Genomic DNA, 57,671 nt, shown 5'->3' with positions numbered 1-57,671 from the left:
CAGCCGTCACCGGTGCGGTTCCAGTTGCGGTATTTGTGGTCGTAGTTCGGCAGTTCGTAGTAACCGGGGTCGAAAACCCGCGTCGAGGCATTGACCACGCCGCTGTCGAGGCCGGCGATTGCCACCGCCGGCTTGATGGTCGAGCCCGGCGGATACAGGCCGCGCAAGACCCGGTTGAACAGAGGGCGGTCGATGGAGTCGCGCAGTTCGGCGTAGGCCTTGAAACTGATACCGGTGACAAACAGGTTCGGGTCGAAGCTCGGCTGGCTGACCATCGCCAGTACCTCGCCAGTATTCGGGTCCAGCGCCACCACCGCGCCACGCCGGCCGCCGAGGGCTTCCTCGGCGGCTTCCTGCAGCTTGATGTCCAGGCTCAGGACAATGTCCTTGCCCGGTACCGGATCGGTGCGCTTGAGCACCCGCAGGATGCGCCCGCGGGCGTTGGTCTCGACTTCCTCGTAACCGACCTGGCCGTGCAACTCCGCTTCATAGAAGCGCTCGATGCCGGTCTTGCCGATATGGTGGGTGCCGCTGTAGTTCACCGCGTCGAGGATTTTCGCCTCTTTCTCGTTGATGCGCCCCATGTAGCCCACCGAATGCGCGAAGTGCGCGCCCTGTGGATAGTGGCGAACCAATTGGGCGACCACCTCGACGCCCGGCAGGCGGAACTGGTTCACCGCCACCCGCGCGATCTGCTCTTCGGTCAGCTCGAACAGGATCGGCACCGGCTCGAATGGCCGGCGCCCCTGGCGCATGCGTTTCTCGAAGAGCACGCGGTCCTCGGGCGTCAGTTGCAGGACGTCGACGATCACATCGAGGACCTGCTGCCAATCGCCGGATCGCTCGCGGGTCATGCTCAGGCTGAAGCTCGGCCGGTTATCGGCCACCACCACGCCATTACGGTCATAGATCAGGCCGCGGGGCGGCGGGATCGACTGCACATGGACACGGTTGTTTTCCGACAGGGTCGAGTGGTAGTCGTACTGGATCACCTGCAGGAAATACAGGCGGGCGATCAGCACGCAAATAAGCAGCACGACCACGACTGCGCCGACCACGACACGGTTACGCACCAGACGGGCGTCTTTCTCGTGGTCCTTGAGGCGGATCGGCTGGGTCATTCGGCAGGCTTATTTGTGGTAAGGGTGCCCGGACAGCACGGTCCAGGCGCGATACAGCTGTTCACCGATCAGAATCCGCACCAGCGGATGCGGCAAGGTCAGCGGCGACAGCGACCAGCGCTGATCGGCCCGCGCACAGACTTCCGGCGCCAGCCCCTCGGGGCCGCCGACCATGAAGTTGACCGTGCGCGAATCCAGCCGCCAGCGATCCAGCTCGACCGCCAACTGCTCGGTGCTCCACGGCTTGCCATGGACTTCCAGCGTGACGATACGCTCGTTGGGACCGACCTTGGCCAGCATGGCCTCGCCTTCCTGACGGATAAAGCGTGTCACGTCGGCATTCTTGCCCCGGGTATTGAGCGGTATTTCCACCAGTTCCAGCGCCAGTTCGGATGGCAGGCGCTTGGCATATTCATGCCAGCCTTCTTCCACCCACTTGGGCATGCGGGAACCGACAGCAATCAGGCGCAGGCGCACAACCGCACCTTATTCCTGGTCTTTGTTGAGCTTGATGAAATGCTCATGGGTGTTTTCCGGGCTGTGGTGTGCGGCGCTGGCCGAACGGCTCTGCTCGGCACCCTGCCACAGACGCTCCAGGTCGTAGAACTGACGGGCGCTGGCGGTCATCATGTGGACGATCACGTCATCCATGTCCAACAGGACCCAATCGCTGTCGCCCTTGCCTTCTTCACCCAGCGGCTTGACGCCCAGGGCCTTGACCGCTTCGCGGACCTTGTCCAGCATCGCGCCGATCTGGCGGTTGGACGTACCGGTGGCGATGATCATGAAGTCGGTGATGCTCTGCTTTTCGCGAACGTCGATGACCAGGATGTCCTGGGCCTTGACGTCTTCCAGGGCCGCCACGGCGATCTTGACCAGCTCTTCGCCCTTGAGGGGCTCACCGCTGAGGACTTTCTCCGGCAGCGGAGCACTCTTGAACGTGCCTTTACGCTTTACTTTGTTTACGTCGTTGTTCGTCATATAAAACTCGTTTTGCTCGTATGTTCGGGCGCTTCACTACACGGCTGTCCGTGCTTTCAAGCGCGCCTTTTCAGTTCGACGCACGGTACAGCCCGTGCGCATCGATATAGGCCAGGACCGCGTCAGGCACCAGGTAACGTACCGACTTACCGCTGGCCAGCAGTTGACGGATCTGGGTGGCCGACACCGCGAGGGGCGTCTGCCAGACGAATGTAATGTGCCCGCCAGGCCCCGGCAGGGCCTTCGGGTCGCTGACCGACCGCGCGGCCAGCAGGTTGCGCAAGGCATCCGGCGGTTCGCTGTCGGCATCCGGGCGTTGCAGCACCAGGATATGGCAATGCTGGAGCAACTCCTCCCAGCGATGCCACGTGGGCAGGCCGCAAAATGCGTCCCAGCCCAGTAACAGAAACAACTGGTCCTCGGCGGCCAACTCGGCCCGCATGAGTTCCAGGGTGTCGATAGTGTAGGACGGCTTGTCCCGTTGCAGCTCGCGATCATCGACCACCAGCGGCGAGACGCCGGCCACCGCGCAATCGACCATCGCCAGACGATCGACCGCCGAAACCTGCGGCGTATCCCGATGGGGCGGCCTGGCGCTGGGCGTCAGGCGCAACTCATCGAGTTCCATCAATTCCGCGACTTCCAGGGCACTGCGCAAATGGCCGATGTGCACCGGGTCGAAGGTTCCACCGAGCACACCGATGCGCCGAGGTGGAACTTCGCGAACGGTCATGGCGGCTGACTGGCGTTTATCGACCAAGTCAGACCGACTCCTGACCACGCAACTGCCCGTCGCCGACCACGATGTACTTCTCGCAGGTCAGGCCTTCCAGACCCACCGGTCCGCGGGCGTGCAGCTTATCAGTAGAAATGCCGATCTCGGCACCCAATCCGTATTCGAAACCGTCGGCGAAGCAGGTCGGGGTGTTGAGCATCACCGAGCTGGAGTCGACTTCGGCCAGGAAACGCCGGGATTCGGCCAGGTTTTCAGTGACGATCGAGTCGGTGTGATGAGAACCGTAACCGTTGATGTGCTCGACGGCCATGTCCAGCCCGTCGACGACACGGATCGACAGGATCGGCGCCAGGTATTCGGTATTCCAGTCGGCTTCCGTCGCCGCGACCGCCTCGATGATCGCGCGGGTGCGTTCACACCCCCGCAGCTCGACGCCCTTGGCGCGGAACTGCTCGGCCATGGCCGGAAGGAATTCGGCGGCAACGGCCTGGTCCACCAGCAGGGTTTCCATGGCGCCGCAGATACCGTAGCGATAGGTCTTGGCGTTGAAGGCGATACGGCGGGCCTTGGCCAGGTCGGCATGGGCGCTGACGTAGACGTGGCAGATGCCGTCCAGGTGCTTGATCACCGGCACCCGCGCGTCACGACTGACCCGCTCGATCAGGCCCTTGCCGCCACGGGGAACGATCACGTCGACGTACTCGGGCATGCTGATCAGCGCGCCGACGGCGGCACGGTCGGTGACTTCCACCACCTGCACCACCGCTGCCGGCAGACCGGCCTCGTCGAGGCCGCGCTGGATGCAGGTAGCGATGGCGCGATTGGAGTGAATCGCCTCGGAACCGCCACGCAGGATGGTGGCATTGCCGGACTTGAGGCACAGGCTGGCAGCATCGATGGTCACGTTCGGGCGCGATTCGTAGATGATCCCCACGACACCCAGCGGCACGCGCATCTTGCCGACCTGAATACCCGACGGCCGGTAGCTCATGTCCCGAATCGCCCCGACCGGGTCCGACAGGCTCGCCACCTGGCGCAAGCCGACGATCATGCCGTCGATCCGTGCCGGGGTCAGTTCCAGACGCTCGACCAGCGCCGGCTCCAGACCATTGGCGCGGGCAGCGGCCAGGTCGAGCTCGTTGGCCGCGCCCAGCTCGTCGCGGGCAGCGTCCAGCGCGGCGGCGGCGGCATGCAGCGCGCGGTTCTTCTGCGCGGTGCTGGCACGGCCGATCACGCGGGAAGCCTCGCGGGCTGCGCGACCCAGGCGGGTCATGTAGTCAAGAACGGACTCAGTCATGGTCTAAGGGGGTCTTGGCAAAGAGGAAAGCGGCCGATTATAGCTGTCACACTGGCTGACGGACAGCGGTGCCGGGCGGATGGTCGAAATCGGGCACAAATAGCCGCCATTCAGCTTGGATTAAGGGCAAAATCGGTATGATTGGCCTCCGACCAACCTTGAATGCCTTTCAGGAACGATGTCCAACCTGACACCCCCGCCCCTGCCGAACGCCCTGCCCGATGCCTTTTTCGACCGCGACGCGCAACTGCTCGCCCGCGAACTGCTGGGAAAAGTCATACGCCATCGCGTCGGCGATCTGTGGCTCGCGGCGCGCATCATAGAGACCGAAGCCTATTACTTCGAGGAAAAAGGCAGCCACGCCTCCCTCGGCTATACAGAAAAGCGTAAGGCTTTGTTTCTGGATGGCGGGCACATCTATATGTACTACTCCCGGGGCGGCGACTCGCTGAACTTCAGTGCCCATGGGCCGGGCAACGCGGTCCTGATCAAATCCGCCTATCCCTGGGTCGACGATCTGTCGGGACCAGCCAGCCTGGCGCAGATGCTCCTCAACAACCCCGACGCCAACGGCGCCGCCCGGCCTTCGCAGAAGCTCTGCGCCGGCCAGACCCTACTGTGCCAGGCGCTGGGCCTGAAGGTTCCGGCCTGGGATGCCAAGCGCTTCGACCTGCAGCGGCTGTTTGTCGAGGATGTCGGCAACCGGCCGGCGCAGATCATCCAGACCACCCGCCTGGGCATCCCCCTGGGCCGGGACGAGCACCTGATGTACCGCTTCGTCGACGCCGCCTATGCCCCGTATTGCACGCGCAACCCGCTGCGACGCGGTCAGGTCGAAGGCCGCGATTACCACACGGTTTCACAAGACCTGTAGGAGTCCGGCTTGCCGGCGATGAGGCCGGTGAGCCTTGCATCGCCTGAGCGGCCGTCATCGCCGGCAAGCCGGGCTCCTACAGTAATAAGCGTAATGCCGACTGTTTTTTTGTTTGGCCTGATCAAGGAAATCCCCCATGGGCCCATGGCTCGATAGCATCACCGGCTGGTTGACGACTAATCCGCAATGGCTCGGCGTGGCCGTGTTCGTCATTGCCTGTGTCGAATGCCTGGCCATTGCCGGCATCATCGTCCCTGGCACCGTGCTGCTGTTCGCCATTGCCGTACTGGCCGGCAGTGGCGCCCTGACCCTGGGCGAAACCCTGCTGCTGGGTTTCCTCGGCGGCCTGCTCGGCGATGGGCTGTCCTACGCCCTAGGCCGGCGCTTTCACCAGAACATCCGGCGCTTGCCGGGCCTGCGCCAGCATCCGGAGTGGATGAGCGGCGCCGAGTCCTATTTCCAGCGCTACGGGATCGCCAGCCTGCTGGTCGGGCGCTTTATCGGCCCGCTACGGCCGATGCTGCCGATGATCGCCGGCATGTGCGACATGCCGCTGCCACGGTTCATCGGTGTCAGCCTGATTGCCGCCGCCGGCTGGTCCGTCGCCTACTTGCTGCCCGGCTGGGCCACCGGCGCAGCCTTTCGCCTGCCATTGCCCGAGGGCTTCTGGCCACAGACCGCCGTGGTCGCGGCCGGCCTGGCGGCACTGATCGGACTGTGCATCCATTGCAGCCTCAAGCGTCATCCGAAGGCGACGATCCTGATTTCGGCCCTGAGCCTGGCCCTGCTGGTCAGCCTGTTCTTCGGCTACCCGCACCTGCAGGCCTTCGACCAGGGCCTGATGACGCTGGTCCAGGAACACCGCGACAGCAGCCTCGACTTTGTCGCCGTGATCATCACCCGCCTGGGCGACTTCCGCACCCAGTTCACCGTCGCGGCGGTGCTCACGATCCTGCTGTTTCTCGCCCGCCAATGGCGACATGCACTGTTTTTCGGCGCCACCCTGGCCGTCACCGCCTGTGGCAACACCGTCACCAAGCACCTGTTCGCGCGTATGCGTCCGGAAGTCCTGACCGATCCGATCACCAGCTACAGCATGCCCAGCGGCCACAGTTCGGGATCGTTCGCGTTCTTCCTGATGCTCGCCGTACTGGCCGGTCGCGACCAGCCGCCACGGATGCGCGTGACCTGGCTGCTGCTGGGCTGCCTGCCGGCCTTTGCGGTGGCCTTGTCGCGGGTCTATCTCGGCGCGCACTGGCCGACCGATATCCTCGCCGGAGCACTGCTGGCTATTGCCGTGCTGGCGGCCAGCCTGACCCTCAGCCAGCGCTATATGCCGCTTACCGCCATGCCGCCGCGGGCCTGGTGGCTGATCCTGCCGGCGGCCGTGGCACTGTATGGATTTCACGCGTTATGGCATGTGCAGCACCAGATGCTGCGGTATGCCTACTAGATAGAGCGGTGTCACCCGTTCAGGCGAACAGTTCGCCCTGCAACTCGTCGAGCAGGGCCTGGATCGCGTCCAGCCGCTGCTGCGGATCGTCGAGTTCCAGCAGATCGATCTTGTCCAGGTCGGAAAACGGCAGCAGGTAAGCCAGCTGGTTCGCCAGCGACTGCTGCCCGGTGGCTTCGGTACCCATGTTCAAGGCCGCCACCATCGGGTGTTCGGCCAGGGCCTTGAGCAGGGCCACCAGGTCCTCGTCCTCATCCTGCAACGGCTGCTCGGGAATTTCGTCCAGCCACTCGACGTCGGCGACGGTCAGGTTGTCCTTCTGCAGCTCGCTGGCCAGCACGCGGAAGCGTCGCCCGCCTTCCACGCGGATGCCCAGCAGGCCATTGTCCTGTTGCTGGAAGTCGCGGATCAGCGCTTCACAGCCGACCCGGGCAAAACCCTCCGGCGCACGCCCGACTTCTTCCCCCTCCAGGATGCACACCACGCCAAAGCCGCTGCCTTGCTTCATGCAGCGACTGATCATATCCAGGTAGCGCGCCTCGAAAATCTGCAGGTCGAGGGTGCAGCCGGGGAACAGCACGGTGTTCAGGGGAAACAGCGCCAGGGTCATAAAGGTTTCCTTAAACCAGCCATGTCACGACCAGCGGTAACAATACCGCCGTGGCCACGCCCATCAAACTCATCGCCAGCGCCGCGAAGGCACCGCATTCGTCACTTTCCCGCAAGGCCACCGAGGTGCCCACCGCGTGGGCGGTCATGCCCAGCGCCATGCCACGGGCCTCGGGACGGTGAACACCCAGGCGCGTCAACATACTCGGCCCGGCGATGGCGCCGATCACGCCGGTGATCAGCACGAAGACCGCCGCCAAGGCTGCCACACCACCGATCTGCTCGGCCACCAGCATGGCGATCGGCGAAGTCACCGATTTCGGCGCCATGGTCATCAACATCCGGTGATCGGCACCGAACAGCCAACCCAGCAGGACACACAGCCCGGTGGCGATCACCCCGCCAATCACCAGCGTAGTAAAAATCGGCCAGAACAACTGCCGGATCCGCCGCAGGTTGAGGAACAGCGGTACCGCCAGCGCGACCGTCGCCGGGCCGAGCAGGATACTGAGGATTTCGGTGCTCTTGCGGTACTCGGCATAGCTCAGGTCGCACAGCAGCAGGACGCCGACCACCAACGCCATCGACGCCAGCACCGGCTGCAGGAAGATCCAGCGGGTTTTCTCGAACCCGGCCAGCACCAGTTGATAGGCGCCCAGGGTAATCCCGATACCGAACAGCGGATGGTGAATCACCGCAGCCCAGGCGCCTTGCCAGTCGAGCGTCATGGCTTGCCCTCCCGCCGGTCCTTGCGCTGCACCAGCCAGTTCATCAACAGGCCGGCCAGGGCCATGGAGATCAGCACCGAGAGCAGCAGCGAACCGGCGATCGCCCAGAAGTTCGCCGCGATCTCCGTGGCATAGACCATCACGCCCACGGCCGGCGGCACCAGCAGCAACGGCAGATAGCGCAACAGGCTGCTGGCCGCCTCGCTCAACGGCGCGCCCACTTCGCCGCGCACCATCAGGAACGCCAGCAACAGCAGCAAGCCGATGATCGGCCCCGGCAACATCGGCACACACAAATGATTGATCGCCGTGCCAAGCAACTGAAACAGCACCAGCCAGGTCAGGCCGCGTAGCAACATCAGACACTCCCTTGGATTCTTCCCCGATAACCCGGCCCATTATAAGCACGCCGATACGGCGGCATTCGCCAAAACCATGGTGGCTTGACCGGGCACGAGTGCCGTGATGATCTACAGTGGATGCCAAGGGCTGCAACCCAAGGCCTGAAAGAATCTGATAGACCAAGGAGAGGCTCAATGCCCTATGTACCCGTAGCGCAACTCAACGACTATGTCGGCAAGGAACTGGGACGTTCCGAATGGCTCACCATCGACCAGGAGCGCATCAACCTGTTCGCGGAAGCCACCGGCGATTATCAGTTCATCCACGTCGACCCGGTCAAGGCCGCGCAAACGCCGTTCGGCAGCACCATTGCCCATGGTTTCCTCTCGCTGTCGCTGATGCCCAAGCTGATGGAAGACATCCTTGTGCTGCCCGAAGGCCTGAAGATGGTGGTCAACTACGGCCTCGACAGCGTGCGCTTCATCCAGCCGGTGAAAGTCGACTCGCGGGTGCGCCTCAAGGTCGAACTGACCGAGGTCACCGAGAAGAAGCCTGGCCAATGGCTGCTCAAGGCCACCGCCACCCTGGAAATCGAAGGCCAGGAAAAACCCGCCTACATCGCTGAACCTCTGTCGCTCTGCTTCGTCTGAGGTAGCGCCCGAGTGCTGGCACGAAACAGTGACACGACTGTTTCGTGCTCTCCCCCCTAGACACAACATAATGCTACGGCATACTCGGTCCCCTAATTGCCCGGATCCCGTTATGCGCCCACTTGTGCCCCTTGCTCTGACCCTGCTGCTCGCCGCCTGTGGTGATGGCGAATCGCTATTACCGCCGGACGCGCGTCTGCCGGACGGTGGCCGCTATCGCGGGGAAGTGGTCAATGGCCTGCTGCAAGGCCAGGGGCGCATCGACTACCCGAGCGGCAGCTGGTACGCCGGTCAGTTCGACAACGGCCAATGGCATGGCGACGGCGAGTGGCACGGCAGCAATGGCGAGGTCTACAAGGGCCAGTTCCAGCAAGGCCTGTTCCATGGCCAGGGCACCCTGACCACCCATGACAGCAGCTACACCGGTGGTTTCAAGCTGGGGCGGCGCAACGGCGAAGGCACCCTCAAAGAAGCCGGCATGACCTACCGCGGCGAATTCAAGGACGACCAGTATTCCGGCCTCGGTCATCTGGAGCTGGAAGACGGCAGCCAATACCAGGGCCAGTTCGCCCATGGCAAACCCAACGGCGAAGGCCAGCGCAGCGATTCGAGCGGCAACCAGTTCACCGGGCGTTTCGTCAACGGCCAGTTGGAAGGCATCGGCACATTCAACAGCGCCGAAGGCGACCAGTACGCCGGCGGCTTCAAACACAACCAGTTGAACGGCAAGGGCCGCTATGAAAACGCCGACGGCGATGTCTGGATCGGCGAGTTCAAGGACGGCGTGCTCAATGGCAAGGGCGAACTGATTGGCGTCGACGGCAGCCACTATCGCGGTGAGTTCAGCGAGTGGCGCTTTACCGGCTTCGGTCACCTGAGCCTGGGTGATGGCAGTGTCTATATCGGCGAGTTCGCCAGCGATACCTACCAGGGTCGCGGCATCCTGACCCTGGCCGACGGCAGCGTGCAGAGCGGTGTCTGGGCCAATGGCCAACGGGTTCGCGATGCCGACGGCAAGCTGCTGCCGGACTCGCTGGAGCTGGGCCTGCTGGCCCAGGGATCGTTGCTGGAGAAAGCCCTGGCCGCGGTTCCCGCCTCCACCCCGGCCATCGAACTGTACAGCCTGGTGCTGGCGGGCGACGGCAAGCAGAGCGTGTTCCTGCGCGAAGCCGACTACGTCAACAAGATGCTCGCCACGCGCTTTGGCGCCTACGGCCAGATCAGCCTGGTGAACCACCGCGACCATCTGGTCGACCGGCCGATGGCCACCCGCGAGAACCTCCGTCGTGCCGCTCAGACCCTGGCCGAGCGCAGCGGCCCGGAAGACCTGATCTTCATCTACCTGACCAGCCACGGCACCCACGAACACGAACTGGTGCTGGACCAGCCGCGCCTGGAGCTGGCCGACCTGCCGGCCGATGAAATGGCCTCGGCCCTGGCACCGCTGAAGAATCGCGACAAGATCATCGTCATCTCGGCCTGTTATTCCGGCGGTTTCATACCGGCCCTGAAAGATGAAAGAACTTTAATCATGACCGCCTCGCGGGCTGATAGGGTGTCCTTCGGCTGCTCCGAGGAGGCCGATTTCACCTACTTCGGCGACGCCTTGTTCGCCCAGGCCCTGAACCAGACCGACGATTTGCAGCAAGCGTTCAACCTCGCCAAGGCCCACGTGGCCGACCGTGAACAAGCCGATAACTTCGAGGCCTCCGAACCACAGATCTGGGCGCCCAAGGGAGTACTGGCCCATTGGCAGCAACTACGCAAACAACAAGCACGAAAAGCATTGCAAAGCGCTTCGCTGGACAGCAAGGAAGCCAAGAGCAACTAAGCTGATTCGTATCAAGGGAGATATTTTATGTACTTGACGCCTCAGCACATCCTGCTCGCTGGAGCCACCGGCCTGACCGGTGAACATCTACTCGACCGCCTGCTCAACGAGCCCACGGTCAGCCGCGTACTCGCCCCGTCGCGGCGGCCCCTGGCGGAACATCCCCACCTGGAAAACCCGGTCGGCGACCCGGCGGTGTTCCTGCCGCAACTGAGCGGGCGTGTCGACCTGGCCATCTGCTGCCTCGGCACCACCATCAAGCTCGCCGGCTCCGAAGAAGCCTTTCGCGCCATCGACCATGACATGGTCGTGGCCTTTGGCAAGCGCGCCCGGGAAATGGGCGCCCGGCACCTGATCGTGGTCAGCGCGATTGATGCCAACCCGAAATCCAAGGTGTTCTACAGCCGGGTCAAGGGCGAGATGGAAGAGTCGTTGAAGGCGCAGAACTGGCCGCAACTGACCATCGCCCGGCCATCGCTGTTGCTGGGCGAACGCACGGAACCGCGCCTGGCCGAACAGCTGGCGGGACCCTTGTCGAAATTGATTCCCGGCAAATATCGCGGGATCGAAGCGTGCCAGCTGGCCCGGGCGCTGTGGCGCCTGGCGCTGGAAGAGCAGGATGGTGTACGGATCGTCGAGTCGGATGAGTTGCGCCGATTGGGCAAATAACTCACCGGACTGCCCGGCCCCTTGTGGTGAGCGGTGCTTGTGTGGAGCAGTGCTTATTCATCAGGGAGGGGGCTTGCCCCCGAAGCTTTTAGCGATCTCACTGGCCTCTTCGGGGGCAAGCCCCCTCCCACACAAGCTCTACACAACCCAGCGCCACAAAGCCACCAATCAATGCTACAACCCGCCCGTTGCCTGAAAACCAACCCCCAATACCGTCAACACCGACAGCGGCAACAGCAGCGTGTCGAGCAAGGCACTGGCCGGCAGGTCGACGCCCGGATAGCTCGGCGCCTCTGCGCCAAAACGGTCGCTGGCGCAGCATCCACCCTGCATCGCATACAGGTCCAGCCGCGTCCCCGAATAGACGATCGGCGCGCCAGTCTTGCCCGCGTCCAGCGTACGCACCGTGGCACAGCCCACCAGTTGCACGGCCAGCAACAGATACAGCAGCGACTTACTCATCGCTGCTCAAATGATGCTCGCCCCAGCGCGGCAACATGTCCTGGGGGATGTTCAGCACATTGAGAATCCGTGCCACGACAAAATCCACCAGGTCATCAATGGTCTGCGGCTGGTGATAAAAGCCCGGCGACGCCGGCAGGATGGTCACGCCCATATTCGACAGCTTGAGCATGTTCTCCAGGTGGATACTCGAATACGGCGCTTCACGCGGCACCAGGATCAACTGCCGCCGCTCCTTCAAGGTGACATCCGCCGCCCGTTCGATCAGGTTGTTGCAGGCGCCCGTGGCGATGGCCGACAAGGTCCCGGTGGAACACGGCACCACCACCATCGCCGCCGGCGAACCGGAACCCGAGGCGACGGGGGACATCCAGTCCTCCTTGCCATAGACCCGGATCTGCCCCGCTTCCGCCCCGGTGTATTCAGTGAGGAAGGCCTGCATCGTCTGGGGTTTGGGCGGCAAGGTGACATCCGTCTCCGTCGCCATCACCAACTGCGCGGCCTTGGAGATCAGGAAGTGCACCTCACGGTCCTCGCGCACCAGGCAATCGAGCAGGCGCAAGCCGTACTGCGCGCCGGACGCACCGGTCATCGCCAGGGTGATGCGTTCCGGGCCGCTCACTGCAGGGCCTCGGCCAGCTTGCCGTGCAGGCCGCCGAAGCCGCCGTTGCTCATGATCACCACATGCGTGCCGGGTTTGGCCTGGCTTTTCACCCGTTCGATAATGCCGTCGAGGGAGTCACTGACAATCGATGGCACAGTGCACAAGGCAGCGGTCGCGCCCAGGTCCCAGCCTAGATTAGCCGGTGCATACCAGATCACCTGATCGGCCTGGACCACGCTGTCCGGCAAGCCGTCACGGTGGGCACCGAGCTTCATGGAGTTGGAGCGCGGCTCGATAATCGCAATCACCAGCGCATCACCGACCTTCTTGCGCAAGCCGTCGAGGGTCGTGGCAATGGCCGTCGGGTGGTGGGCGAAGTCGTCATAGAGGGTCACGCCATGGACTTCGGCGACCTTTTCCATGCGCCGCTTCACGCTCTTGAAGGCACTCAGGGCCGCGATGCCCATGGCCGGCACCACGCCGACATGGCGGGCGGCGGCCAGTGTAGCCAGGGCGTTGGCGACGTTGTGCTGGCCGGTCATGTCCCACTCGACCACACCTTGCGCCACGCCGTCGAACATCACCTCGAAACGCGAGCCGTCTTCACTGAGCAGCTTGACCTGCCACTGACCGCCGGCACCGGTGGTCTGCACCGGGGTCCAGCAGCCCATTTCGATCACCCGCCCGAGGGCCGGCTCGGTGGTCGGGTGGATCACCAGGCCTTCGCTCGGGATGGTCCGCACCAGATGGTGGAATTGTCGCTCGATAGCCGGCAGATCCGGGAAGATGTCCGCGTGATCGAACTCCAGGTTGTTCAGGATCGCTGTGCGCGGGCGGTAGTGGACGAACTTGGAGCGCTTGTCGAAGAAAGCACTGTCGTACTCGTCGGCCTCGATCACGAAGAACGGCGTATCGCCCAGCCGTGCCGACACCGAGAAATTCTGCGGCACACCGCCGATCAGGAAACCCGGGCTCATGCCCGCGTGTTCCAGCACCCAGGCCAGCATGCTGCTGGTGGTGGTCTTGCCATGGGTACCGGCAACGGCCAGGACCCAACGGCCTTGCAGCACATGGTCGGCCAGCCACTGCGGACCGGAAACATAGGGCAGGCCCTTGTTCAACACGTATTCGACAGCGGGGTTGCCACGGGACATGGCATTGCCGATCACCACCAGGTCGGGGGCTGGATCAAGCTGGGCCGGGTCGTAGCCCTGGGTCAGCTCGATGCCCTGTGCCTGCAATTGCGTGCTCATCGGCGGATAGACGTTGGCATCGGAGCCCGTCACGTGATGGCCCAGCTCTTTGGCCAGAACCGCCATCGACCCCATGAAGGTGCCGCAGATACCCAGAATATGAATGTGCATAGTCGACCTCGTAAAACATGGCCGCAGGTTAGCCCAGGGCGGACGAAATCGCACCTTGTGTTTCAATAGGCCGACAGGGAGAAACACCCATACAGGAAATATTCCCGATCAGATGAAAATCAGGAGTTTTCCTGCATGCTTTTAGCACGAATCTGAAATAGCTGAATTGGATAATGACACCTTCAATCGTCAAGCGCCTTGGAGTTCCGCAATGAAAGACAAATCTTCCGGGCTCAGCGTCACGCCAGCGCCTGGAAAACGCAAACTGCCTGCTGGGCAGAAAAAATTCAACACACTGATCAAGGACATAGAAAAAAAGCGCAGGGAGCTTGAGGCCTGGGAAAGCAACATGCCGTTCTATATCGAACGCTGGAGCCGCGATTTCAAACCGCTGCTCGACCAGTATTTCCAGAACAACCTTGAACTGCTGCAGCTTCTGGACGATGCCAGCGAGCGCGTCAAACTGTCAAAAGCCGACCGCCAGACTTTGCGGGAAGAGATCCTCGCCTTGGCCGTGTCCTTGACAGGCGGTGAAAACGACGAAGCCATCAAGAACATCTACAACCGCCATAGCCCTGAAGACTACGACACCCTCGAGCGCGAAGAAGAGGAACGGCTCAAGCAGGGCTACCAGGAGATGTTCGGTTTCGAGCTCGGTGATGATGTCGACCTGCGCTCAGAGGAAGCCGTCACGCAAAGACTCCATGAACAGATGCAGGCTCAACACAACGCATCACACAAACCCGCAGGAAAAAAAACCGCACAACAGCTGCGAGCTGAAAAAGACGAGCAACAGGCCAGCCAATCGGTTCGCGAGGTTTTCCGCAAGCTGGCCAGCGCCCTGCACCCCGACCGCGAAACCGACGCAGGCGAACGCGAACGCAAGACAGCGCTGATGCAACGGGTCAATCAGGCCTATGGCGAGCGCGACTTGCTGGCGTTGCTGCAACTGCAGCTCGAAGTCGAACAGATTAATGCCGGTGATATCAATGCATTGCCTGCTGATCGGCTCAAGCATTACAACCGAGTGCTGAGCGAACAGTTGGGAGAGCTGAATATAGAAGTGCAACTCAGGGAGTTCGCATTCATGGAACAGTTTGCCGTGCCCCTTTTACTCTATGACATCTCTCCGGCGAATCTGCCGGTGATTTACGACAGCCAGCTTGAACAACTGCAATTCGATGTCGAAAACCAGATCTTGCTTCGAGCAGAGATCAATGAACCCAAAGGCCTGAAAGCCTGGCTCAAGGCGCAAAGAGCCTACGAGAAAGAACAGGAACTCGACGACCTGGGCCTCGACGAACTCTCCAGGCTGTTCTTTCGCTGAGGAGCGTTGCCTCATCGAGCTCAAATGCAGCGGGCAATCCCGTGCTTGCGCAGTTTGCGGTAAAGGGTGTTACGACTCACCCCCAACTGCTCGGCGGCGTTGGTCATGTGCCAGCGCTGTTGCGCCAGTACGCCGAGCAACGCCTGACGCTCGGCATCGTCCAACGGATGCGGCGAAACGTCCGCGGGCACAGCGACCGTCAACGGTCCCTGGCGAATCATCGCCGGCAGGTCCGCCACGCCGATCCGCCCGTTATCACACAGCGCCGTGAGCGTACGCAGCACCGTGCGCAACTGCCGTACATTGCCCGGCCAGGCGAAATCCAGCAGGGCCTGGCGTGCCGCCGCCTCGATCAGTACAGGTTGCCCGGCGGCCTCCTGCGCCAGCAGGAAATCCAGCAATTGCGACTTGTCGCTGCGCTCGCGCAAGGCCGGCAAGCCGATTTCCAGGCCATTGAGCCGATAGTACAGATCCTCGCGGAAGCTGCCGTCCTGCACCCGCTCCAACAGATTGCGGTGGGTCGCGCTGACGATCCGCACATTGACCGCCTCGGGCTCGCCGCCGATCGGCACAACCTGGCGATCTTCCAGCACCCTCAGCAAGCGCGTCTGCAACGCCAGCGGCATATCGCCGATCTCATCGAGGAACAACGTGCCGCCATCGGCCTGCTGCAACTTGCCCCGCATGCCTTCCTTGCGCGCGCCGGTAAAACTGCCGCCGCGATAACCGAACAATTCGCTTTCGATCAGGCTTTCCGGGATGGCCGCACAGTTGAGGGCGACAAAAGCCTTCTGCGCACGCTGACTGGACTGGTGTACCGCCTTGGCGAACGCTTCCTTGCCCGAGCCGGTTTCGCCGTTGATCAACAGCGGTACATCGCGCTCGAAGACCCGCAACGCCTTGCGAAAATCATTCTGCAGACCTTCATCGCCCAGGCAGATGCCCGACAGGCCGCCCCGCTCGACGATCACCGGTGACGGCGCCAGCGGCTTGGGCACACTGCGTGGCTGGCCGCGCAACACCGCGAACAACCCGCGCCCATCCCTGGTCCGTAGTGGCCAACTGGCGCTGGCCTGGGCACTCGCGCGACCCAGCAGTTCATCCAGCGAGCAGTCGAAAAACGCTTCCACCGGCTGTCCGAGCAATCCACCACGAGCCTGCCCCAGCAGGTTCAGGGCGCTCTGGTTGACCGCACTGATCCGCCCTTCGCCGTCGAACGCCAACAGCCCCTCGCTGAACAGACCCACGGACTCGGCCTGCAAGTGAAAACGCAGCAACCAGTGCTTGTCGTAATAACGCAGGAAATAGCAGCTCTCGATCATCTTCGCCGAGAGGTTCACCAGGGCCATGGTGTGGAATTGGCTCTGCCGGGACACGTCAGGGCGCGCGGATGACACATCGAGCACCGCCAGCAATTCACCCTGGGGATCGAAGACCGGGCTCGCCGAACAGGTCAGGCCCGTATGGCGACCGCGAAAGTGCTCGTCCTGGTGAATGGTCAGCGACTGCCGCTCCACCAGGCAGGTGCCGATACCATTGGTGCCTTCGCAGGCTTCGCTCCAGTCGGCGCCGAGCCAGAGCCCGGCGCGCTCGAAGATCTTGCGCTCGGCGGGGGCGGTGACGCAGTTGAGGATCACCCCACGGGAATCGGTCAGCAACACCGCATGACCGGCGCCGGAGAGTTGCTGGTGCAGGCTGGTCATTTCGTTGCCGGCGATCTGCAGCACATGCTTGAGACGCTCGCGGCTTTCCAGCAGACGGTCATGCTCGAGCACCGTGGGCGCGATACTCAAGGACGGGTCGAGGTGATAGTCCTCCAGGCAGCGCAGCCAGGAACGGGCGATCGACGGATCACTGCCCGGCCCATGCAGTTGGGGCTTGCCCTGGGTCACGGTCAGCACCTGCCGGGCGTGACGGCTCAAATGGTTGTTCTGCATTTCTTATTGTTCTCCCGACCGTGTAGGAGCGACCGGTCGACGCTCGATTGCCGGCGATGAGGCCCCTGAGCCTTGCGTTGGTTGCCCGGACGCCATCGCCGGCAAGCCGGCTCCTACAGGTGTCGCGGTGCGTTCAGAATCCATGCGCTTTCGTCTCGGCACCCAGCATCCTCCAGCCATCCACGCATTGCAATCACCCCCCGACCGATGAGTCACAGGCTGTGCCATCGGCGTTACAAAGTGTCACCCCAGGCTGTACCGACCGCGCCACAGTGCAGCGACCAGGACTTCGGGCGAATCCTGCCAAGCCCTGTCGCAGCGCGGCCCGGACGCACTGGCCCGACCTTTGCTCTACGCTTGTGAAGCGCAACTCCCTTATAAGCACAAAAGCCAAGGAGACACTCACCATGCGTTACGCCCACCCTGGTACTGCCGGCGCCATCGTTTCGTTCAAGGCCAAGTATGGCAACTACATCAATGGCGAATTCGTCGCCCCGGTTGACGGCCAGTACTTCACCAATACCTCGCCGGTGAACGGCCAACCCATCGCCGAATTCCCGCGCTCCAATGCCAAGGACATCGACAAGGCCCTGGACGCCGCCCACGCCGCCGCCGATGCCTGGGGCAGCACTTCGGCCCAGGCGCGCTCGCTGGTCCTGCTGAAGATCGCCGACCGCATCGAACAGAACCTCGAACTGCTGGCCATCACCGAAACCTGGGACAACGGCAAAGCCGTGCGTGAAACCCTGAACGCCGACATCCCGCTGGCCGCCGACCACTTCCGCTACTTCGCCGGTTGCCTGCGCGCCCAGGAAGGCAGCGCCGCCGAGATCGATGGCAACACCGTGGCCTATCACATCCATGAACCGCTGGGAGTGGTCGGACAGATCATCCCGTGGAACTTCCCGCTGCTGATGGCCGCCTGGAAACTCGCGCCGGCCCTGGCCGCCGGTAACTGCGTGGTACTCAAGCCCGCCGAGCAGACGCCGCTGGGCATCTGCGTGCTGATGGAACTGATCGGCGACCTGCTGCCCCCTGGCGTGCTGAACGTGGTGCAAGGGTTCGGCAAAGAAGCCGGCGAAGCCCTGGCCACCAGCAAGCGCATTGCCAAGATCGCCTTCACCGGCTCGACGCCGGTCGGCTCGCACATCATGAAATGCGCCGCCGAAAACATCATTCCGTCCACCGTGGAGCTGGGTGGCAAGTCGCCAAATATCTTCTTCGCCGACATCATGAAGGCCGAGCCGAGCTTTATCGAGAAAGCCGCCGAAGGCCTGGTCCTGGCGTTCTTCAACCAGGGGGAGGTCTGCACCTGCCCATCCCGCGCGCTGGTGGAAGAGTCGATCTACGACGAGTTCATGCAGGTGGTGATGAAAAAGGTCAGCCAGATCAAGCGTGGCGACCCGCTGGACACCGATACCATGGTCGGCGCCCAGGCCTCCGAGCAGCAATTCGACAAGATTCTGTCCTACCTGGAAATCGCCAAGGGCGAAGGCGCCGAGCTGCTGACCGGCGGCAAGGTGGAAAAACTCGAAGGCAACCTCGCCAGCGGTTACTACATCCAGCCGACCCTGCTCAAGGGCACCAACAAGATGCGTGTGTTCCAGGAAGAAATCTTCGGCCCGGTGGTGAGCATCACTACCTTCAAGGACGAAGCCGAAGCCCTGGCGATCGCCAACGATACCGAGTTCGGTCTCGGTGCCGGTCTGTGGACCCGCGATATCAACCGCGCCTACCGCATGGGCCGGGCGATCAAGGCCGGTCGTGTATGGACCAACTGCTACCACCTGTACCCGGCGCATGCCGCATTCGGTGGCTACAAGAAGTCCGGTGTCGGCCGTGAAACCCACAAAATGATGCTCGATCATTACCAGCAGACCAAGAACCTGCTGGTGAGCTATGACATCAATCCACTTGGGTTCTTCTAGACCCTGATACCGCTATCGCCGGCAAGCCAGGCTCCTACAGGTTTCGGGCCGTTCAGACCTTCCTGATTCGACTCCGTCACTGTGGGAGCCGGCTTGCCGGCGATGAGGCCCTCACTGACATACCCATGACGCCCGGCCACCCCGGCCCGGGCATTGCGTGCCCGCTGTACGGAAAATCGACACCCGCAAGTCCAACAACCAAACAATAAAAAAGACAAGCGAGGACTTATGACTACAAAAACCGAACTCAAACCGACCCTTGGCACCCTGCACCTGTGGGGCATCGCGGTCGGGCTGGTGATTTCCGGCGAATACTTCGGCTGGAGTTATGGCTGGGGCACCGCCGGCACCCTGGGCTTCCTGGTCACTGCGCTGATGGTGGCGACCATGTACACCTGCTTTATCTTCAGTTTCACCGAGCTCACCACCGCGATTCCCCATGCCGGCGGGCCGTTTGCCTACAGTCGCCGGGCATTTGGTGAAAGAGGCGGCTTGATCGCCGGTATCGCCACCCTGATCGAATTCGTCTTCGCCCCACCGGCGATTGCCATGGCGATCGGTGCCTACCTCAACGTGCAATACCCCGGGCTCGACCCGAAGATCGCCGCCGTCGGCGCCTACTTCGTGTTCATGACCCTCAATATCCTCGGCGTCAGCATCGCCGCCACCTTCGAACTGGTGGTCACCGTGCTGGCAGTCGCCGAACTGCTGGTGTTCATGGGCGTGGTCGCGCCGGGCTTCAGCTTCAGCAACTTCGTCCTCAATGGCTGGTCGGGCTCGAACACCTTCAGCATTGACTCGATCCCCGGCATCTTCGCCGCCATCCCCTTCGCGATCTGGTTCTTCCTCGCCATCGAGGGTGCCGCCATGGCCGCCGAAGAGGCCAAGGACCCCAAGCGCACCATTCCCAAGGCCTACGTCAGTGGCATCCTGACCCTGGTATTCCTGGCCATCGGCGTGATGGTCATGGCCGGCGGCGTCGGCGACTGGCGCCAGTTGTCGAACATCAACGACCCGCTGCCCCAGGCCATGAAAGCCGTGGTCGGCAGCAATTCGAGCTGGATGCACATGCTGGTGTGGATCGGCCTGTTCGGCCTGGTGGCGAGCTTCCACGGGATCATCCTCGGCTACTCGCGGCAGTTCTTCGCCCTGGCCCGGGCCGGCTACCTGCCCCGCTCGCTGGCCAAACTGTCGCGCTTCCAGACACCCCATCGCGCCATCCTGGCGGGCGGCGTGATCGGCATCGCGGCGATCTACAGCGACGGCCTGGTCAACCTGCAAGGCATGAGCCTGACGGCGGCGATGATCACCATGTCGGTATTCGGCGCCATCGTGATGTACATCATCAGTATGCTGAGCCTGTTCAAACTGCGTAAAACCGAGCCGAACCTGGAGCGGACCTTCCGAGCCCCGGGTTATCCGGTCGTCCCCGGCATCGCCCTTGCATTGGCAGTGGTCTGCCTGGTGGCGATGGCCTGGTTCAACATGCTGATCGGCCTGATTTTCCTGGGCTTCATGGCAGCGGGCTTCATCTATTTCCAATTGACCGCCCACCAGCGCTCGGAAGCCCCGGCGGACGCTATGCTCACCGGTAACTGATTGCACCAGTGCGGGGCATTGCATGCACTGCTCCACGCCGATCGTTCCCACGCTCTGCGTGGGCATGCAGTCCGTGACGCTCTGCGTCACAACAGCGGACGCAGAGCGTCCAGTGAAGCATTCCCACGGGAACCGTGGGAACGATCGGTAATCAAAAACAGGAGGACACCGCCCATGGCCACATTCGCCCATTCCGTCGGCGCCCAGACCTATCGCTTCGACAGCCTCAAGGAGGTCATGGCCAAGGCCAGCCCCGCCCGCTCCGGGGATTTCCTCGCCGGCGTCGCCGCACAGAACGACGGCGAGCGGGTCGCGGCCCAGATGACCCTGGCCAATATTCCCCTCAAGCATTTCCTCGAGGAAATGCTGATCCCCTATGAAAGCGACGAAGTCACCCGGCTGATCATCGACACCCACGACAAACCGGCCTTCGCCGCCGTCAGCCACCTGACCGTCGGCGGCCTGCGCGACTGGCTGCTCAGCGATGCCGCCGACGAACAGAGCCTGCGTGCCCTGGCCCCGGGCCTGACCCCGGAAATGGCCGCCGCCGTGTCGAAGATCATGCGCGTGCAGGACCTGGTCCTGGTCGCCCAGAAAATCCGCGTGGTGACGAAATTCCGCGGCACCCTCGGCCTGCGCGGCCGCCTGTCGACCCGCCTGCAACCCAATCATCCGACCGACGACCCGGCCGGCATCGCCGCCAGCGTCCTCGACGGCCTGCTCTACGGCAACGGCGACGCCATGATCGGCATCAACCCGGCCACCGACAGCCTGACCTCGATCTGCGACCTGCTGAACATGCTCGACGCGGTGATCAAGCGTTACGAGATTCCGACCCAGGCCTGCGTACTGACCCACGTCACCACCTCCATCGAGGCGATCAATCGCGGCGTGCCATTGGACCTGGTGTTCCAGTCCATCGCCGGCACCGAGGCGGCCAACGCCAGCTTCGGCATCAACCTGAACGTCCTGCAGGAAGGCTACGACGCCGGCCTGAGCCTGAACCGCGGCACCCTCGGGCAGAACCTGATGTATTTCGAGACCGGTCAGGGCAGCGCCTTGTCGGCCAACGCGCATTTCGGCGTCGACCAGCAGACCTGCGAAACCCGCGCCTACGCCGTGGCCCGGCACTTCAAGCCGTTCCTGGTGAACACCGTGGTCGGCTTTATCGGCCCGGAATACCTCTACAACGGCAAGCAGATCATCCGCGCCGGCCTCGAAGACCACTTCTGCGGCAAGTTGCTGGGTGTGCCCATGGGCTGCGACATCTGCTACACCAACCATGCCGAAGCCGACCAGGACGACATGGACACCCTGCTGACCCTGCTCGGCGTGGCCGGGATCAACTTCATCATGGGCATCCCCGGCTCCGACGACATCATGCTCAACTACCAGACCACTTCGTTCCATGACGCTCTCTACGCCCGGCAGACCCTGGGCCTGAAGCCCGCGCCGGAATTCGAACAGTGGCTGGCGAAGATGGGTATCTTTACCCAGGCCGATGGCAAGGTGCATTTTGGCAACAGCCTGCCCCCGGCATTTCGCCAGGCCCTGGCGCAGCTCGGATGAACGACATGGCCAAAGAGATAGACAGCGACAACCCCTGGCTGGAACTGCGCCGCCTGACCCCGGCGCGGATCGCCCTCGGCCGCACCGGCACCAGCCTGCCCACCAGCGCGCAGCTGGATTTCCAGTTCGCCCACGCCCAGGCCCGCGACGCCGTGCACCTGCCATTCGACCCTGCCGGCCTGGGCGCCCAACTGGCCGAACGTGGGCGTGACACCCTGCTGTTGCACAGCGCCGCCGACGACCGTCACAGCTACCTGCAACGCCCGGACCTGGGACGCAAGCTCAACAGTGCCTCGGCCCAACAGTTGCGCGAACATGCCCAGGCCAACCCCGGCGGGGTCGACCTGGCGATAGTCGTCGCCGACGGACTCTCGGCCCTGGCCGTACATCGCCATACGGCGCCGTTCCTGGCACGCCTGGAAGAACAGATCGCGGCCGAAGGCTGGTCGTTGTCACCGGTGATACTGGTGGAACAGGGCCGCGTGGCGGTGGCCGATGAGGTCGGCGAGCTGCTCGGCGCGAAAATGGTGGTGATCCTGATCGGTGAGCGCCCGGGCCTGAGTTCGCCGGACAGCCTGGGATTGTATTTCACCTATAATCCAAAAATCGGCCTGACCGATGCCTATCGCAACTGCATCTCCAACGTCCGGCTGGAGGGCATGAGTTACGGCATGGCCGCCCACAAATTGCTGTACCTGATGAAAGAAGCCTGCCGCCGGCAACTGTCGGGGGTCAATCTCAAGGACGAGGCCCAAGTGCAAACATTGGAAAGCGAATCGGATGTCCACTCGAACGGCAACTTCCTACTGGGCCCGACCCAGGACTGATCGTCATCCGGATTGCGCTTTTCCCGCGCTTTGGGCAGCATCGGCGTTACGGCTGCCCGAGTGAACCGTTTGCCGTCATATCCACGAAGTTGAGGCCTGATCTATGCGGATTACTCAAGCGACCCTGGAACATCTGGACCTGTTGACGCCCCTGTTCGTCAAATACCGCGAATTCTACGGTGCATTGCCCTTCCCCGATTCGTCCCGCAGCTTCCTGGAAAAGCGCCTGCGCCGCAAAGAGTCGGTGATCTACCTGGCCCTGGCGGACGATGACGACAAGAAACTGCTCGGTTTCTGCCAGCTCTATCCCAGCTTCTCCTCGCTGTCCCTCAAGCGCGTGTGGATCCTCAACGATATCTACGTGGCCGAAGACGCCCGGCGCCAGCTGGTCGCCGACAACCTGATGCGCACGGCGAAGAAAATGGCCCGCGAAACCCACGCGGTACGGCTGCGGGTATCCACCAGCAGCGACAACAAAGTGGCGCAGAAGACCTACGAGTCCATCGGTTTTCGCGAAGACACCGAGTTCAAGAACTACGTGTTGCCGATCAGCGAAGATTGATCGCTCGCCCCGACTCCCTGTGGGAGTGATGCTAATTGTGGGAGCGGGCTTGCCCGCGAAGAGGCCCCTCAGACCGCCAAGGCTTCGCGGCGGTACGGCGTCCCGGCAAACCCGCTCCCACAATGCCGGACGCCTACACCCCGCAACCCGACGACATCCCTCGCTACAAACTCGACAGGCAGAATCCTCTCCAGCTCTTATAATCCGGCTTTCCCAGGAATGTACGAAAAAACTACATTCGGTGTAGTTAACTACGTGTCTACTTTTCTTTGCACAGGTCTGCCGAGCCGGACCGTCAACACAGGTGCCACCCATGGATTTCAACCCGCTGGACCTAATCCTGCATCTCGACGTGTATCTCGACCTGCTGGTGAACAATTACGGGCCATGGATCTATGCCATCCTGTTTCTGGTGATCTTCTGCGAAACCGGCCTGGTGGTGATGCCTTTCCTGCCGGGCGACTCGCTGCTGTTCATCGCCGGTGCCGTGGCGGCTGGTGGCGGCATGGACCCGGTCCTGCTGGGCGGCCTGCTGATGGTCGCGGCTATCCTCGGTGACAGCACCAACTACATCATCGGCCGAACCGCCGGCGAAAAACTCTTCAGCAACCCGAACTCGAAGATCTTCCGTCGCGACTACCTGCGCAAGACCCACGACTTCTACGACCGCCACGGCGGCAAGACCGTGACCCTGGCGCGCTTCCTGCCGATCCTGCGGACCTTTGCCCCGTTCGTCGCCGGCGTCGGCAAGATGCCTTACCCGCGCTTCGTCATGTTCAGCGTGCTGGGTACCGTACTCTGGGTCGGCGGGCTGGTGACCCTGGGCTACTTCTTCGGCAACGTGCCCTTCATCAAGAAAAACCTGTCGCTGCTGGTGGTCTTCATCATCGTGCTGTCGCTGGTGCCGATGATTATCGGTGTGCTGCGCAGCCGCTTCGGCGGTACGTCCAAAGCCGAGACCCACTGAAACCGTGTGGTCCCTGAGTGCCTGGCGGCGCCGGCGGGTCCTGGCCCGCCATCCCGTTGCCGCTGAAACCTGGCAGCGGGTGCGCGAACACCTGAGTTTCCTCGACGGCCTGAGCGACGCCGAAGACCGCTGGCTGCTGGAGCACAGCGTGCTGTTCCTCGACGAAAAACACCTGAGCACACTGCCCGGTGTCGAGCTGGACCAGCAAAGCCGCCTGCTGCTGGCGGCCCAGGCGCAACTGCCGTTGCTACACCTGGGCGACCTCGAATGGTATTCGGGCTTTCATGAAATCATCCTCTACCCGGACGACTTCCTCAGCCCACAGCGCCATCGCGATGCCAGCGGCGTCGAGCACGAATGGGACGGCGAACACAGCGGCGAAGCCTGGCAGCGCGGGCCGGTCATCCTCGCCTGGCCCGGCGTGCTCGCCAGCGGTGCCTGGGAAGGCTACAACCTGGTGATCCACGAACTTGCGCACAAGCTCGACATGCTCAATGGCGACGCCAACGGCCTGCCGCCGCTGCACAGCGACATGCGGGTCGGCGAGTGGGCCAAGGTCATGCAACACGCCTACGACGACCTCAACCGCCAGCTCGACCGCAACCCCGAGGCCGAAACCGCCATCGACCCTTATGCGGCGGAAAATCCGGCGGAATTCTTCGCGGTCACCAGCGAATACTTCTTCAGTGCCCCGGATTTGCTGGTCGCGGCCTACCCACGGGTCTACGAGCAACTGCGCGCGTTCTACCGCCAGGATCCACTGGCCCGACTGCAGCACCTGCAGGCCCACGACCCACGGTATAAGACTGAAGCCTAAGGCCCGCACGTCTTGCGACACGTGGCATCCACCCGGGAATGTGCCTATAATCGCCGCCACTTTTTGGTCAATCCGACCAGGTTTTTTGGTCAACTAACGGGGGCATCGCCCAATGAGCTACAGCAAGATTCCGGCTGGCAAAGACCTGCCGAACGACATCTACGTCGCGATCGAAATTCCGGCCAACCACGCGCCGATCAAATACGAAATCGACAAAGACAGCGATTGCCTGTTCGTTGACCGTTTCATGGCCACCCCGATGTTCTACCCGGCCAACTACGGTTTCATCCCCAACACCCTGGCCGACGACGGTGATCCCCTCGACGTGCTGGTCGTGACCCCTTACCCGGTCGCGCCAGGCTCGGTGATCCGCGCGCGTCCGGTCGGCATCCTGCACATGACCGACGACGGTGGCGGCGACGCCAAGGTCATCGCGGTCCCGCACGACAAGCTGTCCCAGCTGTACGTCGACGTGAAGGAATACACCGACCTGCCGCCATTGCTGCTGGAGCAGATCAAGCACTTCTTCGAGAACTACAAGGATCTCGAGAAAGGCAAATGGGTGAAGATCGAAGGCTGGGGCGACGCTGACGCCGCTCGCGCTGAAATCATCAAGTCGGTTGCCGCTTACAAGGGCTGATTCGCCCGGTACACGTGCGCTGCCAGAGAACCCCGGTCCGCCGGGGTTTTTTGTGCCTGTTTACCCGAGAACAAACCAAGTGTTTAATTAATAAACATCAATAAACGCACGCAGAAACGCATGCGTAGGAATGCTCAACGAAATCAATCACCTTGTATGTTTTGGCTGGCCATTTTTGAACACCTAGTTTATTTAAACGGGTGTAGCACGCCAGTAAACTCTGTGTTCATGAATACATCAGGCGATCGCTTAAGGGCCCTCCTGCGGGAGTGCCATCTTTCAGCTTCGGACTTCGCTGCCAACCGGCAAGTGACCCCGCAGCACGTCAATAACTGGTTCAAACGTGGCATTCCAATGGCACGGATGGACGAGATAGCCGAGCTTTTGTGCGTCAACAGCCGCTGGTTGCGCACGGGGGACGGTCCAAAGCATCCTGGCGCCTCGGCCGGCGAGACCGAGGGAGACCCTCCGTACACCCACGAAAAAGCCCCCTACTCGGCCCGCGAAGACCTCGCCGCCACCGAACGCAATGACGTGCAGGTCCCGCTCTACAAGGAAACCCCCACCAGTCCTGGCGCCAAACAGACCCAGGTCACCGCGATGCCCGGCCGCAAGGTGCGCCTGCCGTACCGGATCCTGCAGGCCATGGGCGTCGAGCCGGACAAGGCCATCTGCGCGCCGATGACCGGCAACAGCATGGCCGAGAAGATCCAGGACGGTTCCACCATCGCCATCGACCGCAGCCTGACCCAGGTGGTGGACGGCGAAATCTATGCCCTGGAACACGACGGCATGTTGCGGGTGAAATACGTCTACCGCCTGCCGGCGGGGGCCTTGCGGCTACGCAGCCACAACAGCGACGAATACCCGGATGAAGTGTTCACGGCGGAACAGATCGAACAACAGAACATCCGCATCCTCGGCTGGGTATTCTGGTGGTCGACCCTGAACAAACGCCGCCCGCCGGTGCCCTTCAAATAGTATCAAAACGCTACATTCACTAAAAACGACAGCTCTGCGCAGCGGTTTTCGCTGGGAATCTGTCGTAAATGTGGGTATCCTGCGCGGCACATTTGGGCAGCGTCCCGCGAAAGCAGGTCAGCGCGCCCCTGATGCCGTGCAAGACTGTTGCGCAGCATCCTACAACCAGACATTGCGATTCTGGATGTCGTTTTGAAGGCGGGCGAGGCTTACCAAAAATGAGCCAAACCCGTCCCCGAGAAGCCGGCCACAAGCCGGCTTTTTAATGCCTGCTTGGAAGTCATCCTGGGCTGAGCTCCGCGGACTTGCCAGACGAATCCAGTCATTCCGTTTCACTTTCTGTGTTCAACTCGCCGGCCAACTCCGCCTCGATCTCGGCGATGCTGGGTAGATTTCGACCGAGTGTTTCCGGTAAGTCGCGTAATAGCTGGTATTCGGCAACGCCGATAGGCTTGTCGATTCCCGATAAAGCGTATTCCGCCACCAGCCGATTTTGCTGTTTGCATAACAGCAGCCCGATGGTGGGCCTATCGTCCTCTACCTTGATCTGCGCATCCATAGCAGCGAGATAAAAGCTCAACTGGCCAGCGTGCTCGGGTTTGAACGCTGTAGCTTTGAGCTCCACGACCACATAGCACTTGAGTCGCGTGTGATCGAACAGCAAGTCGATGAAGAACTCATCACCGCCAACTTCAAGGCGAAACTGCCGGCCAACAAAGGCAAAGCCCACACCTAGCTCCAGCAGGAAACGGGTGATGTGACGAATCAGCCCCTCTTCGATCTCCAGCTCATGGGCGTCGTTGCCCAAACCAAGAAAGTCGAACAGGTAAGGATCCTTCAGCGTTTCCTGAACAAAGGCCGACTCAGCAACCGGTAGGAGAGCGACAAAATTGCTGACCGCCGAGCCCTGGCGCTGCAGCAAACGACTCCGGATATTCTGCTCCAGCGTACTGCGTGACCAACCATGCAGGACAGTTTGCCTCGCATACCACTCACGCTCGATGGGGCTTTCCAGCTTGGTCAACAGGACAACCACATGGAACCAAGGCAATTGGGCAGCAGGCTGCTGCCCAAATAGACCATTGGGGCAATGTTGGGCGAAAAACGCCATGTACTTGAGGTTTCGTCCGGAAAAGCCACGGATGTCAGGAAAGGCATCCGAAAGATCGCGGGCCAGGCGTTCAATAACTTTCGCCCCCCAACCTTGAAGCTGCTGGCGCTGCCTGATTTCAGCACCAATTCGGTGATACAACTGCACCAGTTCGGCATTGACTGCCAACACAGCCCGCTGCCGAGCCTGGGTAATATGGACTTTAAGCTGACTCAGCCAGTCAGCATACCTCTCGGGTAATGCGAGAATTGTTTCCTTGCTCACTTACAGGCTCCCCACTCTCCCCCAGTTGCCGAAGCTTACGTTCGGGGCTAAAAAGAAGTGGCCGCATTGAATGTGAGGCGTTTCAGCGGCATCAGTAAGAACATCTCTTTTCTCTGGCATATCTCTGGACGCTTGGCTCATTTCGCTTGCTAATACGTCCGACAATCCTCCCGACCATCCCACCTCGGACTCTCAACCCGTGCAGAACCCCGACCGCAACGCCCTGATCGCCCGCCTCCGCGCAGCCCCCGATGACATCGCGACGCGGGCGGCGCTTTATCGCGATCTGCTCGACAGTGCAGAGGCTTCGCTGGATGGCTTGCGCGTGGCGGCGGGCCTGGGTGATCCGGCCGCGAGGATCGCGGTTGCTCGGTTGAACGCCACACCCCATGCCAATCGCCCTGCCGCATGGTTGCCACAGCTTCGTGGACTTCCCGTGGATCATATCGAGCTGGACAACGCCGAGCGGGCCTGGTGTGACGCCCTGAGCGACCTGCCATTACGTACCCTGATACTCAACGGCTCGAACTTCAGCTGCGGTCCGGATAGCTGGCGGCGCTTGCCGGACGTTGCCCTGGAAACCCTGGAAATCAGCGGGTTTTCGCGCGATGACGACGCCACCAGCCTGCCTTCGCTCGAACGACTGCGCCGGCTGAAGTTGCAGACCTACGGTGAAGACTTCAACGACGGTTTCCTCCAGCAACTCGGCAGCGGTCCGTTGCAGGAGCTGTCGTTGAACCGTTGCGATGAGATCACCGACGATGGCCTGCAAGCCTTGTCACGCCTAAAGCTGCGCTCGCTGACACTGGAGCGCGCGGGAGAACTTACTTCACGTGGAATGCGCCATCTGGCCAATCATCCGCTCGAGCAACTGTCGATCAGTTCGAATGGCGCCGTCCTGAAAGACCCTGCCTGGCTCGCAGACCTGGCAGTCTTGCGCTCGCTGAGCCTTGACGGCTGCTACGCAACAGACACCCTGCTGCACGCCATCAAAGACCTGCCGATCGAGCGGCTGTCGCTGCACTCCTCGTATATCGGCGAGGACGACATTGCGCTACTGGAAGGCATGCCGCTGACCGAGCTGAATCTCAAGTCCTCACAGCAAATGATCGAGCGGCTCGACACGCTGCACGCGTTCCCGCTGAAACGCCTGGGACTCGCCGATGTGCAGGGCATCGACGCGCGCACGCTGTCCGATCTGCGCGGTCTGGATCTGGAATCCCTCGACCTGTCGTTGAACGACATCACCTGGAAAGAACTGAAGCAACTGGCCGGACTGCCACTTAAAAAGCTGAATCTCAGTTTCTGTGAGGGTGTCGACGGCAAGGTCCTGCGAATGCTCGTCGAACTGGGATTGCCGTTGGAACACCTTGAGCTCGGCGGCCTGAAGCTATGCGACGCCGACCTGGCCTGCCTGCACAAACTGCCCCTGCGGCGTCTCGGCTTGTATGAAAGCCCCTGGCTCACCGACGCCGGCGTTGCCCACCTCGCCCGTCTGCCGCTGCAGGATCTGACGCTTGGGGCAGGCCCAGGGGAATCGCGGATCACTTCAGCAGCGGTGTCCGTGCTGGAGCAGTTGCCACTGCAAACACTGTGGTTGCCGAACAGTTGTGCAATCAACGCGGACGGTTGGGATCGCCTGGCCCGATTGCCGGCACGCGTGACGGGCCCCGGCATCTGAGACCCGTGCTACGATCACAACCGCCGCTGACACACCACCATCAGCCCGCCGGCAACCCCCTCACAGGCTTGCCATCCAAAAAGTTGCGCACGACAAAGACAATCGTGTCCGGCGCCTCTTCCATCAACCAATGCCCCGCGCCAGGCACGACAAACTCGGTCACGTTGCTGGCGACATTACGCATCATTATCGCTTCATTGGCGCCAAACAGTTTTTCCGAGCCGATGGCGAGCACCGGCATGCTCAGCCTGTTTGCCATGACCATCTTGTTGTCCTTGACGTCCTGCCGTATGGCTTGGAACTGTGAGAAGGACGAACGCATGGCCCCAGGGCGAGCGTACAAACCTGCATAGTGACTGCGAGTGGCTTCATCGATCTTCGCCGGATTACCCGAGAACTCATTCCAGAAACGATCCAGATAAATTCGCTCGCGCCCCGCCACCAGTCGCTCCATATCTTTTCCGCCGAAATCAAAATGCCAGAGGATTGGCAACTTGATCACTTCATCCCAAGGCGGAATCCCCGGCAATGGCGAATCCATTACCACCAGCTTGTCGGTCTTGTCGGGATAACGCGCCGCATAGGCGTAGGCAACCATACTGCCGATGTCATGCCCGACCACCACGGCGTGGTCGATCTTGAGTTTCAGCAATACATTACGAATGTCCATGGCCTGGGTTTTCTTGTCATAACCGCCCTCCGGATGGGATGACAGGCCCATGCCACGCAGGTCAGGCACCACAACGGTGTGGTCACGCGCCAGATTGACCGCCAGGGGTTCCCACATATCCCCGGTGTCGCCGAAACCATGCAGCAGTACAACAGCCGGCCCCTTGCCGCCCACACGAACATGCAACTGCGCACCCTGGGTCTGGATCGACTCGTTTCGGAATGAACTCGGAAATGGTGTGATATCGGCCATTGCCGGAAGACTGACAGTCGCTAAAAGACACGCCATGAAAAATGGTCGAATCATGAGATTCCTCTTCCAGATGAAAGGCTGATAGTTTTCCACGCGCCAGGACAGGTAACGTCTACCCGTTACACGACCCACGACGCTGATTCACTTTATAAATATTCAACGGGCCAAAGAATGCCTACTGCCCGCTAAACACTTTTGCGCGTGGCGTGGTAATTGTTGCGACTATCCAAAGCACTTCATTGGGCGAGGGACGCAAAGCGGGAGCGCAAATGCGGAAGTGCGAAGTCGATGAACGCCCGGACCTTGGGCACGGCGAGGCGGCCAAATGGCGAAACGATATGCACCGGCATGGGCGGCGGCTCCGCATCGGCCAGCACGACTTGTAGCAGCCCCTGGCTGACTTCCGGCGCCACATGATAGGAGAGCAGGCGAGTCACGCCATGCCCTTCCACCGCCGAGGCAATGACCGCACGCACACTGTTGATGACCAGCCGTGGGGTGAATGAAATGAAGCGAGGCACCGATGAGCCTTCCAACGGTGGAAAACTCCAGGAATTCAGGCCCATGTGGTCCATGGCGATGATCGGGTGTTTGCACAGATCGGCCGGCTTGGCGATACCAGGATGCTTCTCCAGGTAGCACGGCGACGCCACCACCACCCGCCGCACCTCGCCAATCCTGTGTGCCACCAGCGTGGAATCAGGAAGGTGGCTGATGCGCAGCGCCAGGTCCATGCCCTCATCGATCAGGTTGACCTGTCGATCCAGCAAATGCAGCCGTACATTGATGGAGGGATACTCATCCATGAAGGCATCGATGATGGGCCGCAGGATCTCCGCCCCGGCGAACTGGGTGGCGGAAAGGGTCAGGGTCCCTCGCGCAACGCTCGACTCATCGGCCGCGCTGCGCTCGGCTTCATCCAGCTCCAGCAAGAGCTTTCGGCAACTGGCGGCATAACGCTCCCCCGCCTCGCTCAACCGGATCGAGCGGGTGGTGCGGTGCAGCAATGGCACGCCCACGCGGGCTTCAAGGAAGGCAATGGCACGACTGACCGCGGCGATCGAACGGCCGGTCTTGCGGCTGGCGCCGGTAAGGCTGCCTTCGTCCAATGTAGCGACAAAGACTTTCATGGCATCCAGACGATCCATGGTGCTCTCCTCTTCTGAACATTGACGAGCGGCCGGAGCAAACCTTGGCAGCGCGCTTCATGACACCCGCAGTTCGCGGACACCCTTGCCCAGGCGCCGTCGCAATAACGTGCGCAACGTAACGCCGTTCGCATAGCCGACCTGCTCGGCAATGCGGTCCACCGTGAGTTCGCTGGTCTTGAGCAGGTGGACAGCGCGCTCTATGCGCAGATCCTGAATGTATTCGACCGGTGTTTTCCCCAGCACCTCATTCAGATGCCGCGTCAGCGTTCGCTTGGTGGTTGCCAATGCCCGTGTCACGACGTCGAGGGCAATGGCCGTGTCGAGGTGCTCGCGCACCCAGCGATCGAATCGCTCGACGAGCAGGTCCGAATGCTTGAGGTGATCGGAGATCGCATAGGCGGACTGCGACAACCGCGTATCGAATACGAGGTACTTGGCCACCAGCGCCGCCAGCTCGGGACTGTGGTTGCGGATCAACCAGAGTGCCAGGTCAAGGTGGCTGAGGGCCGCGCCGGCCGTGAGCACGCTGGCGCTGGGCACGATGATGCGATGGGCATCCAGGTGTACGTGCGGATAACGCTGGCGGAACAGCGGTGACAGCCACCAGGTGGTCGTCGCGTCTCCGCCGTCGAGCAAACCGCTTTCGGCCAGCAGGAAGGTTCCCGTACACGCCGCTGCAACACGGGCTCCCTGGCCGTGCCAGGAGCGCAAGGCATCCAATGCATCGTGCACATCATCACGGCCAAGTGCAGGGACAAGCTCCTCGGCCGTCATGTGGTTGAGCGCCGGGATGACCACCCAATCAGGTGCGATGCCATCGCTCAGATCGCCCACGGGCACCTGCATGCCCAGCGCCGTGCGCACAGTGGGCCGCACCCCTACCACATGGATATCGAAGCCCGCCGTACCACTCCCCGCCACACCGGCAAGGCGGTTGGCCATGTTCAAGCTGTCGAGCACGGTGGTCAGGCCGGTGTCGAACACCCCTTCGAGGACAAGGACAAAAATTCGCATGGCAGGATCGGTATCAAAATTGTCGATCGGGGTAGTATTCCTGCCGACATGGGGTTTGTACAGTAGCTCTCGCCGCATCAACGTTCAGGTGGAGGCAGAAGGACAAAAGCAAGTACCAGGGATAACGAAAAGTCTCCGCCCGCAAGTTCGTTCAACTTACCGATATAACCCACAGAACAATCTCAACGCTATAGAGGGAGTAACTCGTGTCGACTCATTACAAACTAGGCGCTTTATTCACTGCCATCCTGTTTTCGGGCGTTTCCCTGGCGCAAACCCCTGATATCAAACCGGAGCGGATTCGTGGTGACATCGTCTCGTTCAAAGGCGAAATGCTGATGGTGCACCGCAATGGCGGCGACATCATTTCGGTCGATATCAAACCGGACCTTGCTGTTTCGGCGCTCAAGAGCGCCAAGCTGTCCGATGCCAAAGTCGGCTCTTACGTGGGGACGCCGGCGCTGACCGGCAGCGACGGGAAACTGACCGCCACTTCGATGATCATCTTTCCGGAGGCCGCGCGCGGTGTAGCCGAGGGACACTTCCCTTATGACTTCGGCGCCAACAGCACAATGACCAATGCCAACGTGGTCAAGGTGGTCACCGGCAGTACCGGCCGCGAACTGAACCTGTCGTACAAGGGCGGCAGCAGCCAGGTGACCGTACCGGAAAATGTGCCCGTGGTGACACCCGTCCCCGCAAGCCGGGCGGATCTGATAACCGGGAAAAAGGTATTTCTGGTGGTGACACCCAATGCCCCCGGCAAGTATGACGCACAAGTACTGTTTGTCGAAAAAGAGGGTGTACTGCCGCAGTTCTAAGCGCCCGTTATTCGTCGCTGTCGTCAGTTAGCAAACAACAGGGCAGCGATAAAAACTCGTCAACGGATCAACTTCCAACTCATCCCGCTCATCAATTGGGCACCCCATATAAGCCTTGGTATCTTTTTGCCGGAGAATTGAATATGCGCTTTCCGAAGTTACGGCTGGCTGCAATACAAGTTGCCGCTCTATCGTGCCTGTTTGCCAATGCGTCCGCTTTTGCCGCACCGGTAAAGAATATTGTCGTGGTCCATGGCGCATTTGCCGATGCCGCGGGCTGGCGCCCGGTCTATGACATCCTGACGAAGGACGGTTATCACGTGACGCTGGTGCAACAGCCCCTGACGTCGTTCAAAGACGATGTGATTGCCACCCGGCGCGTGCTCGATAGCCTCGACGGCCCCTGCGTGCTTGTCGGTCACAGCTATGCCGGCACGATCATCAGCGAAACCGGGAATGACGAGCGCGTGAAGTCGCTGGTCTACATCACGGCGCATGCACTCGATAGCGGTGAAACCATCGCCGCAAACAGCAAGCAATATCCATCGGCCACGCCCTTGTCCATCGTCGCGACCGCGGACAATTTTGTGTACCTGAAGCCGGCCGACTACCCCGCTCAGTTCGCGCCCGACTTGCCGCGTCGGCAAGCCGAGTTCGAGGCGAATGCGCAAATCCCCCTGGCGGTATCCCAGTTCTCGGCACAAGTTGACGACCCGGCCTGGAAGAAAAAACCGAGTTGGTACCTGGTGGCCAAGGCGGACAAGATCATGAGCCCGGATCTTGAGCGGATGTATGCGGCGCGGGCCCACGCCAGGACGATCGAGGTCAACGGCGCCAGCCATGCCGTGTTTGAATCCCATCCGCGCCAGGTCGCTGCGCTGATCGAACAGGCGGCGCGGCAGTCCGCCCAGTAAAAGCTGCGCCTGCGAGTCGTTGCGAGCCTGTCGCCTAGGCGACAGGCTTTGCGCGATGTCATGCCCGGGACATGACCCGGCACTTCCCTACCCGGCTGTCGGCGATGTCACAAGCTTGCTGCCATGCACCCGCATCCACTGCTCAAGTGCCTCCAGAGCACCGATGAGTTCGCGCGCCACCGGCGTGGCTTCGTACTCCACGCGGGGTGGCACTTCGGGAAAGACCGTCCGCCGCACCAGGCCCGGAGTTTCCAGCAATCGCAATTGCTTGGTCAGTTCCTTCTGGGTGATCGGCCTTGCGGCCCTCTGCAACTCGCCGAAGCGGATAGGCCCGTGCGTGACGATAAGCCGATACAGGATGGGGATCGCCCATTTCCCCGCCACCAGGTTTACGAAGGCAGACAAGGGGCAGTCTTCCAGCGTGTCGCGGTTCAGGAGGTGCGTAGCTTCTGTCATCGGATATCTCACGCCCACGGTATACAAAAAGTGCCTACTTTTCTTTTCAGGCCTGGCTTTCTAAGGTGCTCGTCTCTTCACGATATGAGCCTACCAGATGAATATGCCACTTTCCGATGAACTGCTGGATCAGGTTTTTCGCAAGGCCCGAACCTTCAACAGCTTCATTGATCGCCCCGTTACAGAGGGTACCATCCGTGCACTCTACGACCTGTTGAAATGGGGTCCCACCTCGACCAACCAGCAGCCATTGCGGGTGGTCTGGTGCCGCAGCCCCGAGGCCAAGGAGCGACTCGCCACCCTCTGCTACCCGGGCAACGCGGAGAAAGTCAGGGCGGCTCCGGTGACCGCGATCCTGGGCATGGAACTGGATTTCGTCCGCTACCTGCCACGGCTGTTTCCCCATGCGGACGCCCGCGGATGGTACGGCGACGACCAGCGCCTGATCGCCGAATCGGCCTTTCGCAACTCCTCCCTGCAAGGCGCCTATTTCATCATCGCCGCGCGTATGCTCGGGCTGGACACCAACCCGATGTCGGGCTTCGACGAAGAGCAGATCAATGCGAGTTTCTTCGCCGACTCCAGCATCCGCGTCAACTTCATCGCGACCCTGGGTTATGGCGACTCGACGACGCTTTACGAGCGCGCGCCGCGCCTGGATTTCGACGAGGCCAACCGTTTTATCTAGGCGAACAAACGCTGAACGCTTTTCACCCACCCGCCTGCGCCAGCACCACCAGGCGCCGATCGCGCACCGTCGCCCTCATCGGTCCGGATTCGGCGCCGGTCAACAGGTAATCGGCAATCGCCGGCTCCAGTTCGACCCGCACCCGACGCACCAGGGCCCGGGCGCCGAAGCGCGGGTCATGCCCACGTCCCAGCCAGGCACGGGCCGGTTCGTCCAGCGACAGCGGGCGTTGCGGTCCCAGGCGTTTGTTGAGTTTACTTAGTTCGATATCCAGCAATGCCTCCAGCCAGTGGCCCTCGATACGTTCGAAGACCAGGATGCGGTCGATCCGATTGAGAAACTCCGGCTCGAACCGCCTGTGCAAGGCGCGCTCCAGCACCTGCGCCTCCCCTTCGCCGAACCCGCCCAGCAAACGCCGCCAGCCACTCAGACGCTGTCGCCGGGCATTGGCCTGCCGCGCACCGATATTGCTGGTCATGAAGATCAGGCTGTTGCGAAAATCCAGGGTACGGCTGCCGCTCGCCAGGGTCAGGATGCCACTTTCCAGGATCCCCAACAGACTGCGCAATACCTCGTCGCTGGCCTTCTCCAGTTCATCGAACAGGACGATGCCCGGCCGACTGTAGCTGCCCTGGATCAGTTCGCTGTCGAACAGACTGACGCCCTCCTTGCTGCCGACATAACCCGGCGGCGCCCCGGTCAGTGCCGCCGCGTAATGTTCCTGGGCCAGGGTCTGCATATCGATGCGGCACAGGGCGTCGGCACGGCCATGGATGGCCTGGGCCAGCAGGCGGACGATCTCGGTCTTGCCGACACCGGTCGGGCCCATGAACAGGTTGACCCCGAGGGGGCGCTCGCGATCACCGATATCCGCCTTGAGCACCTTGAGCTGCGCCTCCACCGCCGCCAGCGCCGCGTCCTGGCCGACGATGCGCTGGCGCAGCAGTGCCATGACCTGCTGCGGCTCGAAGACGAACCGCGAGGTCGGCGGGCGGACTTCAGGCTGGCCCGCTGCGGGGGCCGACTCAAGCGATGACATGCCTCAGCCCGCGGTCTTTTCTTTGCCGCCATGGGGTAACTGCCCCACCGGACAATCCGCCACGCCCACGGTGCGGCGGGTGATGTTCTCGACATTCTCCCGGGCCTTCTCGGCATCCAGCACCCAGGTGCGGTAGAACTCGAACGGACAGTCGGCAATACCCTTGTCGCCATCGCCGGAATCGTAGATACCGGTGTAGCCCCGGTGCAGCAGCTTGAACAGATGGTTCTGCGACTGGTCGTTGGCCCGTGCATCGCGGATCTGCGAGATCGACAACTGGGCGTACTGGATACCCATTTCCTCCTCGCCACATTCGCCGAGGGTGCGGCCATCGAAACCGATGATCGCCGAGTGCCCGAAGTACGAATACACGCCGTCGAAACCGGCGGCATTGGCCACCGCGACGTAGCAGTTGTTGGCCCAGGCCATGCTCTTGGACATCTGCACCTGCTGCTCCTTCGCCGGGTACATATAGCCCTGGCAGCGGACGATCAGTTCCGCGCCCTTCATCGCGCAATCGCGCCAGATCTCCGGGTAGTTGCCGTCGTCGCAGATGATCAGGCTGATCTTCATGCCCTTGGGGCCGTCGCAGACATAGGTGCGATCACCGGGGTACCAGCCTTCGATGGGGCACCAGGGAATGCATTTGCGATAACGCTGGACGATCTGCCCCTGATTGTCGATCAGCACCAGGGTGTTGTAGGGCGCCTTGTGCGGATGCTCCTCGTGGCGTTCGCCGGTGAGGGAAAACACGCCCCAGGTATTGGCCTCGCGACAGGCCGCGGAAAAGATCGCGGTTTCTTCGCCGGGAATGGTCGCGGCGGTGGCCATCATCTCGTCATGGTCATAGAGGATGCCCATGGTGCTGTACTCGGGGAACACCACCAGGTCCATGCCCGGCAGCCCTTGTTTCATGCCCTTGATCACCTCGGCGATCTTGCGGGCATTGTCGATGACCTCGGCCTTGCTGTGCAGGCGCGGCATCTTGTAGTTCACGACAGCAACACCGACGGTATCCGGGCTGCTGGAAATGTCGCCATGGCGCATGGAGAAAAACCTCTGTCAGTGACTGATCATCCAGGGCCGTGGCCCGGTCTTGCTCTTGAGTCCCAGGGGATTGGCCCTGGTCGGCACCACCGGTTTGCTTGGTGAGCAACAACTGCAACCTGCGGGATGGCGCCGCTGCTGGTACTCGGCGACGGTCTGCGGCGCATGGGCGCTGCGCTCGTTGGTGGCGATGGCCTGGCGCTGGCTGCTCGACAGGCAGTTCAAGGCCGGCGCCGAGAGCTGCAAGCCACCGCCCGCGCCGCCGCAATAGGGGCATTGGCAGGGCTCGTGGCGCTGGTCCATCGGGCGCAGCATGGTGAAGGTGCCGCAAGCCTGGCACTGGTATTCGTAGGTCGGCATGGTCCGTTCTCCCGGCGTGTGGAGGGCGCCTTACAGATCGTGGGCGATAGGCAGGTCGATGCTGCCATCCAGGTGCTTGATCGGGCCGTTGGCGTTGGGGTTGATATCGAAATCGAAGATCTCGGTCGGCAGCCACAAGGTCGCGCAGGCGTTGGGAATGTCCACCACGCCGCTGATATGGCCCTGCACCGGCGCCGAACCGAGCAAGGCGTAACCCTGGGCAGGTGAGTAGCCGAACTTGGTCAGGTAGTTGATCGCATTGAGGCAGGCCTGGCGGTAGGCGACGTTGACGTCGAGGTAGTGCTGCTGGCCGCTCTCGTCCACCGAGATGCCCTCGAAGATCAGGTAGTTCTTGTAGTTCGGGGTGATCGGACTCGGCTTGAACACCGGGTTCTTGATCCCGTACTTGGCCATGCCGCCCTTGATCAGCTCGACCTTCATATGCACCCAGCCGGCCATCTCGATGGCGCCGCAAAAGGTGATCTCGCCGTCGCCCTGGCTGAAGTGCAGATCGCCCACCGACAGGCCGGCGCCCTTGACGTAGACCGGGAAAAAAATCTTCGAGCCGCGGGACAGGTCCTTGATATCGCAGTTGCCGCCATGCTCGCGCGGCGGCACGGTACGCGCGCCGGTGGCCGCGGCGTCATCGCGGGCCTGGCCCTTGAGTTTGCCCATGTGTGCGGTGGCGGCCAGTGGCGCGTTGGCCAGGGGTGGTACGCGGGTCGGGTTGGTGTCGATCAGTTCCTGCTCGCGGCGGTTCCAGTCGGCGAGCATCACCGGGTCAGGTAGGCAACCGATCAGGCCGGGGTGGATCAGGCCGGCGAAGTTGACGCCGGGGATGTGCCGCGAACTGGTGAACATGCCCTTGAAATCCCAGATGGCTTTCTGCGCGCTGGGGAAGTGGTCGGTGAGAAAGCCGCCGCCGTTCTGCCGCGAGAAGAAGCCGTTGAAGCCCCACTGCGAGTCGGCCTTGGCACCGATGTCCAACAGGTCGACCACCAGCAGGTCGCCGGGCTCGGCACCGTGCACGCCGACCGGGCCGGACAGGTAGTGCACGGTGGACAGGTCGACATCACGCACATCCGAAGCGTCGTCGTTGTTCTTGATCGCCCCGGCGGTCCAGTCGTAGGTTTCGAGAATGAAGTCATCCCCCGGTTTGACCCAGCAGGCCATCGGAATGTCCGGATGCCAGCGATTGTGGATCTGCTCGTTCTCGGTGACGGGCTGGTTGAGGTCGACTTTGATCAAGGTATCGGTCATGGCAAAGCTCCTGGACAGTAGGGGTTTACAGCGTTGCTGGCAGTCTCGAATGGCGGCGAGAATCGGCCAATACGTCGGATGACGTAGCTCCCTTTGTAGGAGCCCGGCTTGCCGGCGATGGCGATTTCAAGGCCGCTATCGCCGGCAAGCCGGGCTCCTACGGATCGGTGTTTCGCCACAAAATATCGCCGTGCCCAAAACCTGTAGGAGCTGGCTTGCCAGCGATGACGATGCAAGCCTCACCGCCGCTATCGCCGGCAAGCCGGGCTCCTACAGGACGGTGGTGTCTATACGGAGAGGTAACGGCTGATGGTGGCTTCGTCGACGTTGGCGCGGGTTTCCTCGATGACGAAGCGGCCCTTCTCGATCACCAGGAAGCGGTCGGCGATTTCCAGGGTGAAGGACAACACCTGCTCGGAAACCACGATGGTCAGATCGCGCAACGTGCGGATTTCCTTCAGGGTGCGGGCGATGTCCTTGATGATCGACGGCTGGATGCCCTCGGTCGGCTCATCCAGCAACAGCACCTTGGGATTGGTCGCCAGTGCCCGGGCAATCGCCAGTTGCTGCTGTTGCCCGCCCGAGAGGTTGCCGCCCTTGCGCGAGCGCATGTCGTGCAACACCGGGAACAACGCATAAAGGTCTTCCGGCACCTGCCCGCGAGCCGAGGCCGGCAAGCCGGTCTGGATATTTTCCAGCACCGTCATGCTCGGGAAGATCATCCGCCCCTGGGGCACATAGGCGATGCCATGCTCCACCCGCTCATGGGTCTCCAGGCTCGACACCTCGCGCCCATCGACACTGACCTGGCCGCCCCATTGCGGCAGGATGCCCATCAGGCTCTTGAACAGCGTGGTCTTGCCCATGCCGTTACGGCCCATCACGGCGACGATTTCCTGCCTGGCCACGGCCAGGTCGAGGTCGTGGAGAATCTGGCTCTGGCCGTAGCCACAGGACAACTTGTTGACGTTGAACATGCCTGCTTCCTCAATGGCCCAGATAGACTTCGACGACTTTCGGATTGTTCTGCACCGACTCCATGCTGCCCTCGGCCAGGACCTTGCCCTGATGCAGCACGGTGACCTTGTGGGCGATGCTCTTGACGAACTCCATGTCGTGCTCGATCACCAGCACCGAACGACCCTGGCTGATGCGCTTGAGCAGCTCGGCGGTCTGCACCCGCTCGTTGACGCTCATCCCGGCGACGGGCTCGTCGAGCATCAGCAGGTCGGGGTTCTGCATCAGCAGCATGCCGATCTCCAGCCACTGCTTCTGGCCGTGGGACAGCAGGTCGGCCTGTTGCTGCAGAAGGTCGCCGAGAAAGATCTCCCGGGCCACTTCTTCCACCCTGGCGATCACCGCCGCGCTGCGTTTGAAGAACAACGCGCTGAACACCTTGCGCCCGGCCGGATAGGACATCTCCAGGTTCTCGAACACCGTGAGGTTTTCGTAGATCGACGGGTTCTGGAACTTGCGCCCGACACCGGCGCGGACGATGTTGTACTCGTGCATCTTCGTCAGCTCCTTGCCGTCGAACTGGATGCTGCCGCTGGTGGCGCGGGTCTTGCCGCAGATCAGGTCGAGCACTGTGGTCTTGCCGGCGCCGTTGGGCCCGATCACCACCCGCACTTCATTGCGGTCGATATACAAGTTGAGGTTGTCCACGGCCTTGAAACCGTCGAAGGACACCGTCAGCCCCTCGATAGCCAGCACCGGCTTGTTCATCTGAAAACCGATGGCGCTCATGGCTGTGTCTCCAGGGAAGGACGCTCAGGCGTCGCCGGCTCGATCCGCGTTGCCTGCGGCAAGGGCGCGACCACCGGTCGTGAGCGCGGCGCACGCCGCAGCAAACGGGCCAGCGCCTGGCGGCCATGGCTGTCCCAGAGCCCGGCCAGGCCATTGGGAAAGTACATGACCACGGCAATGAACAGCCCGCCCATCAGGTACAGCCACAGCTCGGGCAAGGACTCGGAGAAATAGGTCTTGCCGTAGTTCACCAGCAAGGCGCCATACACCGCGCCGAGCAGCGACATGCGCCCGCCCACCGCGGTGAAGATCACCATCTCGATGGACGGCACGATGCCGACGAACGACGGCGACATGAAGCCCACCTGCAGGGCGAACATGGCGCCACCAATCGCCGAGAAAGCAGCGGCGATGCAGAACACGAAGATCTTGAAGGCGGCCACGTCATACCCGGAGAAACGCACCCGTTCTTCCTTGTCACGCATTGCCATCAACAAGCGTCCCAGCTTGGAAGCGAGGACAAACCGGCCGATGAAAATACAGCCGAACAGCAGCGCAGCATTGACGAAATACAGCAGCAGCTTGGCGCTGTCGGTGCGCAGGTCCCAGCCGAGCACGGTCTTCAGGTCGGTGATGCCGTTGACCCCGCCCGTCAAGCCCTGCTGGCCGACGATCAGCACCGTGAGAATCAGCGCGATGGCCTGGGTGACGATGGAGAAATACACATCGCCGACCCGCCGCTTGAACAGCGCCATGCCGATGACAAAGGCCAGCAGCACCGGCACGAGGATCACCGCCAGCAGGGTGAAGCTGAAGCTGTGGAGCGGCACCCAGAGCCACGGCAGTTCGGTGATCTGGTTCCAGTCCATGAAGTCCGGGATGCCCGGCGTGGTCTGGATCTTGGTACTCACCGGGTCGGAGGCCTCGAGCTTGAGAAACATCGCCATGCAGTAGCCGCCGACACCGAAAAACACCCCCTGGCCGAGGCTGAGAATGCCGCCATAACCCCAGCACAACACCAGGCCGACGGCGACAAAGGCGTAGGTCAGGTATTTGCCGACCATGTTCAGGCGGAAGGCATCCAGGGTCAGCGGGAACACCACGAAAATCAGCAGCGCCAGCAGCGCCACGCCAAGCAGGTTCGGCTTGCCCGCCAGCATCTTGTCTAGAACGTTCATCGGCTCGCCTCTACTTGCGCACTTTGATGGAGAACAGCCCCTGGGGGCGCAACATCAGGATCAGGATGACCCCGGACAGGGTCAGCACCTTGGCCATCGAACCACTGAGGAAAAACTCCGAGATCGATTGGGTCTGGGCAATCACGAACGCCGAGGCGATGGTCCCGAACAGGCTTTGCGCCCCGCCGAAGACCACCACCAGGAAGGTGTCGACGATGTACTGCGAACCGGCAGTGGGTCCGGTGGAGCCAATGGTGGTAAACGCCGCGCCGGCCACTCCGGCGACGCCGCAACCCAGGGCGAAGGTCATGCGGTCGACCTTGCGCGTGTTGATGCCCACGGCCCGACTCATCAAGCGGTTCTGCACCGTCGCCCGCACATGCAGGCCCCAGCGCGAACGGTAGAGCAGGACAAAAATGCCCGCCGTCAGCAGCACGGTCAGTGCGATCATGAACAGGCCATTGCGCGGGATCTCGATGGACTCAGTGGGGTTGAACGAGCCCATCAACCACTCCGGCGGCGTGGCACTGACTTCACGGGCGCCGAATACCGAACGGAAGGTCTGCTGCATGACCAGGGACAAACCCCAGGTCGCCAGCAGCGTGTCCAGCGGACGCTTGTACAGCCGGCTGATCATCGCCCACTCCACCAGCCAGCCGATGGCGCCGGCGATCAGGAACGAGAAGATGATGGCGAAGAAAAAATAGTAGGGCTGGAACCCCGGGGCGAAATGGCTGGTGAGGCTCGAACAGACATAGGTGGTGTAGGCACCGATGGTGAGGAACTCGCCGTGGGCCATGTTGATGACCCCCATTTGCCCGAAGATGATCGCCAGCCCCAGCGCCATCAACAGCAGCACGCAGAACACGGACAAGCCGTTGAACCCCTGCATTGCCGCGATGGCACCAAATTCCGATAGCCATTCCATGAAGATGGTCTCCTGTTGGGAGGTAGAAATAAAAAACCGCATCTGCGACAAGCCTGGTTCAGGCGCAGACCGTCTTGATCGTTAACCCACAATTACGGCCAACACGGTCCCTGTAGGAGCCGGCTTGCTGGCGATGAGGCCCGAAAGTCTTGCATCGCCTGATCGGCCTTCATCGCTGGCAAGCCAGCTCCCACAGATACGTGCTCCACCACAAAGGGATCGTCGTACCCAGCCTTTGTAGGCGCCGGCTTGCCGGCGATGAGGCCCGAAAGTCTTGCATCGCCTGATCGGCCTTCATCGCTGGCAAGCCAGCTCCCACAGATAGGTGCTCCACCACAAAGGGATCGTCGTACCCAGCCTTTGTAGGAGCCGGCTTGCCGGCGATAGCGGTCGAGCGTTATTGGTAACCTTTAGGGAACGGATTCGGCTCGATCAGATCGGACTCGTAGACCACCTTGAACTGGCCGTTGGGCTGCACTTCACCGATGCGGGTCTTGCTCCACAGGTGATGGTTTTCGTGCACTTTCACGTAGCCTTCAGGCGCGGTTTTCAATTCGATGCCCGGCGAGGCGGCGACCACTTTGTCGACGTCGAAGCTGCCGGCCTTCTCCACCGCCGCCTTCCACAACCATGGGCCGAGGTAGGCCGCCTGGGTCACGTCGCCGATCACCGCGTCCTTGCCGTACTTGGCCTTGAAGGCTTCGACGAAGGCCTTGTTGTTGGGGTTGTCCAGGCTCTGGAAGTACTTCATCGAGGCATAGAAACCGGCCATGTTCTCGCCGCCGATCCCCAGCAGTTCGTCTTCGGTCACCGACAGGGTCAGCAGGGTCTGCTTGGCCGCGTTGACGCCCGCCGCGTTGAGCTGCTTATAGAAAGCCACGTTGGAACCACCGACCACGGCGGCGAACACCACGTCGGGTTTCTTCAGCTTGACCTTGTTGATCAGCGAACCGAACTGGGTGTTGCCCAGCGGGTAGTAGTCTTCGCCGACCACGGTGCCGTGCAGCACGTTTTCAATATGCTTGCGGGCGATCTTCATCGAGGTGCGCGGCCAGATGTAGTCCGACCCCACCAGGTAGAACGTCTTGGCGCCCTTGGTCTTGGCGATCCAGTCGAGACTGGCGAGGATCTGCTGGGTGGCTTCCTGGCCGGTGTAGATCACGTTCTTCGACTGCTCCAGCCCTTCGTAGAACGTCGGGTAGTAGAGCAGGCCGTTTTCCTTCTCGAAGATCGGCAGCACGGCCTTGCGCGAGGCCGAGGTCCAGCAGCCGAACACCGTCGCCACCTTGTCGTTGACCAGCAGCTTCTTGGCCTTCTCGGCGAAGGTCGGCCAGTCGGAGGCGCCGTCTTCCTGGATCACCTTGATCTGCCGGCCGAGGATACCGCCCGAGGCGTTGATCTGCTCGATGGCCAGGCGTTCGGCCTGGATCGAACCGGTTTCGGAAATCGCCATGGTGCCGGTGGCCGAGTGCAACTGGCCGACGGTGACTTCGGTCGGGGTCACGGCCAGGCCGGTGGTGTTGGCGTCGTCCGCCATGACGCCCTGGCTGAACACACTGGCGGCCAGTAACGACAGGGCCGCCGCTCCCAGCGCCAGGCGGCGCGGCAACAGACCTTGGGTGCGGATCAATCGTGGTTCCATGCTGCTACTCCTCTGCGGTGGCGCTGCGGGTTCGCCTCGGGGGCGGCCAGCAACGGTGATGGCATCAGCATGGCGGCGAGTAGCGGCGGCCGGTATACGCAGCCTGACGTAAGCGCATACGTCATTTGACGTAGGGAAAATCGCACCAAGGTGGCGCAGGCTAGCGCCCGAGCCCCGGCCCGCCTGGTGTTGCCCGAACGCCCACGGGCAACGCACGGGCGCAGCTGCCGGCAGGGTCTGGCAACACGGGGCACGGAAATTGCTCAATTTTTCACCACTTCACCCGCCAGGCACGGAGCGCCTTGATCGCAGGAGTCTTTCACCGTGCTACCACCGGGTACCCAGCGCATCGCCAAGATCCGTCGCGACTACAACAGCTGGGTCGCCGACGAAACCATGGAAGACTACGCTCTGCGCTACACGCCGAAGTCCTTTCGCAAGTGGTCGGAATTGCGCATCGCCAACACCGCCCTGGGCGCGGTGTCGTTCCTCGCCCTGGAGGCGATCGGCGGGGTGCTGGCCCTGAGTTATGGCTTCACCAACACCTTCTGGGCGATTCTCGCAGTCAGCCTGGTGATCTTCTTCACCGGCCTGCCCATCAGCTACTACGCCGCCCGCTACGGCGTCGACATGGACCTGCTGACCCGTGGCGCCGGCTTCGGCTACATCGGCTCGACCATCACCTCGCTGATCTACGCCAGCTTCACCTTCCTGTTCTTCGCCCTCGAAGCGGCGATCATGGCCCTGGCCCTGGAGTTGTATTTCCATATCCCGCTGGCCTTCGCCTATGTGATCTGCTCCGTACTGGTGATCCCGCTGGTGGCCTACGGCGTCACCCTGATCAGCCGCCTGCAACTCTGGACCCAGCCGCTGTGGCTGGTGCTACTGGTGCTGCCCTACCTGTTCGTCCTGCTGAAAAATCCCCAGGCCTTCAGCGACTGGACCAGCTTCCAGGGCCGCAGTGCCAGCGGTGGCGATTTCAATCTGCTGGCATTCTGCGCGGCCTGCACCGTGGCCCTGTCGCTGGTGACGCAGATCGGCGAACAGGTCGACTACCTGCGTTTCCTCCCGGAGAAGACCGCCGCCAACCGCAAACGCTGGTGGGCCGCCCTGCTCTGCGCCGGGCCCGGCTGGATCATCCCCGGTGCCCTGAAAATGGCCGCCGGCGCCTTCCTGGCCTTTCTTGCCCTGCAACACGAAATCCCCATGGAGCGCGCCGCCGAACCGACACAGATGTACCTGGTGGCCTTCAGTTACGTGTTCTCCTCACCGGAATGGGCCCTGGGCGCCATGGTGCTGTTCGTGTTCGTCTCGCAGATGAAGATCAACCTGACCAATGCCTACGCCGGCTCCCTGGCCTGGTCGAACTTCTTCGCCCGGGTCACCCACAGTCATCCCGGCCGCGTGGTGTGGCTGGTGTTCAATGTGGCGATTGCGCTGATGTTGATGGAGCTGGGGGTGTTCGACGTCATCGACCAGGTGCTCGGCCTCTACGCCAATATCGCCACCGCCTGGATCGGCTCGGTGGTCGCCGACCTGGTGATCAACAAACCCCTGGGCCTGTCGCCGAAACATATCGAGTTCAAGCGCGCCCACCTCTACGACATCAACCCGGTGGGCGTCGGCTCGATGCTGATTGCCTCGTTGCTGTCGATCCTCGCCCACTTCGGCCTGTTCGGCGCCCTGGCCCAGGCCGCGCCGCCCTTCGTCGCCCTCGGCACGGCACTGATCACCGCGCCCTTGCTGGCCTGGGCGACCCGCAGCCGCTACTACATCGCCCGCACCAGCGATCCGTTGCTGCTGCAGCCGGTGGCGCCGAGCCTGCAGGTCACCTGCGGTCTGTGCCGCAATGCCTTCGAGACCGCCGACATGGCCTTCTGTCCGGCCTACAGCACGCCCATCTGCTCGCTATGCTGTTCGCTGGACGCCCGTTGCGGCGACCGCTGCAAACCCCAGGGCCGCCTGTCCGCACAGTTCGAGTCACTGTTGCGCTGGCTACTACCGAACACCATGGTGCCGCGCCTGCACACCCGGCTGATGCACTACCTCGGCCTGTTGCTGGTACTGATCCTGATGCTCAGCGGCGCCCTGGCACTGATCTACGGCCAGGCCTCCCAGGGTCTGCCTCATTCGGCGACCCTGTACCAGGCGTTCTTCAAGGCCTTCCTGGTGCTCTCGATGCTGGCGGCGATCCTCGCCTGGTGGATCGTCCTGACCCGCGAAAGCCGCCACGTCGCCCAGGAGGAATCGAACCGCCAGACCCAGTTGCTGATGCAGGAAATCGCCGCCCACCGCGTCACCGACCAGGCCTTGCAGGATGCCAAGGAAGCCTCGGAGTCGGCCAACGCGGCCAAGAGCCGCTACATCACCGGGCTGTCCCATGAGTTGCGCACGCCGCTCAACAGCATCCTCGGTTTCACCCAAAACCTGCAGCGCGATGCGGCCATGCCCGAACAGCACCAGGACGCGCTGGCGACCATCCTGCGCAGCGGCTCGCACCTGCTGTCGCTGATCGACGGCCTGCTCGACGTGGCCAAGATCGAGGCCGGCAAGCTGCGCCTGGAACTGACGGAGATTCCCTTCCCGGAACTGATCCACGACCTGGAGCTGATGTTCACCCCGCAAGCCCGGGAGAAAGGCCTGCGCTTTCGCCTGGAACTGATCGGCAAGATGCCGGCGGTGGTCCGTGGCGACGAGAAACGCGTACGGCAGATCCTGATCAACCTGCTGGGCAATGCGGTCAACTTTACCGACAGCGGCGAAGTCTGCCTGCGGGTCAGCTATATGCGTGAAACCGCGACTTTCGAGATCATTGACACCGGTATCGGCATCGACCCCGAGCATATCGAGCGGATCTTCCAGCCGTTCGAACGTGGCGACCTGATGCGCCAGGACAAGGGCGTCGGCCTCGGCCTGACCATCACCCGCATGCTCACCTCGCTGATGGGCGGCGAGCTGCAGGTGCGCAGCCAACAGGACAAGGGCACCTGTTTCCAGGTGCGGCTGTTTCTCTCCCAGGTCCGCGCGCCCCAGGCGGTGGTCCATGTCGAACACGACATCATCGGCTACCAGGGTCCACGGCGGCGGGTGCTGGTGGTGGACGACCATGTCGACCATCGCAAGGTGCTCAACGGTATGCTCAGCCCGCTGGGCTTCGAAGTGGTGCAGGCCAGCAATGGCCAGGAAGCGATTCGTCAGGTGGCGCTGCTGGGGCCGGACCTGATCCTGATGGACCTGTCGATGCCGACCATGGACGGCTGGGAAACCAGCCGCCTGATCCGCCGCAACGCCCTGTCGACGGTGCCGATCATCGTCATCTCGGCCAACGCCTTCAACGACGAGCGCAGCCTGGCCAGCGCCTGCAACGACTACCTGGCCAAGCCGGTGCGCACGCCGGAGTTGCTGGAGCGCATCCAGAAGCAGCTCGACCTGCAATGGCTGCGTCGGGAAACGCCGGCCCCTGCCGCCCTGCCCGCCCCCTGGGTCCTGCCTGCGCACCCCGACCTTGTCGCCCTCGGCGAACTCAGCGCCATCGGCTACGTCCGTGGCCTGCAGGAAAAACTCGACAGCATCGAGGCCGAGGCGCCAGACACGGCGGCGTTTATCGGCTCGCTCCGCAAGCTGCTGAAAAACTTTCGCCTGGACGAAATCAACCGCGCCCTCAAGGAGGCAGAAGATGAATGCACTGACCACAGTCACTGAACCTGGCGTCGTGCTGATTGTGGACGACACCCCGGACAACCTCGCCCTGCTCTCCGACGCCCTCAACGATGCCGGCTATATGGTGCTGGTGGCCCTCGACGGGCTGAGTGCGCTGAACCGCATCGAGCGCCGACGCCCGGACCTGATCCTGCTGGACGCGATGATGCCGGGCCTCGACGGTTTCGAGACCTGCCGACGGATCAAGGCGCAGCCGGAGAGCGCCGATATCCCGGTGCTGTTCATGACCGCGCTGACAGAGAGCCGGCACGTGGTCCAGGGTTTTGAAGTGGGCGGCAGCGATTACGTGACCAAGCCGATCCAGATCGACGAAGTGCTGGCGCGGGTCGCGGCGCATCTGCGCACCTCGCGTACGCTGTTATCGGCGCGGGCGGCGTCGCAGCCGGTGGCGGCGTTGAGCCTGAACGATGAACCGGCGAGCAAGGTCCTGTCGGCGCGTTTCCAACTGACCGGGCGCGAGGTGGAAGTGCTGCGTTGGGTGGCCTGTGGCAAGACCAACCGCGATATCGGCACCATCCTGGACCTCAGCCCACGCACGGTGAACAAGCATCTGGAGCATGTGTATATCAAGCTGGGAGTGGAGACCCGGACGGCGGCGACGTCGGTGGTGTTGTCGGCGATGACGGAGCATCGGCGGATGTAGCGATCTCGATCATTTTCGTGATGCCAGGAAAACAATCAGCGGCATCCAGCCCGGTGATTTCACATGTGGCTATAGCACGCTAAATGCCGACGAAACTGTACCGGGAAAATACTTCAACACGTATTCGCCCCACTTGCGGTACGACTTGACCACAACTTTCCCACTGACATGGACGTCCAGCATCATCTTTCAAAGACTCCCTGCCTCTGTTCAGCGAGAATATCCTCGACCGTGCGCTGATGACCGGCCTTCACCAGCTTCAAGTCATAACCTGCCGCCTCCAGCAATCGCACCAGAGCCGAGACACTCATATCGCCCTTGGCCAAGGTTTCCATGCGAGCGACAGTTGAACGCGCTACGCCTGCGCGGGCCGCGATCACCTCCTGACTGAGATGAGCCTCACGACGAGCCTCCCTCAGCATGTGCGCCACATCGAATAAAGTGCTCATTTGTAGCCCTCAGGCATCAAAAAACAAATAACACTCAATTACTGTAGCCCTGGAGGCACAACATCGTAATGCTGATTATGGCTCTGCCAGGTTTCATTGGGCTTCGAGGCCGAGCAATAAATGCAGCCCAAGGGCATCAAAAAAGCACAAAACCCTGAAAACTGTAGCCCATAAGCATCATGTCTTGAAGATCAGAGATGACTATCAATGGAATAAGGGGTGATTCGAGAGCCGGTTTCTCGGTGACCTTGCAAGGCCAGCAAGACAACTCGCTTTCCTTTGACTGAAGTTTCCTAGAAAATCCTGAGCGCTTGTACCTGCCAATTCGGGTGGCTAGTCTTCGAGTCGTCACTGCCAAATCAGTGACCGGGTTTAGTCGCCCAGGCAGTCGTTAGGCGCAATGCGCCACCTTCCCCAGGTGTTTTTTATGCCTGTGTTTTATGGTGGCTGTGCGCAGGGCACCCTCGGGGGCGCCGGGTTCCAACGCTCCGGTCGACTAACCTGCGTACAGCTGCCACCCCCTCGTTTAGTCCCATCGCGACCTAAGGTGATTGCACTCTGTATCGCAATAAATGTTCTATCTTTTTCACATCCATATTTTTGAAGGATGGCATAGATCCGCGCTCCAATTCCCTACGGACTGCTAATCCTCAAATGAGAAATGCTCTCTTCCGGCCAAACGCAAGTACTCCGAATCAATCACACCGATCCTCATCCAAACATTTGCTAGGGCAGCCATTTCACTTGAGGCTCGCCCATAACGAATTTCTCCAAGCCAAGTAAACTCACGTGCATCCTTTTCTAACGATGTGAAAGAAAAACAAGAAGGCTGCCCCGGAGTATCCTTCCTCTCCCCACGTACACGTTGAGTTTCTTTATCTGGAGAGAACAAAAATGTCCGTACGACCGGATATTTCTTATCAAAGTGAAGCCCAATTGAGCGATCTCCCTCCACTTTCATAACCATATTATATGGTTTCGAACGCTCTACACCCTCGAGAAAAACAAAAGGCCTCGGTGCATCCAACCTTAGAGCATCGCAGGCTGGTGTAAAACACATCAGATAACGGAACTCATCCCCATCTTGATACCTAAGGACAGTTCCTGTAGTAAGAGAAGGCTTCCAATGAGGGCTAATCAAAGAAGTTGACAATCCAAAAGCCTCTCTCCGAAAAGAAACCAATCGTGAAAACTCATTTTCAGCCCTACGAGCTTTAGTCTTATCGCCTGCAAGAACTTCAGAGATCTTACCCCGATGAAACTCAGGAAAGCCTATTCTTTTTTCGCCATCTAGAGTAATCCCACTATCAGAAAGCCCATAGCGCAGCAACCCATTTAGAGTATCACGCCCCATAGAAACATTTATTTTCGCCCCTCCGACTTTTGCTTCATAAGATTTACTATCAAACCCTCCCTCACTTTTATCCAACCACTTAGATATGGACTCATATTCGAGATAATCATCCGCAATACGATCGAGCCCAAGCGCATTATCACACTCTGCGACAAGTAGCTCTCGCATTAGCTCAGCAACGTCGCCTGGAGGGTTAGTAATGAGCCTATTTGCAACATATGCTGAATCTAGAGCTTTACCGAATCGGGTAAGCATATGGTGGGTATTTTTCCTGATGGCACCCACAGCAGCCAAAGCAAAAGCGGGGATCAATCCATCTGCAAGGCGAGAAAATAGACGTATTAACTCACCAGGTAGCTGCTCTGCAGGAACAGCCTCTTTATTCAGCAACACAACCAATGTGCCATCCTTGACGGCACAAAATTTCACGTCGTCGACATTTTGAAGATCTAGCCCACCTTGAGCGAGGTGTCCCTTAACGTCCTCAAATATATTATTATCAAGAGGCTCGCCTGTATAAACACAGATAAGGCGCATCCTTCCATTTTCTTGGCAGTCTGACTCTGCCACCTCTTTAAGAATCTGGAGTGTAAGTGATGCATCCTGCCTTTTCAGATACCAATCGATTACAACTATGTCAGATGCTCTAGCCGCACAAAGCGCCCTATTTTTTTTTGCATCATCATCATTAACGGCATCATCAGGCAAGACGAATGCGCATGCTACTCCTCGCTCGGCAAAAACATCAGATACCTTTCTCAAATCCAAATCATGTACCCCTGCCTGGGGGGCTTGCTCTGAAGGTTCAACTAGAGCGACTATATCTTCTCCTAAACCAGAATCACTTCTAATCTGCTCTCCATTGACGGCTGCACGGTAAGACTCTTTAATATATGGTTGATTATCAATCACCACCGCAGTTTTTAAAAATTTACCAACTGCCCGCTGAATATGGTCAGACCAAATAGCCGTGGGATCTTGAACTACAGCCAAAACTTCTGCTTCTTGAGTTCCCATCTTATTCTCCTTGCTCATCCATGGCCGAAATTCTGAACTGCGGATTCACATCTAAACCAGCTTTGACCAGCTCAATATTGAACCCCTCACGCTTTAAGGCGTCGCGGCTGATCGCCAGCCCCATACCACGACCACCGACCTTCTGAGTCTCACCAAAATCGAATATGCGCCCCATCATTCTTTCTTCAATCCCGGGGCCATTATTAGATATTAAAAAACCTTTATCATCAGCATCCAGTATTATTTTTTTATCGCCTTCAGCCCGGCTATTCAGCCAATAAATTGCGTTATCAATAACATTTATGAATGCGCCTAGAAGCGCAGAGGATTTACATTTAACCTTAAACCCTCGAAATGCATAAGTTGGCTCAAGACGGATAGAGGATGATTCAAGTGGCTCGACAAACACATTTCGGAGGACATTAAGTATCTCATTCCCAGATATCTCTACCACAGAGCGGTGCATTCTTCGCCCTAAGGGATCAAGTACTTTCAAATACCCATCTAGATGCTCAATATGATCGCGCAAACGCTGATAGATAGAGGCTAATGGGGCGTTTCGATCTGCCCAAGGTTTAAGCTCTGCCATTGCTCCCCGAATACCTCGCGCAGCGCCATGAAACTCGTGCTGCAACATGCCAACAGACATTCCCATCTGCGCGAACTCAGAATAAAATTCAATCTGCTCTTCCAGAGACTGATTGCGGGCTTCTAAAGCGGCAAACCTATCGTCTAGTGTCTCCCTACTTTTGACACCTTCAGCTAACTCAATCATCTGTCGCTTAAAAGATTCGAGTAACTCGCTCTCGTGATTACGTAGATCAGCAATACGCTGCTCCACCTCGTATCGAGCCTGATCAATTTCTTCAGGATTTTCAGCAGAACGCTTAGTAAACCCATCAACTAACCGCTCAATATTTGCCCGAAGTGTAGAAAACTCTTCTTGAAGAACACTTTTCACCGCCAACTGCATGAAATCTGCAGCCTCAACAGTTTCACGACGCAACCCTACCAACTCACGAACAGTGTTGTCACGTTCCCGCTCGACATCCTGGAGGGCAACACTTCGTCGTTCCGAGGCTTCGATCTTCCCCTCCATTGTCTCCCGTAAAATTTCATCTATTTTGTTACGCAATGGATCGAGTATTTTCTCGCAAACCTGCGCAGATATGGATTCATAAGCAGACCAGTCTTTCTGAAGCTTTTGCGGTAATGCCAATCCTCTAGGCAACGAAACTACTGCTTTCTCGGAAAGAACTCTAGCTCTTCGCTTAACCTCTAATTCAAGCAGTCTCACTCTCGATGCAAAATCGCCTAGATCAAGCTCATGTTTGAAAAAATTTAAGCGCTCCTCCAAAAACTCTAAAAGCTCTTTTGACTCAGACTCAAACACCCCAGAATTGTAATCATCAAAAAACTGTTCTAGCTCATTACGAAAAACGCCTCTCCGACCATCAGCCTTTTCTTGTTGCTTTTTTAACAGCACCGCCTGAGCAGCATATGTATTTTTTCCCGCCCAAAAATCATCGCCCTGAGGAGAACTTTTTCTAAAAAACTCATACGCTAACTGCCTGAAAAAATTAATTAAAATCGCGCGAAAATCTCGATAAGCCTGATTCTCTCTAAACCCCTCACGACCAGCCTTTTCAGTCAGTGCGCCATTTTCAGAATGAGAGATAGAAACATACCCAAATCCCCTCCGATAAGAGAAAAACCAATCCTTTGCCGCCAAATTACGCCTTTTTTCAATATCTAACCAATCATAATCAGAGTTACCGTATGGCAGTATTCTTATACCATCCCTATATATATAAAGCCCACCCAACCTATTTGTCTTCTCATCCATTTCGGCCCAATCTTGAGGAGTAAGACTGGTTTCGTCAGCTTTACCTTGAACATAACCATATCGAAAAGAAAAGCTTCCGCATTTAGGCTGCCTTCCCTTACCATCTGTCCAGTTACATACAAAATCTCTTCGCTTACCATAAACAGAAACAAAACCTACAAACTGACCATATTCATCAAATTTCCCCTCGAAATACTGATCAGTCTTCAGAAAATCATCATCAACAAAAAAATTCTTAGACCCTATAAGATCCAAAACATCAGACTGAAAATGATCCCTAAACTCCGTCCGTATAACAGGCTCATCAAACGCCATCGTATTAGAGAAACCGAGCAAATTTCGTTCAAGCTTCGAAGACTCTTTGTCCGCGCCTCCGTCGATATCATCATCTAGCTCTGGAGCAACAGGCAACATAATGAAATGTGTTCCGTAGCCTTCTCCAGAAAGACTCAGCCCATTACCTGCATCCCCACTTAACATATTACTTAAATTATCCGGACCAATACCTCTTGCAAGTTCAAGATCATCAACGAGCTGTTTAAAAGAGGCCGAGGCGATGTCTGACTTAAGATTTTGTAAATTTGCCGATACCCGATCTACCAGCCGGCCAATGTCTTCTCTTGTTGGTAGTGTACCGCCAGCAAACTCTTCAATGGGAATATCGATAGCGCTAATGTCTAATCCAGGTTGCTCAAACAATCCCCAATGCACAAGTGCAACGACAAGACTTTGTAAGCCATCGGGACGACTAGCCCGCGTCATGAGAATTGTAATCGGTGCGATTACTGCAATGGCTAAGCGGCCGATCCCCTTTTCTCCCATGATGACCCGCTTGGGTAGCATCAACGGACCACGCCACTCATCTTTGCTTTCAATTTTTTCGCGGTTAGCGTTTACCCGGGACTCAGTACCAAGTGTGAGCCAGCGATTCTCGACGTCCTCCCGGGTCATCCCATACCCGTCATCCCGCAGGACGAGAACACGATTGCGCCTGAAAAAGTCAACTTCAGCCCGTGTTGCATAGGCGTCATGTGCGTTTTTGAAGAGTTCGTGGATTGCGGTAGGGATACCCGCAATTTGTTGCCGGCCGAGCATGTCGACGGCTCTAGCTCTTACCCTGAGCTGTGTCATAAAGACTCCTAGGTCTCTAAGGAGTAGCTGGTTTGTTTTGTTTTTTTAGCAGATCTAGCGCCTGCGTTACAGAGGCGGCTATGCATTCCGGTGTTTCGTGTGTCCAAAAACGGAGCACCTCCCATCCCTCATCACGGAGTACAGCTGTGACCCTACGGTCCCTGGTTTGGTTGTTGCAGAGCTTCTCCGCCCACCATTCCCCATTAGCTTTCGGGATCGTACCGTGATCAGGGCAACTATGCCAAAAACAACCGTCGATAAATACGGCAAGTTTTACGCCTGGGAAAGCTATGTCGATATTGGCTCGACCGATAGCAACTACTCTAGGTCTGTAGTGGATTCGGTAGCGGAGTCCAAGAGAGAAGAGGATTTTACGAACAGCTAACTCGGGGGCCGTATTTTTGCTGCGAACACGCCTCATCAAAACAGACACCATCAAAGAGGATGGTGCCGGGCGAGGTAGCTCTTTGCTGATCAAATAACCTCTGGCATCGTCCGGCTGAGTGCGGCTCTCAGGCTTTGGGCAATAGTACGCATCATTTCTGGCGGTACAGCGTTGCCGATCTGGGTCGCTACCTGGCTGGCATTACCCCAAAAAATATACTCATCAGGGAAAGATTGAAGTCTAGCAGCCTCACGCAGCGTGATAGCTCTATCTTGAGTCGGATGAGCGAAGCGGCCCCGGGTTATATCAGTACAACCGGTAGTAAGAGTCGGAGCAACATCTGCCCACTTCATCCGACCGTAAGTATCCGAAAATGAGCTCTTCTTCGCATTACGGTGGCAAGCAAGCTGGAGGTGCGGGGGTAATGACTCTCGTCCACCACCATCCACAGGAATATTTTGTAAGCGCTCAATATTCAAGGGTGAATGTTTACGTGCGTAATGCAGTGCATCCACGCCCGCTGCTTCCCTGCCCACAGGAGGGATAGGTAGGTCACCAATGGTTTGACCAACCGTTCGTTTACTAGTGCGAGCTATGTTCGTCGCCTCAGCAAGAGAAACGCCTTTGGCGGCAACCAAAATCATGCGAGTGCGACGCTGTGGAACGCCCAGTTCAGCCGCATCTACACGCATTGGCTCAGCGACATCATAGTTCGCGACATCTCTCAACCATCTGGTGAAGCCATCAAATATGTCTGTGGATGCCAACCCTGGAACATTCTCAAGGAATACAAGTGAAGGGTTGAAACGCTCGATAAATTTTTTTGACTCTTCGACCAAATTGTTACGGGCGTCATCTTTGCTTTTGTGTCGGTTCTGACTACTGAATGGTTGGCATGGTGCACATACAACCAGCAAATCGAGTTTGTCAGGAATGAGATCCGTGAAATCGTTAGGGTCGACCTCTCGGATATCTTTTTCCAGCAAGCGCACAGAGCGGTGGTTCGCTCGATAGGTGCGGCAAGCACCCGCATCGAAATCAACGGCCCCAACAACATCAAAGCCAGCTTGCTTGAGTCCCAAGGACACTGCTCCAGAACCACAGAATAAATCTAGAGCAATCGGCTTTTTAGAGCGCTTGGCCATGAGAGAGTCCCTAACGAATATGTGTGCTTCCTAAACCCAAAATTGTGATGAGTAACGGGAGAAGAAATATGGTGCGAATACTAGGCACAACAAGCTGTCAAGTCTAGACTTTTTGCGGCGGCCAGAGGACCTTCCCGTCCTCACTGAGACCAGCCAAATATGCCTTGCAGTGAAAGCTTTGATCATCACGCAAGCACCATAATTGTATACAATCTACCACCCAATACGCTAATTGCGACGAGTCAATTTGCCCCCCATGAGAGGAGCAGATGCTCGTTGTCACTGACGAATACCACATGAGCAGAAAGACATTTCCCCTCGCCTATCGGATACTTCGCACGAAATTTAAGTCCAACCGGAACTTAAACAGCTCTACCCCCTTCGATTAGTCTGGTTGAGTCACGGGCACTCCCGTGACCGAGTGTCAGAACTCGCTCAACCAGGGCGCGGCCAGCGCCATAGCTCCCCGTAGTCGGCGTTTTTTTGCGTCTGGCTGCTGCGTCTATGGTGGACCGCGCGAGGCAGGCTTCGGCCTGGCCGGTTCCCTTGGTTGCCGGTTTCTGACCCTCGTGCGGTCCGCCACCCTAACCGTGTCAGAACGGCGGATGGCGGTTCCTTAATCCAACCAGGGACTATAAGGAAAATGGCCTACCCTCCTTTTACGCACGGGCACCGCCGACTCTGTCTGCCACCAACACGGCTTGACCACGGAGAACATTTCCATGGTTGATCGCTCGTTACTCTCCCGATTGCCCATCTCTACCCTGATAAGACTCACCTCCCTGAGCCACGACGAAGCGGTCGATCGACTACGTCATGCCGCCCGGCTCTGCCTGGACGGTGCCCGCACGCTTGCCTTCAAGGATCAACAACAAAAGGACCTG

The 57,671-nt window shown here is 60.2% G+C and carries 53 protein-coding genes (2 of these 53 only partly in view); 22 read left to right on the top strand and 31 right to left on the bottom strand.

Going from position 1 to position 57,671, the window contains the following annotated elements; translation table 11 throughout:
- The 5 genes from mrdA to HX851_RS27285 form a co-directional block, all read right to left on the bottom strand.
- A protein-coding gene (mrdA, locus tag HX851_RS27305; RefSeq protein WP_177062873.1) for a penicillin-binding protein 2 crosses the window boundary here: on the bottom strand, positions 1-1,121 show its 5' portion. 766 nt of this gene lie to the left of the window's left edge; the window shows 1,121 of its 1,887 coding nt (coding positions 1-1,121); the start codon lies at positions 1,119-1,121; the stop codon falls past the left edge of the window.
- 9 nt (positions 1,122-1,130) lie between these two features.
- On the bottom strand, positions 1,131-1,598 hold the full coding sequence (gene rlmH, locus HX851_RS27300) for a 23S rRNA (pseudouridine(1915)-N(3))-methyltransferase RlmH (protein WP_040071182.1): 468 nt from the start codon (positions 1,596-1,598) through the stop codon (positions 1,131-1,133).
- A gap of 9 nt (positions 1,599-1,607) precedes the next feature.
- Positions 1,608-2,102, bottom strand: a complete 495-nt coding sequence (gene rsfS, locus HX851_RS27295) for a ribosome silencing factor (protein ID WP_177062872.1) — start codon at positions 2,100-2,102, stop codon at positions 1,608-1,610.
- Between the two features lie 70 nt (positions 2,103-2,172).
- Positions 2,173-2,835 (bottom strand): nicotinate-nucleotide adenylyltransferase, encoded by a 663-nt coding sequence (gene nadD / locus HX851_RS27290; protein WP_177062958.1) that lies wholly within the window; start codon positions 2,833-2,835, stop codon positions 2,173-2,175.
- Positions 2,836-2,863: 28 nt separating this feature from the next.
- The gene (locus HX851_RS27285; RefSeq protein ID WP_177066101.1) at positions 2,864-4,135 is read right to left on the bottom strand and encodes a glutamate-5-semialdehyde dehydrogenase; all 1,272 of its coding nucleotides are present in this window, start codon (positions 4,133-4,135) and stop codon (positions 2,864-2,866) included.
- A gap of 178 nt (positions 4,136-4,313) precedes the next feature.
- On the opposite strand from HX851_RS27285, the gene HX851_RS27280 reads away from it, so the two are divergent.
- Positions 4,314-5,009 carry a DNA-3-methyladenine glycosylase gene (locus HX851_RS27280; RefSeq protein ID WP_177062870.1) on the top strand — a complete coding sequence of 232 codons (696 nt, stop codon included), beginning with the start codon at positions 4,314-4,316 and terminating at the stop codon, positions 5,007-5,009.
- Positions 5,010-5,145: 136 nt separating this feature from the next.
- Positions 5,146-6,462, top strand: coding sequence for a bifunctional DedA family/phosphatase PAP2 family protein (locus tag HX851_RS27275; RefSeq protein WP_177066102.1), 1,317 nt, complete (start codon positions 5,146-5,148; stop codon positions 6,460-6,462).
- A 19-nt stretch (positions 6,463-6,481) separates the two neighbouring features.
- On the opposite strand, the gene HX851_RS27270 is transcribed toward HX851_RS27275, so the two are convergent.
- The 3 genes from HX851_RS27270 to HX851_RS27260 are packed head-to-tail and all read right to left on the bottom strand — an operon-like array spanning position 6,482 to position 8,158.
- The gene (locus HX851_RS27270) at positions 6,482-7,072 is read right to left on the bottom strand and encodes an LON peptidase substrate-binding domain-containing protein (protein ID WP_177062868.1); all 591 of its coding nucleotides are present in this window, start codon (positions 7,070-7,072) and stop codon (positions 6,482-6,484) included.
- A gap of 10 nt (positions 7,073-7,082) precedes the next feature.
- Positions 7,083-7,799 carry an LrgB family protein gene (locus HX851_RS27265; RefSeq protein WP_177066103.1) on the bottom strand — a complete coding sequence of 239 codons (717 nt, stop codon included), beginning with the start codon at positions 7,797-7,799 and terminating at the stop codon, positions 7,083-7,085.
- Entirely contained in the window at positions 7,796-8,158 is a 363-nt protein-coding gene (locus HX851_RS27260) for a CidA/LrgA family protein (protein ID WP_177062866.1), read from the bottom strand. Before HX851_RS27260 ends, HX851_RS27265 begins: the two co-directional genes overlap by 4 nt.
- A gap of 177 nt (positions 8,159-8,335) precedes the next feature.
- On the opposite strand from HX851_RS27260, the gene HX851_RS27255 reads away from it, so the two are divergent.
- The 3 genes from HX851_RS27255 (at position 8,336) to HX851_RS27245 (ending at position 11,291) form a co-directional block, all read left to right on the top strand.
- Positions 8,336-8,791, top strand: coding sequence for a MaoC family dehydratase (locus tag HX851_RS27255; protein ID WP_177062865.1), 456 nt, complete (start codon positions 8,336-8,338; stop codon positions 8,789-8,791).
- Between the two features lie 112 nt (positions 8,792-8,903).
- On the top strand, positions 8,904-10,622 hold the full coding sequence (locus HX851_RS27250) for a C13 family peptidase (protein ID WP_177062864.1): 1,719 nt from the start codon (positions 8,904-8,906) through the stop codon (positions 10,620-10,622).
- A gap of 27 nt (positions 10,623-10,649) precedes the next feature.
- On the top strand, positions 10,650-11,291 hold the full coding sequence (locus tag HX851_RS27245) for an oxidoreductase (RefSeq protein WP_177062863.1): 642 nt from the start codon (positions 10,650-10,652) through the stop codon (positions 11,289-11,291).
- A 174-nt stretch (positions 11,292-11,465) separates the two neighbouring features.
- Here the strand turns inward: HX851_RS27245 and HX851_RS27240 are convergent, their stop codons facing one another.
- From HX851_RS27240 to mpl, 3 genes are read right to left on the bottom strand one after another with little or no spacing between them, the layout of a single operon-like run.
- Positions 11,466-11,753: a YceK/YidQ family lipoprotein gene (locus tag HX851_RS27240; RefSeq protein WP_177062862.1), complete on the bottom strand. Its 288-nt coding sequence runs from the start codon at positions 11,751-11,753 to the stop codon at positions 11,466-11,468.
- On the bottom strand, positions 11,746-12,375 hold the full coding sequence (gene ubiX, locus HX851_RS27235; RefSeq protein WP_177062861.1) for a flavin prenyltransferase UbiX: 630 nt from the start codon (positions 12,373-12,375) through the stop codon (positions 11,746-11,748). Before ubiX ends, HX851_RS27240 begins: the two co-directional genes overlap by 8 nt.
- A complete protein-coding gene (gene mpl / locus HX851_RS27230) occupies positions 12,372-13,721 on the bottom strand; it encodes a UDP-N-acetylmuramate:L-alanyl-gamma-D-glutamyl-meso-diaminopimelate ligase (RefSeq protein ID WP_177066104.1) in 1,350 nt (449 codons plus the stop codon). The genes ubiX and mpl overlap by 4 nt, the downstream gene beginning before the upstream one ends.
- A gap of 211 nt (positions 13,722-13,932) precedes the next feature.
- Here mpl and HX851_RS27225 point away from each other — a divergent pair, with 211 nt between their 5' ends.
- Positions 13,933-15,048 (top strand): J domain-containing protein, encoded by a 1,116-nt coding sequence (locus HX851_RS27225; protein WP_177066105.1) that lies wholly within the window; start codon positions 13,933-13,935, stop codon positions 15,046-15,048.
- A gap of 20 nt (positions 15,049-15,068) precedes the next feature.
- Here the strand turns inward: HX851_RS27225 and HX851_RS27220 are convergent, their stop codons facing one another.
- Entirely contained in the window at positions 15,069-16,985 is a 1,917-nt protein-coding gene (locus tag HX851_RS27220; RefSeq protein ID WP_177062858.1) for a sigma-54-dependent Fis family transcriptional regulator, read from the bottom strand.
- 407 nt (positions 16,986-17,392) lie between these two features.
- Between HX851_RS27220 and exaC the strand changes: the two genes are divergently transcribed.
- The 9 genes from exaC (at position 17,393) to HX851_RS27175 (ending at position 26,875) form a co-directional block, all read left to right on the top strand.
- A complete protein-coding gene (exaC, locus tag HX851_RS27215) occupies positions 17,393-18,913 on the top strand; it encodes an acetaldehyde dehydrogenase ExaC (protein ID WP_177062857.1) in 1,521 nt (506 codons plus the stop codon).
- Between the two features lie 228 nt (positions 18,914-19,141).
- Complete coding sequence (gene eat, locus HX851_RS27210; RefSeq protein WP_177062856.1) at positions 19,142-20,512, top strand: ethanolamine permease; 1,371 nt, start codon at positions 19,142-19,144, stop codon at positions 20,510-20,512.
- A 174-nt stretch (positions 20,513-20,686) separates the two neighbouring features.
- On the top strand, positions 20,687-22,081 hold the full coding sequence (locus HX851_RS27205) for an ethanolamine ammonia-lyase subunit EutB (RefSeq protein ID WP_177062855.1): 1,395 nt from the start codon (positions 20,687-20,689) through the stop codon (positions 22,079-22,081).
- Positions 22,078-22,908 (top strand): ethanolamine ammonia-lyase subunit EutC, encoded by an 831-nt coding sequence (eutC, locus tag HX851_RS27200; RefSeq protein WP_177062854.1) that lies wholly within the window; start codon positions 22,078-22,080, stop codon positions 22,906-22,908. Before HX851_RS27205 ends, eutC begins: the two co-directional genes overlap by 4 nt.
- A gap of 103 nt (positions 22,909-23,011) precedes the next feature.
- On the top strand, positions 23,012-23,470 hold the full coding sequence (locus HX851_RS27195) for a GNAT family N-acetyltransferase (RefSeq protein WP_177062853.1): 459 nt from the start codon (positions 23,012-23,014) through the stop codon (positions 23,468-23,470).
- A 313-nt stretch (positions 23,471-23,783) separates the two neighbouring features.
- On the top strand, positions 23,784-24,437 hold the full coding sequence (locus HX851_RS27190) for a DedA family protein (RefSeq protein ID WP_177062852.1): 654 nt from the start codon (positions 23,784-23,786) through the stop codon (positions 24,435-24,437).
- Between the two features lie 4 nt (positions 24,438-24,441).
- Entirely contained in the window at positions 24,442-25,254 is an 813-nt protein-coding gene (locus HX851_RS27185; protein WP_177062851.1) for a M90 family metallopeptidase, read from the top strand.
- Positions 25,255-25,366: 112 nt separating this feature from the next.
- On the top strand, positions 25,367-25,894 hold the full coding sequence (gene ppa, locus HX851_RS27180) for an inorganic diphosphatase (protein ID WP_177062850.1): 528 nt from the start codon (positions 25,367-25,369) through the stop codon (positions 25,892-25,894).
- Between the two features lie 228 nt (positions 25,895-26,122).
- Positions 26,123-26,875, top strand: coding sequence for a LexA family transcriptional regulator (locus HX851_RS27175; RefSeq protein ID WP_177062849.1), 753 nt, complete (start codon positions 26,123-26,125; stop codon positions 26,873-26,875).
- Positions 26,876-27,197: 322 nt separating this feature from the next.
- Here HX851_RS27175 and HX851_RS27170 read toward each other — a convergent pair whose 3' ends face one another.
- Positions 27,198-28,250 (bottom strand): PDDEXK nuclease domain-containing protein, encoded by a 1,053-nt coding sequence (locus tag HX851_RS27170; RefSeq protein ID WP_177066106.1) that lies wholly within the window; start codon positions 28,248-28,250, stop codon positions 27,198-27,200.
- Between the two features lie 199 nt (positions 28,251-28,449).
- Here HX851_RS27170 and HX851_RS27165 point away from each other — a divergent pair, with 199 nt between their 5' ends.
- A complete protein-coding gene (locus HX851_RS27165; protein ID WP_177066107.1) occupies positions 28,450-29,931 on the top strand; it encodes a leucine-rich repeat domain-containing protein in 1,482 nt (493 codons plus the stop codon).
- Positions 29,932-29,971: 40 nt separating this feature from the next.
- On the opposite strand, the gene HX851_RS27160 is transcribed toward HX851_RS27165, so the two are convergent.
- The 3 genes from HX851_RS27160 to HX851_RS27150 all read right to left on the bottom strand — a co-directional run bounded on the left by HX851_RS27160 (position 29,972) and on the right by HX851_RS27150 (position 33,018).
- Positions 29,972-30,907 carry an alpha/beta fold hydrolase gene (locus tag HX851_RS27160; protein WP_177066108.1) on the bottom strand — a complete coding sequence of 312 codons (936 nt, stop codon included), beginning with the start codon at positions 30,905-30,907 and terminating at the stop codon, positions 29,972-29,974.
- 182 nt (positions 30,908-31,089) lie between these two features.
- Complete coding sequence (locus tag HX851_RS27155) at positions 31,090-32,001, bottom strand: LysR family transcriptional regulator (RefSeq protein ID WP_177062179.1); 912 nt, start codon at positions 31,999-32,001, stop codon at positions 31,090-31,092.
- Positions 32,002-32,058: 57 nt separating this feature from the next.
- Positions 32,059-33,018, bottom strand: coding sequence for a GlxA family transcriptional regulator (locus HX851_RS27150; RefSeq protein ID WP_177062181.1), 960 nt, complete (start codon positions 33,016-33,018; stop codon positions 32,059-32,061).
- Between the two features lie 206 nt (positions 33,019-33,224).
- Between HX851_RS27150 and HX851_RS27145 the strand changes: the two genes are divergently transcribed.
- Complete coding sequence (locus HX851_RS27145; protein ID WP_177062183.1) at positions 33,225-33,839, top strand: hypothetical protein; 615 nt, start codon at positions 33,225-33,227, stop codon at positions 33,837-33,839.
- A gap of 143 nt (positions 33,840-33,982) precedes the next feature.
- On the top strand, positions 33,983-34,753 hold the full coding sequence (locus HX851_RS27140) for an alpha/beta fold hydrolase (protein ID WP_177066109.1): 771 nt from the start codon (positions 33,983-33,985) through the stop codon (positions 34,751-34,753).
- An 87-nt stretch (positions 34,754-34,840) separates the two neighbouring features.
- Here the strand turns inward: HX851_RS27140 and HX851_RS27135 are convergent, their stop codons facing one another.
- Positions 34,841-35,209 (bottom strand): winged helix-turn-helix transcriptional regulator, encoded by a 369-nt coding sequence (locus HX851_RS27135; RefSeq protein ID WP_177062187.1) that lies wholly within the window; start codon positions 35,207-35,209, stop codon positions 34,841-34,843.
- A 97-nt stretch (positions 35,210-35,306) separates the two neighbouring features.
- Between HX851_RS27135 and HX851_RS27130 the strand changes: the two genes are divergently transcribed.
- Positions 35,307-35,897 (top strand): malonic semialdehyde reductase, encoded by a 591-nt coding sequence (locus HX851_RS27130; protein ID WP_177066110.1) that lies wholly within the window; start codon positions 35,307-35,309, stop codon positions 35,895-35,897.
- Between the two features lie 22 nt (positions 35,898-35,919).
- Here HX851_RS27130 and HX851_RS27125 read toward each other — a convergent pair whose 3' ends face one another.
- From HX851_RS27125 to urtA, 9 genes are all read right to left on the bottom strand, one after another.
- Positions 35,920-36,936: an AAA family ATPase gene (locus tag HX851_RS27125; protein WP_256262548.1), complete on the bottom strand. Its 1,017-nt coding sequence runs from the start codon at positions 36,934-36,936 to the stop codon at positions 35,920-35,922.
- A 3-nt stretch (positions 36,937-36,939) separates the two neighbouring features.
- Positions 36,940-37,983 (bottom strand): aliphatic amidase, encoded by a 1,044-nt coding sequence (locus HX851_RS27120; protein WP_152742107.1) that lies wholly within the window; start codon positions 37,981-37,983, stop codon positions 36,940-36,942.
- Positions 37,984-37,998: 15 nt separating this feature from the next.
- Positions 37,999-38,343: an FmdB family zinc ribbon protein gene (locus HX851_RS27115; RefSeq protein ID WP_177062191.1), complete on the bottom strand. Its 345-nt coding sequence runs from the start codon at positions 38,341-38,343 to the stop codon at positions 37,999-38,001.
- Between the two features lie 30 nt (positions 38,344-38,373).
- Positions 38,374-39,603 (bottom strand): formamidase, encoded by a 1,230-nt coding sequence (fmdA, locus tag HX851_RS27110; RefSeq protein WP_177062192.1) that lies wholly within the window; start codon positions 39,601-39,603, stop codon positions 38,374-38,376.
- 287 nt (positions 39,604-39,890) lie between these two features.
- Complete coding sequence (gene urtE, locus HX851_RS27105; RefSeq protein WP_177062195.1) at positions 39,891-40,580, bottom strand: urea ABC transporter ATP-binding subunit UrtE; 690 nt, start codon at positions 40,578-40,580, stop codon at positions 39,891-39,893.
- Between the two features lie 10 nt (positions 40,581-40,590).
- Positions 40,591-41,349 (bottom strand): urea ABC transporter ATP-binding protein UrtD, encoded by a 759-nt coding sequence (gene urtD / locus HX851_RS27100; protein WP_177062197.1) that lies wholly within the window; start codon positions 41,347-41,349, stop codon positions 40,591-40,593.
- Positions 41,346-42,527 (bottom strand): urea ABC transporter permease subunit UrtC, encoded by a 1,182-nt coding sequence (gene urtC, locus HX851_RS27095; RefSeq protein ID WP_177066111.1) that lies wholly within the window; start codon positions 42,525-42,527, stop codon positions 41,346-41,348. Before urtC ends, urtD begins: the two co-directional genes overlap by 4 nt.
- A gap of 10 nt (positions 42,528-42,537) precedes the next feature.
- Complete coding sequence (gene urtB / locus HX851_RS27090) at positions 42,538-43,455, bottom strand: urea ABC transporter permease subunit UrtB (protein WP_017123309.1); 918 nt, start codon at positions 43,453-43,455, stop codon at positions 42,538-42,540.
- A 397-nt stretch (positions 43,456-43,852) separates the two neighbouring features.
- On the bottom strand, positions 43,853-45,097 hold the full coding sequence (gene urtA / locus HX851_RS27085) for an urea ABC transporter substrate-binding protein (RefSeq protein WP_177058220.1): 1,245 nt from the start codon (positions 45,095-45,097) through the stop codon (positions 43,853-43,855).
- A gap of 324 nt (positions 45,098-45,421) precedes the next feature.
- Here urtA and HX851_RS27080 point away from each other — a divergent pair, with 324 nt between their 5' ends.
- On the top strand, positions 45,422-48,799 hold the full coding sequence (locus tag HX851_RS27080; protein ID WP_177066112.1) for an ATP-binding protein: 3,378 nt from the start codon (positions 45,422-45,424) through the stop codon (positions 48,797-48,799).
- The gene (locus HX851_RS27075) at positions 48,774-49,460 is read left to right on the top strand and encodes a response regulator transcription factor (RefSeq protein ID WP_017123306.1); all 687 of its coding nucleotides are present in this window, start codon (positions 48,774-48,776) and stop codon (positions 49,458-49,460) included. The genes HX851_RS27080 and HX851_RS27075 overlap by 26 nt, the downstream gene beginning before the upstream one ends.
- A gap of 182 nt (positions 49,461-49,642) precedes the next feature.
- Here the strand turns inward: HX851_RS27075 and HX851_RS27070 are convergent, their stop codons facing one another.
- The 5 genes from HX851_RS27070 to HX851_RS27050 form a co-directional block, all read right to left on the bottom strand.
- Complete coding sequence (locus tag HX851_RS27070; protein WP_177066113.1) at positions 49,643-49,909, bottom strand: helix-turn-helix domain-containing protein; 267 nt, start codon at positions 49,907-49,909, stop codon at positions 49,643-49,645.
- A 643-nt stretch (positions 49,910-50,552) separates the two neighbouring features.
- Positions 50,553-52,280, bottom strand: coding sequence for a response regulator receiver domain (locus HX851_RS27065; protein WP_218173532.1), 1,728 nt, complete (start codon positions 52,278-52,280; stop codon positions 50,553-50,555).
- A gap of 1 nt (position 52,281) precedes the next feature.
- On the bottom strand, positions 52,282-55,257 hold the full coding sequence (locus HX851_RS27060; protein ID WP_177066114.1) for an ATP-binding protein: 2,976 nt from the start codon (positions 55,255-55,257) through the stop codon (positions 52,282-52,284).
- A 16-nt stretch (positions 55,258-55,273) separates the two neighbouring features.
- A complete protein-coding gene (locus HX851_RS27055) occupies positions 55,274-55,678 on the bottom strand; it encodes a very short patch repair endonuclease (protein ID WP_177066141.1) in 405 nt (134 codons plus the stop codon).
- Positions 55,679-55,731: 53 nt separating this feature from the next.
- Positions 55,732-56,787 carry a DNA cytosine methyltransferase gene (locus HX851_RS27050; protein WP_177066115.1) on the bottom strand — a complete coding sequence of 352 codons (1,056 nt, stop codon included), beginning with the start codon at positions 56,785-56,787 and terminating at the stop codon, positions 55,732-55,734.
- Positions 56,788-57,509: 722 nt separating this feature from the next.
- On the opposite strand from HX851_RS27050, the gene HX851_RS27045 reads away from it, so the two are divergent.
- Positions 57,510-57,671, top strand: partial view of a LasR-specific antiactivator QslA gene (locus tag HX851_RS27045; RefSeq protein WP_177066116.1) — the 5' end (the start) only. It continues 360 nt past the right edge of the window; only the first 162 of its 522 coding nucleotides appear in the window; its start codon is at positions 57,510-57,512; its stop codon lies off the right edge, out of view.

It is taken from the genome of Pseudomonas gingeri (assembly GCF_013385635.1).
Classification (GTDB): domain Bacteria; phylum Pseudomonadota; class Gammaproteobacteria; order Pseudomonadales; family Pseudomonadaceae; genus Aquipseudomonas; species Aquipseudomonas gingeri_A.
Note: the sequence above shows the minus strand (reverse complement) of the source record. Positions and strands in the feature narration are given on the sequence as shown.

Coding starts and splice junctions, on each gene's coding strand:
- HX851_RS27130 (WP_177066110.1), top strand. CDS start 35,307: ATGAATATGCCACTTTCCGATGAACTGCTGGATCAGGTTTTTCGCAAG.
- mpl (WP_177066104.1), bottom strand. CDS start 13,721: ATGCACATTCATATTCTGGGTATCTGCGGCACCTTCATGGGGTCGATG.
- HX851_RS27135 (WP_177062187.1), bottom strand. CDS start 35,209: ATGACAGAAGCTACGCACCTCCTGAACCGCGACACGCTGGAAGACTGC.
- exaC (WP_177062857.1), top strand. CDS start 17,393: ATGCGTTACGCCCACCCTGGTACTGCCGGCGCCATCGTTTCGTTCAAG.
- HX851_RS27115 (WP_177062191.1), bottom strand. CDS start 38,343: ATGCCGACCTACGAATACCAGTGCCAGGCTTGCGGCACCTTCACCATG.
- HX851_RS27190 (WP_177062852.1), top strand. CDS start 23,784: ATGGATTTCAACCCGCTGGACCTAATCCTGCATCTCGACGTGTATCTC.
- HX851_RS27245 (WP_177062863.1), top strand. CDS start 10,650: ATGTACTTGACGCCTCAGCACATCCTGCTCGCTGGAGCCACCGGCCTG.
- HX851_RS27125 (WP_256262548.1), bottom strand. CDS start 36,936: ATGTCATCGCTTGAGTCGGCCCCCGCAGCGGGCCAGCCTGAAGTCCGC.
- urtA (WP_177058220.1), bottom strand. CDS start 45,097: ATGGAACCACGATTGATCCGCACCCAAGGTCTGTTGCCGCGCCGCCTG.
- HX851_RS27275 (WP_177066102.1), top strand. CDS start 5,146: ATGGGCCCATGGCTCGATAGCATCACCGGCTGGTTGACGACTAATCCG.
- urtC (WP_177066111.1), bottom strand. CDS start 42,527: ATGAACGTTCTAGACAAGATGCTGGCGGGCAAGCCGAACCTGCTTGGC.
- HX851_RS27220 (WP_177062858.1), bottom strand. CDS start 16,985: ATGCAGAACAACCATTTGAGCCGTCACGCCCGGCAGGTGCTGACCGTG.
- urtB (WP_017123309.1), bottom strand. CDS start 43,455: ATGGAATGGCTATCGGAATTTGGTGCCATCGCGGCAATGCAGGGGTTC.
- HX851_RS27260 (WP_177062866.1), bottom strand. CDS start 8,158: ATGTTGCTACGCGGCCTGACCTGGCTGGTGCTGTTTCAGTTGCTTGGC.
- HX851_RS27065 (WP_218173532.1), bottom strand. CDS start 52,280: ATGGGAACTCAAGAAGCAGAAGTTTTGGCTGTAGTTCAAGATCCCACG.
- HX851_RS27240 (WP_177062862.1), bottom strand. CDS start 11,753: ATGAGTAAGTCGCTGCTGTATCTGTTGCTGGCCGTGCAACTGGTGGGC.
- HX851_RS27205 (WP_177062855.1), top strand. CDS start 20,687: ATGGCCACATTCGCCCATTCCGTCGGCGCCCAGACCTATCGCTTCGAC.
- HX851_RS27280 (WP_177062870.1), top strand. CDS start 4,314: ATGTCCAACCTGACACCCCCGCCCCTGCCGAACGCCCTGCCCGATGCC.
- HX851_RS27285 (WP_177066101.1), bottom strand. CDS start 4,135: ATGACTGAGTCCGTTCTTGACTACATGACCCGCCTGGGTCGCGCAGCC.
- HX851_RS27140 (WP_177066109.1), top strand. CDS start 33,983: ATGCGCTTTCCGAAGTTACGGCTGGCTGCAATACAAGTTGCCGCTCTA.
- HX851_RS27270 (WP_177062868.1), bottom strand. CDS start 7,072: ATGACCCTGGCGCTGTTTCCCCTGAACACCGTGCTGTTCCCCGGCTGC.
- HX851_RS27055 (WP_177066141.1), bottom strand. CDS start 55,678: ATGAGGCGTGTTCGCAGCAAAAATACGGCCCCCGAGTTAGCTGTTCGT.
- eutC (WP_177062854.1), top strand. CDS start 22,078: ATGAACGACATGGCCAAAGAGATAGACAGCGACAACCCCTGGCTGGAA.
- urtE (WP_177062195.1), bottom strand. CDS start 40,580: ATGTTCAACGTCAACAAGTTGTCCTGTGGCTACGGCCAGAGCCAGATT.
- HX851_RS27070 (WP_177066113.1), bottom strand. CDS start 49,909: ATGAGCACTTTATTCGATGTGGCGCACATGCTGAGGGAGGCTCGTCGT.
- HX851_RS27225 (WP_177066105.1), top strand. CDS start 13,933: ATGAAAGACAAATCTTCCGGGCTCAGCGTCACGCCAGCGCCTGGAAAA.
- HX851_RS27150 (WP_177062181.1), bottom strand. CDS start 33,018: ATGCGAATTTTTGTCCTTGTCCTCGAAGGGGTGTTCGACACCGGCCTG.
- HX851_RS27050 (WP_177066115.1), bottom strand. CDS start 56,787: ATGGCCAAGCGCTCTAAAAAGCCGATTGCTCTAGATTTATTCTGTGGT.
- HX851_RS27175 (WP_177062849.1), top strand. CDS start 26,123: ATGAATACATCAGGCGATCGCTTAAGGGCCCTCCTGCGGGAGTGCCAT.
- HX851_RS27155 (WP_177062179.1), bottom strand. CDS start 32,001: ATGGATCGTCTGGATGCCATGAAAGTCTTTGTCGCTACATTGGACGAA.
- urtD (WP_177062197.1), bottom strand. CDS start 41,349: ATGAGCGCCATCGGTTTTCAGATGAACAAGCCGGTGCTGGCTATCGAG.
- HX851_RS27120 (WP_152742107.1), bottom strand. CDS start 37,983: ATGCGCCATGGCGACATTTCCAGCAGCCCGGATACCGTCGGTGTTGCT.
- HX851_RS27255 (WP_177062865.1), top strand. CDS start 8,336: ATGCCCTATGTACCCGTAGCGCAACTCAACGACTATGTCGGCAAGGAA.
- HX851_RS27075 (WP_017123306.1), top strand. CDS start 48,774: ATGAATGCACTGACCACAGTCACTGAACCTGGCGTCGTGCTGATTGTG.
- HX851_RS27160 (WP_177066108.1), bottom strand. CDS start 30,907: ATGATTCGACCATTTTTCATGGCGTGTCTTTTAGCGACTGTCAGTCTT.
- fmdA (WP_177062192.1), bottom strand. CDS start 39,603: ATGACCGATACCTTGATCAAAGTCGACCTCAACCAGCCCGTCACCGAG.
- eat (WP_177062856.1), top strand. CDS start 19,142: ATGACTACAAAAACCGAACTCAAACCGACCCTTGGCACCCTGCACCTG.
- HX851_RS27060 (WP_177066114.1), bottom strand. CDS start 55,257: ATGACACAGCTCAGGGTAAGAGCTAGAGCCGTCGACATGCTCGGCCGG.
- ppa (WP_177062850.1), top strand. CDS start 25,367: ATGAGCTACAGCAAGATTCCGGCTGGCAAAGACCTGCCGAACGACATC.
- rsfS (WP_177062872.1), bottom strand. CDS start 2,102: ATGACGAACAACGACGTAAACAAAGTAAAGCGTAAAGGCACGTTCAAG.
- HX851_RS27250 (WP_177062864.1), top strand. CDS start 8,904: ATGCGCCCACTTGTGCCCCTTGCTCTGACCCTGCTGCTCGCCGCCTGT.
- nadD (WP_177062958.1), bottom strand. CDS start 2,835: ATGACCGTTCGCGAAGTTCCACCTCGGCGCATCGGTGTGCTCGGTGGA.
- HX851_RS27265 (WP_177066103.1), bottom strand. CDS start 7,799: ATGACGCTCGACTGGCAAGGCGCCTGGGCTGCGGTGATTCACCATCCG.
- HX851_RS27195 (WP_177062853.1), top strand. CDS start 23,012: ATGCGGATTACTCAAGCGACCCTGGAACATCTGGACCTGTTGACGCCC.